At 71.5% G+C, this 54,647-nt stretch carries 60 protein-coding genes, 1 tRNA gene and 1 pseudogene (2 of these 62 only partly in view); 28 read left to right on the plus strand and 34 right to left on the minus strand.

What is annotated here, in order from left to right:
- Positions 1-552: the beginning of a GH1 family beta-glucosidase gene (locus tag RMN56_RS19390; RefSeq protein WP_313718881.1), read on the minus strand. It extends 780 nt beyond the left edge of the window; 552 of the gene's 1,332 nt are visible here — the first part of the coding sequence; its start codon is at positions 550-552; the stop codon falls past the left edge of the window.
- Between the two features lie 187 nt (positions 553-739).
- Between RMN56_RS19390 and RMN56_RS19395 the strand changes: the two genes are divergently transcribed.
- Both RMN56_RS19395 and RMN56_RS19400 read left to right on the plus strand, forming a co-directional pair.
- Positions 740-1,186 (plus strand): SRPBCC family protein, encoded by a 447-nt coding sequence (locus tag RMN56_RS19395; RefSeq protein ID WP_091319671.1) that lies wholly within the window; start codon positions 740-742, stop codon positions 1,184-1,186.
- 187 nt (positions 1,187-1,373) lie between these two features.
- Positions 1,374-2,078, plus strand: a complete 705-nt coding sequence (locus RMN56_RS19400) for an MBL fold metallo-hydrolase (protein WP_313718882.1) — start codon at positions 1,374-1,376, stop codon at positions 2,076-2,078.
- A gap of 133 nt (positions 2,079-2,211) precedes the next feature.
- Here the strand turns inward: RMN56_RS19400 and aceE are convergent, their stop codons facing one another.
- On the minus strand, positions 2,212-4,956 hold the full coding sequence (gene aceE, locus RMN56_RS19405; protein ID WP_313718883.1) for a pyruvate dehydrogenase (acetyl-transferring), homodimeric type: 2,745 nt from the start codon (positions 4,954-4,956) through the stop codon (positions 2,212-2,214).
- A 201-nt stretch (positions 4,957-5,157) separates the two neighbouring features.
- Between aceE and RMN56_RS19410 the strand changes: the two genes are divergently transcribed.
- Positions 5,158-5,562: a YjbQ family protein gene (locus RMN56_RS19410; protein WP_313718885.1), complete on the plus strand. Its 405-nt coding sequence runs from the start codon at positions 5,158-5,160 to the stop codon at positions 5,560-5,562.
- Positions 5,563-5,575: 13 nt separating this feature from the next.
- On the opposite strand, the gene RMN56_RS19415 is transcribed toward RMN56_RS19410, so the two are convergent.
- Positions 5,576-6,046 (minus strand): helix-turn-helix domain-containing protein, encoded by a 471-nt coding sequence (locus RMN56_RS19415; RefSeq protein WP_313718886.1) that lies wholly within the window; start codon positions 6,044-6,046, stop codon positions 5,576-5,578.
- 389 nt (positions 6,047-6,435) lie between these two features.
- On the opposite strand from RMN56_RS19415, the gene RMN56_RS19420 reads away from it, so the two are divergent.
- The 6 genes from RMN56_RS19420 (at position 6,436) to RMN56_RS19445 (ending at position 12,333) form a co-directional block, all read left to right on the plus strand.
- Positions 6,436-7,878: an MFS transporter gene (locus RMN56_RS19420; RefSeq protein ID WP_313718887.1), complete on the plus strand. Its 1,443-nt coding sequence runs from the start codon at positions 6,436-6,438 to the stop codon at positions 7,876-7,878.
- A gap of 37 nt (positions 7,879-7,915) precedes the next feature.
- The gene (locus RMN56_RS19425; RefSeq protein ID WP_313718888.1) at positions 7,916-8,377 is read left to right on the plus strand and encodes a MarR family winged helix-turn-helix transcriptional regulator; all 462 of its coding nucleotides are present in this window, start codon (positions 7,916-7,918) and stop codon (positions 8,375-8,377) included.
- A gap of 51 nt (positions 8,378-8,428) precedes the next feature.
- Positions 8,429-11,083 (plus strand): thiamine pyrophosphate-dependent enzyme, encoded by a 2,655-nt coding sequence (locus tag RMN56_RS19430; protein ID WP_313718889.1) that lies wholly within the window; start codon positions 8,429-8,431, stop codon positions 11,081-11,083.
- Between the two features lie 111 nt (positions 11,084-11,194).
- A complete protein-coding gene (locus RMN56_RS19435) occupies positions 11,195-11,632 on the plus strand; it encodes a DUF3052 domain-containing protein (RefSeq protein WP_262282225.1) in 438 nt (145 codons plus the stop codon).
- 78 nt (positions 11,633-11,710) lie between these two features.
- On the plus strand, positions 11,711-12,178 hold the full coding sequence (locus tag RMN56_RS19440; RefSeq protein WP_091269137.1) for a peroxiredoxin: 468 nt from the start codon (positions 11,711-11,713) through the stop codon (positions 12,176-12,178).
- A gap of 80 nt (positions 12,179-12,258) precedes the next feature.
- Positions 12,259-12,333, plus strand: a tRNA-Val gene (locus tag RMN56_RS19445).
- A 98-nt stretch (positions 12,334-12,431) separates the two neighbouring features.
- On the opposite strand, the gene RMN56_RS19450 is transcribed toward RMN56_RS19445, so the two are convergent.
- A complete protein-coding gene (locus RMN56_RS19450) occupies positions 12,432-12,971 on the minus strand; it encodes a tyrosine-type recombinase/integrase (protein ID WP_313718890.1) in 540 nt (179 codons plus the stop codon).
- Positions 12,972-13,011: 40 nt separating this feature from the next.
- Here RMN56_RS19450 and RMN56_RS19455 point away from each other — a divergent pair, with 40 nt between their 5' ends.
- Positions 13,012-13,254, plus strand: a complete 243-nt coding sequence (locus tag RMN56_RS19455; RefSeq protein WP_313718891.1) for a hypothetical protein — start codon at positions 13,012-13,014, stop codon at positions 13,252-13,254.
- A gap of 61 nt (positions 13,255-13,315) precedes the next feature.
- On the opposite strand, the gene RMN56_RS19460 is transcribed toward RMN56_RS19455, so the two are convergent.
- Both RMN56_RS19460 and RMN56_RS19465 read right to left on the minus strand, forming a co-directional pair.
- Positions 13,316-13,648, minus strand: a complete 333-nt coding sequence (locus RMN56_RS19460; RefSeq protein ID WP_313718892.1) for a zinc finger domain-containing protein — start codon at positions 13,646-13,648, stop codon at positions 13,316-13,318.
- 146 nt (positions 13,649-13,794) lie between these two features.
- Entirely contained in the window at positions 13,795-14,256 is a 462-nt protein-coding gene (locus RMN56_RS19465) for a hypothetical protein (protein WP_313718893.1), read from the minus strand.
- Positions 14,257-14,503: 247 nt separating this feature from the next.
- On the opposite strand from RMN56_RS19465, the gene RMN56_RS19470 reads away from it, so the two are divergent.
- Positions 14,504-14,968 (plus strand): hypothetical protein, encoded by a 465-nt coding sequence (locus tag RMN56_RS19470; protein WP_313718894.1) that lies wholly within the window; start codon positions 14,504-14,506, stop codon positions 14,966-14,968.
- 240 nt (positions 14,969-15,208) lie between these two features.
- Here the strand turns inward: RMN56_RS19470 and RMN56_RS19475 are convergent, their stop codons facing one another.
- The gene (locus RMN56_RS19475; protein ID WP_313718896.1) at positions 15,209-16,213 is read right to left on the minus strand and encodes a tetratricopeptide repeat protein; all 1,005 of its coding nucleotides are present in this window, start codon (positions 16,211-16,213) and stop codon (positions 15,209-15,211) included.
- A 226-nt stretch (positions 16,214-16,439) separates the two neighbouring features.
- Positions 16,440-16,904, minus strand: coding sequence for a hypothetical protein (locus RMN56_RS19480; RefSeq protein ID WP_313718898.1), 465 nt, complete (start codon positions 16,902-16,904; stop codon positions 16,440-16,442).
- Between the two features lie 318 nt (positions 16,905-17,222).
- On the opposite strand from RMN56_RS19480, the gene RMN56_RS19485 reads away from it, so the two are divergent.
- Complete coding sequence (locus tag RMN56_RS19485; RefSeq protein ID WP_313718899.1) at positions 17,223-17,480, plus strand: DUF6221 family protein; 258 nt, start codon at positions 17,223-17,225, stop codon at positions 17,478-17,480.
- 374 nt (positions 17,481-17,854) lie between these two features.
- Positions 17,855-18,283: a hypothetical protein gene (locus RMN56_RS19490; protein ID WP_313718900.1), complete on the plus strand. Its 429-nt coding sequence runs from the start codon at positions 17,855-17,857 to the stop codon at positions 18,281-18,283.
- Between the two features lie 290 nt (positions 18,284-18,573).
- Here RMN56_RS19490 and RMN56_RS19495 read toward each other — a convergent pair whose 3' ends face one another.
- Entirely contained in the window at positions 18,574-18,789 is a 216-nt protein-coding gene (locus RMN56_RS19495; protein ID WP_313718901.1) for a hypothetical protein, read from the minus strand.
- A gap of 157 nt (positions 18,790-18,946) precedes the next feature.
- Positions 18,947-19,708 (minus strand): hypothetical protein, encoded by a 762-nt coding sequence (locus RMN56_RS19500; protein ID WP_313718902.1) that lies wholly within the window; start codon positions 19,706-19,708, stop codon positions 18,947-18,949.
- Between the two features lie 291 nt (positions 19,709-19,999).
- Between RMN56_RS19500 and RMN56_RS19505 the strand changes: the two genes are divergently transcribed.
- Both RMN56_RS19505 and RMN56_RS19510 read left to right on the plus strand, forming a co-directional pair.
- Positions 20,000-20,419, plus strand: coding sequence for an SMI1/KNR4 family protein (locus RMN56_RS19505; RefSeq protein ID WP_313718903.1), 420 nt, complete (start codon positions 20,000-20,002; stop codon positions 20,417-20,419).
- Positions 20,420-20,453: 34 nt separating this feature from the next.
- Complete coding sequence (locus RMN56_RS19510; RefSeq protein ID WP_313724797.1) at positions 20,454-20,726, plus strand: restriction endonuclease; 273 nt, start codon at positions 20,454-20,456, stop codon at positions 20,724-20,726.
- A 142-nt stretch (positions 20,727-20,868) separates the two neighbouring features.
- On the opposite strand, the gene RMN56_RS19515 is transcribed toward RMN56_RS19510, so the two are convergent.
- The 3 genes from RMN56_RS19515 to RMN56_RS19525 are packed head-to-tail and all read right to left on the minus strand — an operon-like array spanning position 20,869 to position 22,651.
- Positions 20,869-21,177 (minus strand): hypothetical protein, encoded by a 309-nt coding sequence (locus tag RMN56_RS19515; RefSeq protein WP_313718904.1) that lies wholly within the window; start codon positions 21,175-21,177, stop codon positions 20,869-20,871.
- Positions 21,174-22,277: a WXG100 family type VII secretion target gene (locus tag RMN56_RS19520; RefSeq protein WP_313718905.1), complete on the minus strand. Its 1,104-nt coding sequence runs from the start codon at positions 22,275-22,277 to the stop codon at positions 21,174-21,176. The genes RMN56_RS19515 and RMN56_RS19520 overlap by 4 nt, the downstream gene beginning before the upstream one ends.
- On the minus strand, positions 22,274-22,651 hold the full coding sequence (locus RMN56_RS19525) for a hypothetical protein (protein ID WP_313718906.1): 378 nt from the start codon (positions 22,649-22,651) through the stop codon (positions 22,274-22,276). The genes RMN56_RS19520 and RMN56_RS19525 overlap by 4 nt, the downstream gene beginning before the upstream one ends.
- Positions 22,652-24,300: 1,649 nt before the next feature.
- Between RMN56_RS19525 and RMN56_RS19530 the strand changes: the two genes are divergently transcribed.
- Positions 24,301-25,185 (plus strand): aminoglycoside phosphotransferase family protein, encoded by an 885-nt coding sequence (locus tag RMN56_RS19530; RefSeq protein ID WP_313718907.1) that lies wholly within the window; start codon positions 24,301-24,303, stop codon positions 25,183-25,185.
- A 143-nt stretch (positions 25,186-25,328) separates the two neighbouring features.
- On the opposite strand, the gene RMN56_RS19535 is transcribed toward RMN56_RS19530, so the two are convergent.
- Positions 25,329-26,072 (minus strand): alpha/beta fold hydrolase, encoded by a 744-nt coding sequence (locus tag RMN56_RS19535; protein WP_313718908.1) that lies wholly within the window; start codon positions 26,070-26,072, stop codon positions 25,329-25,331.
- A 57-nt stretch (positions 26,073-26,129) separates the two neighbouring features.
- On the opposite strand from RMN56_RS19535, the gene RMN56_RS19540 reads away from it, so the two are divergent.
- A complete protein-coding gene (locus RMN56_RS19540) occupies positions 26,130-27,086 on the plus strand; it encodes a helix-turn-helix transcriptional regulator (protein ID WP_313718910.1) in 957 nt (318 codons plus the stop codon).
- A 37-nt stretch (positions 27,087-27,123) separates the two neighbouring features.
- On the opposite strand, the gene RMN56_RS19545 is transcribed toward RMN56_RS19540, so the two are convergent.
- From RMN56_RS19545 to rox, 3 genes are all read right to left on the minus strand, one after another.
- Positions 27,124-27,774 (minus strand): hypothetical protein, encoded by a 651-nt coding sequence (locus tag RMN56_RS19545; RefSeq protein ID WP_313718911.1) that lies wholly within the window; start codon positions 27,772-27,774, stop codon positions 27,124-27,126.
- Positions 27,775-28,018: 244 nt separating this feature from the next.
- Positions 28,019-29,086: an ice-binding family protein gene (locus tag RMN56_RS19550; protein ID WP_313718913.1), complete on the minus strand. Its 1,068-nt coding sequence runs from the start codon at positions 29,084-29,086 to the stop codon at positions 28,019-28,021.
- Positions 29,087-29,305: 219 nt separating this feature from the next.
- Positions 29,306-30,775, minus strand: coding sequence for a rifampin monooxygenase (gene rox / locus RMN56_RS19555; protein WP_313718915.1), 1,470 nt, complete (start codon positions 30,773-30,775; stop codon positions 29,306-29,308).
- A gap of 222 nt (positions 30,776-30,997) precedes the next feature.
- Here rox and RMN56_RS19560 point away from each other — a divergent pair, with 222 nt between their 5' ends.
- Positions 30,998-31,768, plus strand: a complete 771-nt coding sequence (locus tag RMN56_RS19560) for a class I SAM-dependent methyltransferase (protein WP_313718916.1) — start codon at positions 30,998-31,000, stop codon at positions 31,766-31,768.
- 23 nt (positions 31,769-31,791) lie between these two features.
- Here the strand turns inward: RMN56_RS19560 and RMN56_RS19565 are convergent, their stop codons facing one another.
- The 10 genes and pseudogenes from RMN56_RS19565 to RMN56_RS19610 all read right to left on the minus strand — a co-directional run bounded on the left by RMN56_RS19565 (position 31,792) and on the right by RMN56_RS19610 (position 40,828).
- Positions 31,792-32,562: an SDR family oxidoreductase gene (locus RMN56_RS19565; RefSeq protein ID WP_313718918.1), complete on the minus strand. Its 771-nt coding sequence runs from the start codon at positions 32,560-32,562 to the stop codon at positions 31,792-31,794.
- Between the two features lie 41 nt (positions 32,563-32,603).
- Positions 32,604-33,275 (minus strand): DNA alkylation repair protein, encoded by a 672-nt coding sequence (locus tag RMN56_RS19570; protein WP_313718919.1) that lies wholly within the window; start codon positions 33,273-33,275, stop codon positions 32,604-32,606.
- Positions 33,276-33,341: 66 nt separating this feature from the next.
- Positions 33,342-33,806: a low temperature requirement protein A gene (locus RMN56_RS19575; RefSeq protein WP_313718920.1), complete on the minus strand. Its 465-nt coding sequence runs from the start codon at positions 33,804-33,806 to the stop codon at positions 33,342-33,344.
- 118 nt (positions 33,807-33,924) lie between these two features.
- Positions 33,925-34,524: pseudogene (locus RMN56_RS19580) on the minus strand (low temperature requirement protein A); the annotation flags it as partial.
- 20 nt (positions 34,525-34,544) lie between these two features.
- On the minus strand, positions 34,545-35,498 hold the full coding sequence (locus RMN56_RS19585) for a redoxin family protein (protein ID WP_313718921.1): 954 nt from the start codon (positions 35,496-35,498) through the stop codon (positions 34,545-34,547).
- On the minus strand, positions 35,499-36,725 hold the full coding sequence (locus tag RMN56_RS19590) for an epoxide hydrolase family protein (RefSeq protein WP_313718923.1): 1,227 nt from the start codon (positions 36,723-36,725) through the stop codon (positions 35,499-35,501). It lies immediately after the preceding gene.
- Positions 36,726-36,770: 45 nt separating this feature from the next.
- Positions 36,771-37,289, minus strand: coding sequence for a peptide-methionine (S)-S-oxide reductase MsrA (gene msrA / locus RMN56_RS19595; protein WP_313718924.1), 519 nt, complete (start codon positions 37,287-37,289; stop codon positions 36,771-36,773).
- A complete protein-coding gene (gene msrB / locus RMN56_RS19600) occupies positions 37,286-37,753 on the minus strand; it encodes a peptide-methionine (R)-S-oxide reductase MsrB (RefSeq protein ID WP_313718925.1) in 468 nt (155 codons plus the stop codon). The genes msrA and msrB overlap by 4 nt, the downstream gene beginning before the upstream one ends.
- A gap of 117 nt (positions 37,754-37,870) precedes the next feature.
- Positions 37,871-39,718: a glycoside hydrolase family 15 protein gene (locus RMN56_RS19605; RefSeq protein ID WP_313718927.1), complete on the minus strand. Its 1,848-nt coding sequence runs from the start codon at positions 39,716-39,718 to the stop codon at positions 37,871-37,873.
- 99 nt (positions 39,719-39,817) lie between these two features.
- Positions 39,818-40,828, minus strand: a complete 1,011-nt coding sequence (locus RMN56_RS19610; RefSeq protein ID WP_313718928.1) for an NAD(P)/FAD-dependent oxidoreductase — start codon at positions 40,826-40,828, stop codon at positions 39,818-39,820.
- A gap of 80 nt (positions 40,829-40,908) precedes the next feature.
- Between RMN56_RS19610 and RMN56_RS19615 the strand changes: the two genes are divergently transcribed.
- The 4 genes from RMN56_RS19615 to RMN56_RS19630 all read left to right on the plus strand — a co-directional run bounded on the left by RMN56_RS19615 (position 40,909) and on the right by RMN56_RS19630 (position 44,865).
- Positions 40,909-41,502, plus strand: a complete 594-nt coding sequence (locus tag RMN56_RS19615) for a helix-turn-helix domain-containing protein (protein ID WP_313718929.1) — start codon at positions 40,909-40,911, stop codon at positions 41,500-41,502.
- A gap of 308 nt (positions 41,503-41,810) precedes the next feature.
- Complete coding sequence (locus RMN56_RS19620; RefSeq protein WP_313718930.1) at positions 41,811-43,292, plus strand: NCS2 family permease; 1,482 nt, start codon at positions 41,811-41,813, stop codon at positions 43,290-43,292.
- A gap of 228 nt (positions 43,293-43,520) precedes the next feature.
- Positions 43,521-44,003, plus strand: a complete 483-nt coding sequence (locus tag RMN56_RS19625) for a GNAT family N-acetyltransferase (protein ID WP_313718931.1) — start codon at positions 43,521-43,523, stop codon at positions 44,001-44,003.
- Positions 44,004-44,067: 64 nt separating this feature from the next.
- A complete protein-coding gene (locus RMN56_RS19630) occupies positions 44,068-44,865 on the plus strand; it encodes an alpha/beta fold hydrolase (RefSeq protein WP_313718932.1) in 798 nt (265 codons plus the stop codon).
- Here the strand turns inward: RMN56_RS19630 and RMN56_RS19635 are convergent.
- From RMN56_RS19635 to RMN56_RS19645, 3 genes are read right to left on the minus strand one after another with little or no spacing between them, the layout of a single operon-like run.
- On the minus strand, positions 44,837-46,219 hold the full coding sequence (locus tag RMN56_RS19635; RefSeq protein ID WP_313718933.1) for a WD40 repeat domain-containing protein: 1,383 nt from the start codon (positions 46,217-46,219) through the stop codon (positions 44,837-44,839). The two genes, RMN56_RS19630 and RMN56_RS19635, sit on opposite strands and share 29 nt — an antisense overlap.
- Positions 46,216-46,719, minus strand: a complete 504-nt coding sequence (locus RMN56_RS19640; protein ID WP_313718934.1) for a SigE family RNA polymerase sigma factor — start codon at positions 46,717-46,719, stop codon at positions 46,216-46,218. The genes RMN56_RS19635 and RMN56_RS19640 overlap by 4 nt, the downstream gene beginning before the upstream one ends.
- A gap of 54 nt (positions 46,720-46,773) precedes the next feature.
- A complete protein-coding gene (locus tag RMN56_RS19645) occupies positions 46,774-47,091 on the minus strand; it encodes a hypothetical protein (RefSeq protein ID WP_313718936.1) in 318 nt (105 codons plus the stop codon).
- 194 nt (positions 47,092-47,285) lie between these two features.
- Here RMN56_RS19645 and RMN56_RS19650 point away from each other — a divergent pair, with 194 nt between their 5' ends.
- From RMN56_RS19650 to RMN56_RS19660, 3 genes are all read left to right on the plus strand, one after another.
- On the plus strand, positions 47,286-48,089 hold the full coding sequence (locus RMN56_RS19650) for a helix-turn-helix domain-containing protein (RefSeq protein WP_313718937.1): 804 nt from the start codon (positions 47,286-47,288) through the stop codon (positions 48,087-48,089).
- Positions 48,080-48,265: a DUF397 domain-containing protein gene (locus tag RMN56_RS19655; protein WP_313718938.1), complete on the plus strand. Its 186-nt coding sequence runs from the start codon at positions 48,080-48,082 to the stop codon at positions 48,263-48,265. The genes RMN56_RS19650 and RMN56_RS19655 overlap by 10 nt, the downstream gene beginning before the upstream one ends.
- Before the next feature lie 177 nt (positions 48,266-48,442).
- Positions 48,443-49,243, plus strand: coding sequence for a MerR family transcriptional regulator (locus RMN56_RS19660; RefSeq protein WP_313718939.1), 801 nt, complete (start codon positions 48,443-48,445; stop codon positions 49,241-49,243).
- A gap of 14 nt (positions 49,244-49,257) precedes the next feature.
- On the opposite strand, the gene RMN56_RS19665 is transcribed toward RMN56_RS19660, so the two are convergent.
- A complete protein-coding gene (locus RMN56_RS19665) occupies positions 49,258-50,193 on the minus strand; it encodes a phosphotransferase family protein (RefSeq protein WP_313718940.1) in 936 nt (311 codons plus the stop codon).
- Positions 50,194-50,234: 41 nt separating this feature from the next.
- Positions 50,235-50,813: a dihydrofolate reductase family protein gene (locus RMN56_RS19670; RefSeq protein ID WP_313718941.1), complete on the minus strand. Its 579-nt coding sequence runs from the start codon at positions 50,811-50,813 to the stop codon at positions 50,235-50,237.
- Between the two features lie 91 nt (positions 50,814-50,904).
- On the opposite strand from RMN56_RS19670, the gene RMN56_RS19675 reads away from it, so the two are divergent.
- Entirely contained in the window at positions 50,905-51,486 is a 582-nt protein-coding gene (locus RMN56_RS19675; protein ID WP_313718942.1) for a TetR/AcrR family transcriptional regulator, read from the plus strand.
- 53 nt (positions 51,487-51,539) lie between these two features.
- Here RMN56_RS19675 and RMN56_RS19680 read toward each other — a convergent pair whose 3' ends face one another.
- Complete coding sequence (locus tag RMN56_RS19680) at positions 51,540-52,859, minus strand: hypothetical protein (RefSeq protein ID WP_313718943.1); 1,320 nt, start codon at positions 52,857-52,859, stop codon at positions 51,540-51,542.
- Positions 52,860-53,016: 157 nt separating this feature from the next.
- Between RMN56_RS19680 and RMN56_RS19685 the strand changes: the two genes are divergently transcribed.
- The gene (locus tag RMN56_RS19685) at positions 53,017-54,165 is read left to right on the plus strand and encodes a polysaccharide pyruvyl transferase family protein (protein ID WP_313718944.1); all 1,149 of its coding nucleotides are present in this window, start codon (positions 53,017-53,019) and stop codon (positions 54,163-54,165) included.
- 7 nt (positions 54,166-54,172) lie between these two features.
- Here the strand turns inward: RMN56_RS19685 and RMN56_RS19690 are convergent, their stop codons facing one another.
- Positions 54,173-54,379 carry a DUF8847 domain-containing protein gene (locus RMN56_RS19690; RefSeq protein ID WP_313718945.1) on the minus strand — a complete coding sequence of 69 codons (207 nt, stop codon included), beginning with the start codon at positions 54,377-54,379 and terminating at the stop codon, positions 54,173-54,175.
- Positions 54,380-54,462: 83 nt separating this feature from the next.
- On the opposite strand from RMN56_RS19690, the gene RMN56_RS19695 reads away from it, so the two are divergent.
- On the plus strand, positions 54,463-54,647 hold the start of the coding sequence (locus RMN56_RS19695) for a DinB family protein (RefSeq protein WP_313718947.1). Its footprint extends 337 nt past the window's final position; the window shows 185 of its 522 coding nt (coding positions 1-185); it begins with the start codon at positions 54,463-54,465; its stop codon lies off the right edge, out of view.

The raw sequence follows: 54,647 nt of genomic DNA on the forward strand, positions 1-54,647 counted from the left end.
GGCGTGCGCGCCCGTGCCGTGGCCGAGGCTCATGTGGACGAACGGCTCGTTCAGGGTGATCCAGAGCTTCACCCGGTCGCCGAGGCGGGTGGCGACCAGGTCGGCGTACTCGGCGAAGCGGTGGGCGGTGTCCCGGTTCAGCCAGCCGCCGGCGTCCTCCAGGGCCTGCGGCAGGTCCCAGTGGAAGAGGGTGGCCACCGGGTCCACGCCGGCGGCGAGCAGGGCGTCCACCAGCCGGTCGTAGAAGTCCAGCCCGGCCGCGTTGGCCGGGCCCGCGCCGGTGGGCTGGACCCGGGGCCAGGCGATCGAGAACCGGTACGCCGAGACGCCCAGCCCGGCCAGCAGCCCGACGTCCTCGGCGTACCGGTGGTAGTGGTCGCACGCCTCGTCGCCGGTGCTGCCGTCGACGATCCGGCCGGGGGAGTGGGCGAAGGTGTCCCAGATGGACGGCCCCCGGCCGCCGGCGGTGACCGCCCCCTCGATCTGGTACGCGGACGTGGACACCCCCCACCGGAAGCCGGCGGGGAACTCGGGCATCGGCGCGCTCGTCATTCGCCCTCCCAGAAACGCGAAGCGTGCTCGCGACTCTAGGGCCCGGGCGGTCGCCGCGCCATAGGCCGGCAAAGGCAGGCAAGGCAAGGGTTTTCGGCGTGTCTTTTCCGAACCCGTCCGCTTAAGTCCGATTTACACATAGAGTGCCGAATATCGCGGATGTGTTTTAAGTGGGGGAAAGATAGACATGATCCTCGTGGAGCGCAGTGCGCACGTGGTGGCACCGGTGGAAGCGGTCTGGGACGTCGTCCAGCGGGCCGAGCAGTTGCCGGCCTGGCTGGCGGGGGTCCGCGCGGCCGAGGTCCTCTCGGGGGAGGGGTTCGGCCGGCGACAACTGGTCCAGGCCGGGCGAGGCGCGGCGCACGAGGCCGAGGTGATCGCCTACCAGGAGCCCACCCTCATCGGGTGGCGCGAACGGGCCCGGGGCGCCGGCGCGCGCGCCGAGGCGCGCACCGAGATCTACGTGCAGCTGACCCCGGACGAGGAGGAGGGCGGGACCGTCGTGCGGCTCATCGTCGTACGGTGGCCCGCCGGGCCGGTCAAGGCCGCCCTGCTCCGGCTCGGCCTGCGCCGGGTGGGCGCCGATCTGGAGGACTCGCTGGCCCGGCTGACCGACCTGGCCGCCGTCGGCTGACCGAGCCTGTTCCGGCGTCGCCCGCGATGGTGATGGTCCGGCGTCCCCGCCAGGGACGCCGGACCATCGTCGGCTTCCGCGCCCTTCCGCCGCTCCCGGCTCGCCCGAGGGCGGTACGCGAGACGCCCCCTCTGCCGGCCGCAGAACGCCCCACCCCCGGCCGCGCGGCGCCCCTAGCCTGGTCCGGGTGACCACGGAACGACTCCATCCCCGGCTGCACCGCCTCGCCCTCGGCGCCTTCCAGGCGTACCTCTGGGCCGACGACGACGGGCTCACCCTGGTCGACACCGGGCCCGCGGGGTCGGGGCCGGCCATCGCGGCCGCCCTGCGCGGCCTCGGCCACGCGCCCGGCGACCTGCGCCGGATCGTCCTCACCCACTTCCACGACGACCACGCGGGCGCCGCCGCCGAGGTGGCCGCGTGGGGCGACGTGGAGGTGGTCGCGCACGCCGCAGAGGCCCCGGTCCTGCGCGGCGAGCGACCCGGCCCGCCTTCGGCCTTCGCCCCCGCCGAGCGCGACCTGCACGCCCGGTTGGCGGCCGGGCTGCCTCCGGCCCCACCGGTACGCGTCGACCGCGAGGTCACCGACGGCGACCTCCTCGACCTCGGCGGCGGCGCGCGGGTGGTGGCGACCCCCGGTCACACCGACGGCAGCATCGCCCTGCACCTGCCCGCGCACCGGGTGCTCTTCACCGGAGACATCGCCGCCGAGCACGGCGGTCAGGTGATCTTCGGGGTCTTCCACGTCGACCGCCGGGCGGCGGCGGGCTCGTTCCGACGCCTGGCCGCCCTCGACGACGTCGACCTGGCCTGCTTCGGCCACGGTGAACCCGTCCTCGGCGGCGCGGGCGACCGCCTCCGCGCCGTCACCGCCACCCTCACCGAACTCTGACGCGCCCTCCCGGCAGGGGTGTTAGAAGGGGGCCCCTTCTCTACCGGAGGCGTTAAGAAGGGGCCCCTCCTTTCCGGGCCGAAAAAGGCGGAGGGCCCGCCGCCGAAGCGCCGGGCCCTCCGTGGTGGTGCACTCAGCTGTCGCCGCCGGTCTCCCCGACCGGGGCGGCGTTGACGTCGTCCAGCGCGTACTTCTTGGCGGCCTCGGCCGGCACGTGGGCCGGCACCGCGCCGCGCAGGGCGAGCTGGCGCAGCGTCGCGACGGCCACCGACTCGGCGTCCACGTGGAAGTGCCGGCGCAGCGCGTGCCGGGTGTCCGACATGCCGAAGCCGTCGGTGCCGAGCGAGGTGTAGTCGCCCGGTACCCAGCGGGCGATCAGGTCCGGCACCGCGCGCATCCAGTCGCTCACCGCGACCTTCGGCCCGTCGGCGTCGGCCAGCTTCCGCTGGATGTACGGCACCCGCTGCTCGCCGCCCGGGTTGAGCAGGTTGTGCTCCTCGCACTCCACCGCGTCCCGGCGCAGCTCGGTCCAGGACGTCACCGACCAGACGTCGGCGGCCACGCCCCAGTCCTCGGCGAGCAGCTGCTGGGCCTTGAGCGCCCACTGCATGCCGGTGCCGGAGGCCAGGACGTTCGCCTTCGGCGCGTCCCCGTCGAGCTGCGGGGCCGGCGAGTAGCGGTAGATGCCCTTGACGATGCCCTCGACGTCCACGCCCTGCGGCTCGGCCGGCTGGAAGATCGGCTCGTTGTAGACGGTGAGGTAGTAGAAGATGTTCTCCTGCGCCTCGCCGTACATCCGGTGCAGGCCGCTCTCGAGGATGTGCGCCATCTCGAAGGCGAACGCCGGGTCGTAGGCGACCACCGCCGGGTTGGTGGCGGCGATCAGCAACGAGTGGCCGTCCTCGTGCTGGAGGCCCTCACCGTTGAGCGTCGTCCGGCCGGCGGTCGCGCCGAGCAGGAAGCCCTTCGCCATCTGGTCGGCCGCCGCCCAGAACTCGTCGGCCGTCCGCTGGAACCCGAACATCGAGTAGAAGATGTACATCGGGATCATCGGCTCGCCGTGGGTGGCGTACGACGTGCCCGCCGCCGTGAACGAGGCGACCGAGCCGGCCTCGTTGATCCCCTCGTGCAGGATCTGGCCGGTGGTGGCCTCCTTGTAGGACAGGAACAGCTCCCGGTCCACCGAGGTGTACCGCTGGCCGTGCGGCGAGTAGATCTTCGCCGTCGGGAAGAGCGAGTCCATGCCGAAGGTGCGGGCCTCGTCCGGGATGATCGGCACCCAGCGCTTGCCGAACTCCTTGTCCTTCATCACGTCCTTGAGCAGGCGGACGAAGGCCATGGTGGTGGCCACCTTCTGCTTGCCCGAGCCGCGCTTGACGTCGGCGAACCGCTCGGGGCCCGGGATCTGCAGCGTCTTGTGGCTGGTCCGCCGGGAGGGCAGGTAGCCGCCGAGCTGCTTGCGCCGCTCGTGCAGGTACTCGATCTCGTCGGACTTCTCGCCCGGGTGGAAGTACGGCGGGAGGTAGGGGTTCTCCTCCAGCTGCTTGTCCGGGATGTCCAGGTAGAGCCGGTCGCGGAAGAGCTTGAGGTCCTCCAGCGTCAGCTTCTTCATCTGGTGGGTGGCGTTGCGGCCCTCGAAGTGCGAGCCCAGCGTCCAGCCCTTGATCGTCTTGGCCAGGATCACCGTCGGCTGGCCGGTGTGCTCCATCGCCGCCTTGTAGGCCGCGTAGAGCTTCCGGTAGTCGTGGCCACCCCGCTTGAGGTTCCAGATCTCGTCGTCGCTCAGGTGCTCGACCATCTTGCGGGTGCGCGGGTCGCGCCCGAAGAAGTGCTCCCGGACGTACGCCCCGGACTCGGCCTTGTAGGTCTGGTAGTCACCGTCGGGCGTGGTGTTCATGAGGTTGACCAGCGCGCCGTCGGTGTCCGCCGCCAGCAGCGGGTCCCACTCGCGGCCCCAGACCACCTTGATGACGTTCCAGCCGGCGCCCCGGAAGAACGCCTCCAGCTCCTGCATGACCTTGCCGTTGCCGCGGACCGGGCCGTCCAGCCGCTGCAGGTTGCAGTTGATCACGAAGGTGAGGTTGTCCAGCTCCTCGCGGGCGGCCACGCCGATCGCGCCGAGCGACTCCACCTCGTCCATCTCGCCGTCGCCCAGGAACGCCCAGACGTGCTGCTGCGAGGTGTCCTTGATGCCCCGGTGGTGCAGGTAGCGGTTGAACCGGGCCTGGTAGATGGCGTTCAGCGGGCCGAGGCCCATCGACACCGTGGGGAACTCCCAGAAGTCCGGCATGAGCCGCGGGTGCGGGTACGACGGCAGCGCGCCACCCGGGTGCGACAGCTCCTGCCGGAAGCCGTCGAGCTGGTCGGCGCTGAGCCGGCCCTCCAGGAACGCCCGGGCGTACATGCCGGGGGAGGCGTGGCCCTGGTAGAAGATGTGGTCGCCGCCGCCCGGGTGGTCCTTGCCCCGGAAGAAGTGGTTGAAGCCCACCTCGTAGAGGGACGCGGAGCTGGCGAAGGTGGAGATGTGCCCACCCACGCCGATCTCCGGCCGCTGCGCCCGGTGCACCAGCATGGCGGCGTTCCACCGGATGTAGGCCCGGAGCCGCCGCTCGACGTGCTCGTCACCCGGGAACCATGGCTCGCGCTCCGGCGGGATGGTGTTGATGTAGTCGGTGGTGGTCAGGGACGGCACCCCGACCTGGCGCTCGCGGGCCCGCTCCAGCAGGCTCAGCATGACGTAGCGGGCGCGCTTGGTTCCGCGCTCGTCGATGACACCGTCAAGCGACTCGACCCATTCGCTGGTCTCTTCAGGGTCGATGTCCGGAAGCTGGCTCGGCAGACCAGCGGTGATCACCGGGCGCTTGCGTTCCGTAGCCACAGGCGTTCCCTCGGTTCTGTGTGGGATAGGTCTCTAGCGCCATCCTGCCCCCTGGTGGCGCTCGTCGTCACGTCTCCCTCCCCCAGACGCGACGCTGAACACAGGTACTCGCCGGTAACTTTGTGCGATCGCGCGGCTGTGCCGGGGCGGGCCGCCGACACCGGCGGCGGTCGCGCGCCCGGCTGCGGCAGAATGCGCCGTATGCGCAGTGAGGTGATCACCGTCCGGACCGGGTCCCGGCCGACCGTCCGCGACATCACCAGCGAGGCCGAGCGGTTCGTCGCCGGCCAGGGGGACGGCCTGCTGCACATCTTCGTGCCGCACGCCACCGCCGGCCTGGCGATCATCGAGACCGGTGCCGGCTCCGACGACGACCTGCTGCGGGCGATCGACGACCTGCTCCCCACCGACGACCGCTGGCGGCACCGGCACGGCTCGCCCGGGCACGGCCGGGACCACGTGCTGCCCGCCTTCGTCCCCCCGTACGCCACCCTGCCGGTGCTCGGCGGGCGGCTCCAGCTCGGCACCTGGCAGTCGATCTGCCTGGTCGACACCAACGGCGACAACCCCGACCGGCAGGTCCGCTTCTCCTTCCTGCCCGGCTGAACCTCCGCCGACGTCAGCCCAGCAGCCGGCGCAGCCCGCCGGGGGTGTGGCCGAGCTGGGCGCGGACCGTGCGGGTCAGGTGGGCCTGGTCGGCGAAGCCCAGCTCGACGGCGAGCCCGGCGAGGCTCTCCGCGCCCTCCTCCAGCCGGTCGAGGAGGCGCCCGACCCGCAGCCGGTTGCGGTAGCGGGTCAGCGGCACCCCGACCCGGGCCTGGAACTCCCGGCTGAGACGGTAGGGCGAGACCCCGAGCGCCCGGGCCAGCGGCAGCAGCCCGGCGGCCTCGGGCGCGCCGTCGTGCAGGGCCGCGCGGGCCCGCTCGACCAGCCGCCGGTCCCGCCCGCTCCCGCCCACCGCCGGCCCGGTCGCCCCGCCGAGCAGCCGGACCAGCCGCTCGGCCGCCGCGTGGTCGGGGTCGGCCACCGACCGCAGCAGCAGCCGGTGGGCCAGGTCCACCCGTGCGTCGACGTGCACCACGGCCGGCACCGGCCGCTCCCGCGAACAGCTCCCGCCACAGCCGCGCGGACAGGCGCACCGAGGTGCAGTCGTCCCCGCCCGCCGGGTGCGCGAAGCGCTCCTCCTCACCCGGCACGGTCAGGTAGGCCACGGTCGGCTCGACGAACTCGGCGCCGCCGCGCCCGGCCCGACGGAAGCCGCCCCGCCGGGTCAGCACGAGGCCGTACGCGGTGGCCGGCTCGGGCGCGGACCAGCCGGTGTGGTCGTCCCGGCACCGCACCAGGCCGATCCGGAAGTCGGGATGCGCCAGCAGCGGTGTGGCGGTACGCATGCCGGTCAGGGTAGGCCGACGGGCCGACACGACCGTCCCGCAAGGATCGACAAGACCGCCGCCCGCCGGGGCGGGCAGGGTGGCGGCCGTGACCGAGTCGACCCGCCGGACCGCGGCCCTGCTCACCGTCCTGCTCACCGGGCAGGCGATGGCCTCCATGGACACCTCGATCGCGGCGGTGGCCGCTCCCGCGATCCGGGCCGACCTGGCCGGACCGCCGGCCGTGCAGCAGCTCGTGCTGGCCGGCTACACCCTCACCTTCGCCGTGCTGGTGGTGGTCGGGGCCCGGCTCGGAGCCCGGCACGGCTACCCGAGGATCTTCCTGCTCGGCCTGGCCGGGTTCACCCTCGCGTCGCTGGCCTGCGGCCTCGCCCCGGGGCCGGCCGCGCTGGTGCTGGCCCGGGTGGCCCAGGGCGCCGCCGGCGCGCTCATGGTGCCGCAGGTGCTGTCGCTGATCCAGGCGGCGGTCCCGGCCGTGGCGCGGGCGCGGGCGATCGGGGCGTACTCGATGGTGCTGGCCCTCGGCGTGGCCGCCGGGCAGGTCGCCGGCGGGCTGCTGGTGACCCTCGACCTGGGCGGCCTGACCTGGCGGGCGGCGTTCCTGGTCAACGTGCCGGTCGGCGTGGTGCTCCAGGTCGTCGGGCGGCGGGTGTTCGCCGGCCTGCCGGCCGGCCCGTCCCGGCGCGAGCCACTGGACCTGCCGGGCGCGGTGATCCTCGCTGCGGCGATGCTCACCCTGGTGCTGCCGCTCGTGCTCGGCGGTGACCTGGGCTGGCCCGGCTGGGTCCGGGCCGCCGCTGTCGCCGCCGGCGCCGCCGGGCTGCGGCTCTTCCTCGGGTACGAGGTCCGGCGCGCCCGTCACGACGCGGCCCCGCTGCTGGACGTGACGGTGCTGCGCCACCCGGGGGTGCCGGCCGGGCTGCTCGCCTGCTGCGTGGTGATGGGCTGCTACGCGGGCTTCCTGTTCGTGCTCACCCTGCGGCTCCAGGACGGCCTGGGCTTCACGGCGCTGGCGGCGGGACTGGCCTTCCTCCCGTACGCCTCGGGTTTCGCCCTCTGCGGCCTGGCGGTGGCGCGGCTGCCCGAGCGGGTCCGGGCGGTGCTGCCGGTCACCGGCCCGCCGGTGCTGGCGGCGGTGGTGGTGGCGGTGGCCGGGGTCTCCGTCGGGGGCTGGCCGTGGCCGGCGGGAAGCGCGCTGCTGGTGGCCGGCGGGGCGGCGCACGCGGCCGCGTTCAGCCCGCTGGTCAGCCGGCTCACCGGCGTCGTGCCGGCCGGCGCGGCCGCGGCGCTCTCCGCGGCCGTCTCCACCGGCACGTTGCTCGCCGCCGTGCTCGGCGTGACCCTGGTCGGCGGCCTGCACCTCGCCCTTGCCGCGACCGGCCGGCACGGCCCGGCGCTCGTCCTGCCCCCGGCGCTCCTGACCGCCGTGCTGCTGCTGGCCGGCGCCGTCGCCGCCCGGCGGGCCGCCCGGCCGGCGGCGGAGACGGGTCCGGTCCCGGCCGGCCCCGAGGCCGTCCGCTCACGGCCGTGACCCGGGGTGTGTGAGCTGCGCACGTAGGATGTGGGACATGGCGCAGTCCACCGTCCCCGACCGCTCCGGCCTGGCCGGGGACGCCGTGCGCCGGATCATGCACATCGCCTCGGCCATGCGCCACTACCAGAACGTGGAGATCGCCGCGCTCGGGCTCACCCCGGCCGCCGCCCGCGCCCTGGACGAGCTGGACCCCGACCGCCCGCTGCCCGCCCGGGACCTCGCCGCGCAGTTGGGCTGCGACCGCTCCAACGTCACCGGGCTGGTCGACAAGCTGGAGCAGGCGGGCCTGGTGGAGCGGCGGGTCGACCCGGCCGACCGGCGGCAGAAGACGCTGGTGGTGACCGCGGAGGGCCGGCGGGTCCGGGACCGGGTCCGGCGCGTGATGTCCGACTCCCGACTCCTCGGCGGGCTCACCACGGCAGAGCTGGCCACCCTGCGTGAGCTGGTCTGGAAGGTCTCCGACGGTGGCTGCCCGGAGCAGTGCGCGGAGGCCTGACCGCAGCCGGGCGGAACGTGTCCGACTGGGCGAGGTGCCCTCCGGTCGGTAATGCTGTCCGACGTGACCACCCCGCAAGATCTCGACGACCGGTTCCGGGCGGCGCTGACCGCGCTCGGTGCCCCCGCCCAGCGGCGTGACCTGGGTGAACCGCTGCCCGGCGGCGGGTCGCTGACCGGGGCGCAGGCGCTGGCCCTGTTCGACGCCCAGCTGACCAGCCGGCTGCTCGACCTGGCCGGGCGCTGGCTGCGCAGCTTCGGCGAGGGGTACTACACGATCGGCTCCGCCGGCCACGAGGGCAACGCGGCCGTGGCCGCCGCGCTGCGGCCGACCGACCCCGCCCTGCTCCACTACCGCTCCGGGGCCTTCTACTGCCTGCGTGCCGCCCAGGCGGCGGGCCGCTTCCCCGTCGGCGCGGAGGTGCCGGACGCCGACGTGCCGGAGCCGACCGGGGCGGCGGCGCGGATCCCCGACCCGCGCACCCCCGGCGACGGCGACGCGGACGCGGATTCCGGCGCGCCGGACGGGCCGCCGGAGGCGGCCGCACCGGACGCCCCGGTGACGCCCGGCGAGTCCGCGCGGGCCGGCGCCACGAGCCCGTACGGCGGGGCCGAAGCGGCTGGTGACGGGGCGGGCCCGTCCGGTGGCTCGCCGGCGGCCGACGACGGGGCGGCGAGCCTGCCCACCGGGGCGGGGGTGGCCGTCGACACGGACGGCGCCGCGATCGCCGGCGTACCGGAAGTGCCCCTGCCCGAGCCCGACGACGCCTACGCGGAGGCGGCCCGCGACGTGCTGCGCGGGATGGTCGCCTCCGCCGCCGAACCGATCGCCGGGGGCCGGCACAAGGTCTTCGGCCGGGCCGACCTCGCGGTCATCCCGACCACCTCCACCATCGCCTCGCACCTGCCCCGGGCCGTCGGCCTGGGCCTGGCCCTGGAACGGCTGCGCCGGGGCGGCCGGCGGGCCGACGGGGAACCCGACGCCGTGACCTGGCCGCCGGACGCCATCGTGGTCTGCTCGTTCGGCGACGCCTCGGTCAACCACGCCACCGCGACGGCGGCGTTCAACACCGCCGGCTGGTACGACCACACCGGGCTGCGCATCCCGGTCCTGTTCGTCTGCGAGGACAACGGGCTCGGCATCAGCGTGCGCTCACCGCAGGGCTGGGTGGCCGCGACCCTGCGGGCCAGGCCGGGGACCCGCTACTTCTCGGCGGACGGCACCGACGTGGCCGAGGCGTACCGGGTGGCGGGGGAGGCGGCGGCCTGGGTGCGCCGGCACCGGCGGCCGGCCGTGCTGCACCTGACCACCGTGCGGCTCATGGGGCACGCCGGGGCGGACGCCGAGACCGCGTACCGGAGCCCGGCCGAGATCGCGGCGGACCTGGCGCGGGACCCGCTGCTGGCCACCGCCCGGCGGCTGGTCGAGGCCGGCTGCGCCTCCGGCGAGGAACTGCTGGCCCGGTACGACGAGCGCGGCTGGCAGATCCGCCGGCTCGCCGAGGAGGTGCTGGACGAGCCGAAGCTGACCTCCCCGGTCGACGTGGTGGCCGAGCTGGCCCCGCGCCGGCCCGTCCGCATCTCCCGGGCGGTCGCCGACGCGGCGACCCGGGCGGCCGGCCCGGACGCCGGTGCCCGGGCCGAGGCGTTCGGCGGCAAGCTGCCGGAGCTGGCCGGGCCGCTCACCCTGGCGCAGAGCATCAACGCGGCCCTGGCCGACGGGATGCTCGACCACCCCGGGGTGGCCGTCTTCGGCGAGGACGTGGCCGCCAAGGGCGGGGTGTACGGGGTGACCAAGGGGCTGCGGGACCGGTTCGGGGCGGCGCGGGTGTTCGACACCCTGCTCGACGAGACCTCGATCCTCGGGCTCGCGCTGGGTGCGGGGGTGGCCGGGATGCTGCCGGTGCCGGAGATCCAGTACCTGGCGTACCTGCACAACGCCGAGGACCAGCTCCGGGGCGAGGCGGCGACCATGCGGTTCTTCTCCCGGGGGGCGTTCCGCAACCCCATGGTGGTGCGCGTGGCCGGCCTGGCGTACCAGGAGGGGTTCGGCGGGCACTTCCACAACGACAACTCGGTGGCCGTGCTCCGCGACGTGCCGGGGCTGGTCGTCGCGGTGCCGGCCCGCCCGGACGACGCCGCGCCGATGCTGCGTACCTGCCTGGCCGCCGCCGCGGTGGACGGCGCCGTCAGCGTCTTCCTGGAGCCGATCGCGCTTTACCACACCCGCGACCTCTACACCGAGGGCGACGGTGAGTGGCTGGCGGAGTACGCCGAGCCCGGCGCCTGGGCGGCCCGCCACGTGCCGATCGGCCGCGCCCGGGTGTACGGGGTCGGCTCGGCCGAGGACCTCACCATCATCACCTTCGGTAACGGGGTCCGGATGTCGCTGCGGGCGGCGGCCACCCTGGCCGACGAGGGGGTCGGCAGCCGGGTGGTGGACCTGCGCTGGCTGGCGCCGCTGCCGGTGGCGGACATCATCCGGGAGGCCGCGGCCACCGGCCGGGTGCTGGTCGTGGACGAGACCCGCCGCTCGGGCGGGGTGGGCGAGGGCGTGATCGCCGCGCTGGTGGACGGCGGGTACGTCGGCACGGCGCGCCGAGTGGCCGGACTTGACTCGTTTGTACCATTAGGTCCGGCGGCTCGTCAGGTCCTGGTCTCCGAGGATGCCATTACCGAGGGTGCCCGCACGCTGCTGGCACGGTAAATTCCGTTCCACCCGGTGCGCCACTTGCGCGGGGAGCCACAACTGTGTGGACTTGGCGCGACGGCGTCGGACGACGCCACGAGCAGGGACGAGATGAGGAGGCACGCGACAGTGAGCGCGACCGCTGGTCAGGCCGCCGACGGGGTACGCAGCCTGGCGGACCGGTTCGGGATCGAGCCGGGGATGGTCGTCATGGAGATGGGGTACGACGACGACGTCGACCAGGATCTCCGGGACGCCCTGACCGACCGCTGTGGAGATCTGGTCGACGAGGACACCGACGAGGTGGTCGACTCGGTTCTCGTCTGGTACCGCGACGGCGACGGCGACCTCTTCGAGCTCCTCGTCGACGCCCTCGGACCGCTGGCCGACAACGGTGTGGTCTGGCTCCTGACGCCCAAGGCCGGCCGGGACGGCCACGTCGAGCCGAGCGAGGTCGCGGAGAGCGCGCAGACCGCCGGCCTCCAGCAGACCTCCACGGTCAACGCGGGCCGCGACTGGAGCGGCGCCCGCCTCGTGCTCCGGCGTGGGTCGAAGAGCAAGAAGTAGGCCGGGCTCGGCACCCGGCGGCCGGTGTCGCCGGGTGTGGCAGGCTGATCATCTCCAGACCCGATCCAAGGAGTTCCCATGCCCATCGAGGTTGGCGCCGAGGCGCCGGACTTCGTGCTCAAGGACCAGAACAACCAGGAGGTCCGGCTCGCCGATTTCCGCGGCCGGCGCACCGTCCTGCTGGTCTTCTACCCGCTCGCCTTCACCGGCATCTGCCAGGGCGAGCTGTGCGAGGTGCGGGACAACCTCAACGAGTACGTCAACGACGACGTCCAGGTGCTGACGGTCAGCGTCGACTCCGTCTACGCCCACAAGATCTGGGCCGACCGGGAGGGCTACCAGTTCCCGCTGCTGGCCGACTTCTGGCCGCACGGCGCGGTCGCCCAGGCGTACGGCGTCTTCAACGACGTCGCGGGCATCGCCAACCGGGGCACCTTCGTCATCGACAAGGCCGGCGTGGTCCGGTTCGCCGAGATGAACATGCCGGGCGAGGCGCGGGACCAGCAGGGCTGGCGCAAGGCCCTCGCCGAGGCCGTCGCCGCCTGATCCCACCCCGGGCCCGTCGTTCGACCGGGCCGGAGGCCGGCAGGTAAGCTTGCCGCTCCGGCCCGCCGTACGGGCGTTCCGGGCGCGTAGCTCAGTGGGAGAGCACTCGCCTTACAAGCGAGGGGTCGCAGGTTCGAAACCTGCCGCGCCCACCACCATTCACCAGCGGAAACCGCGTCCGGTCGGGCAGCGGAAGAACGCTGTCTGAGTCCTCGGTCTTGGTGTCTTGCAGACGGAGCTTCCCGCCGGCCCGCTACACGGTCTGACTGATGGCGGCGGTGCCGTTGTTTAAGTCCAGGTCAGACCAGCGCAGCCCAAGGAGTTCGCCTCGCCGGAGTCCCAGCGTTGCCGCAACGACGTAGAGCGGGTAGAGACGGTGTCCCTCGGCTGCGGCGAGGAGCCTGCGGACCTGGTCAACGGACAGGCCCTTACCGATCCGGTAGCGGGGGGAGGGGACGCGCACCAGCTTGGCGACGTTGCGGGACACCAGCTCCTCACGCATGGCGTGCTGGAGCGCGTTGCGCAGCACTGCGTGCACGAACTGGATCTGCCGAGTGCTCGGGTAGCGCTCACAGCAGCGGCCGACGGAGCAGCACTGCCGATCGGATCGACGGTTCTTGTCGAGGCCAGCCGTGCAGCAGAGGCACTTGCGACGGAACTCGTCCATGAACGCCTTGACATGTTGGACCTGGAGGCCGTCGAGGCGCTTCGTGCCGAGGGCCGGGACCAGGTGCAGTCGGACCGCGCTGTTCTTCCTACCCCCGGTGTTGTTCCAACTGGCACGACTCGTCATACCGCACCCCCACGGCCAGGCCATAGCAACCGTTGACCGTGTGCTGGCCGTCGTGACCATCGCCGTGGTGCCGGTCGTCGCGACCATCGTCGTCCGGTTGCTCGCGCCCAGTTACTTCACGCTGCCCGGCCACCGCCTCCAACTCACCGTGGTGGCGATCGTCGCCGCCGTGGCGCTGCTGGGCTTTCTCACCGGCCGCTTCAACGACCACTTCCTCACGTGCGAAGACTTCATCGTGGCCGGCGAAGATCCTGCCCCGAACGGCACGCACACGAAGCCGTAAGCCGGCTCGCCGTCCCGTCAGTCACTGGGCCAAGAAGCCGCGCCCGCCGTGAGCCTCGTGTTCAGGGAGTCGGCATTTCGTGTTCCGGGATCTGCACTTCTCCAGCGATCGCCTTCTCGGCCAGCTCTACCCGCTCTGGGTGAAGTTCGCCGTCCAGCGGGTGCCTGGGCACGTTGATGCAGCTCTGACCGGGCACGGATTTGCAAATTGGGCATGGGACGAACAGCCCGCCGCCGGGGATCTGGACACCGCGGAGGACGACCGCCCTGCCGATCTTGCGCAGCGCCTTGAACAGGTTGTCGTCCCTGTACCGCGTGGCAGCAGCGGCCACGTCCCGCATCCCTTCCCAGAACTCCGCGATGGCCTTTTCCCGGTGTATGTCGACGGAACCCACGCCCCCGGCTCCCCACCCTCGGATCAGCCAAACCTCGTCCGCCCCTTCCAGGTACGGCCCGACCGGAGTCGGACGGCCGGCTGCCGGCGTGTCTAGTCCCAGCACATGCTTGACGAATCCGTCCCAGGACATGCTTGACGGTTGGCCTAGGACGAGGACAGCAACCAGATCCCGTCCTCCTCCGTGGTGACCCCGCAGAGTGCGTGCGTTTCGGTCCCGATAGTTACGAACTCGGGCTCGCCCGGATAGATGATCAAGTGCTGAGCCATCCGGGGATCGTCTTGCAGGCGGACGAGTGCCCACGGCAGCGCGAACGCTCCGGGACCGGCGACGCTGACGAGGAACGTTCGGTCTGCGCTGATGACGCCAACTGACTGCGCCAGGTGCAGCCAGGCCTGGTTCACCTCGTCCAGGTATCCGTCCCGGCTGTCATCGATCACGACGTCTGGTTGCGCCCCGGCGCGAGCCACCGTCTGCCAGGCGCGTTTGGGATCCAGCCAGCCGGGATCGGTACCGATGACGGAGAGGCCAGCGGCAACCAGGAGCTCATCCCGGCTCCTCAGGTTTAAGCGATCCACGCCACGCTCCTGGTCCGCTCCGGCGGTCACGGTTATCGGATCATGGCAACCATCTGGTGGGATGCCACCGTCAAGCATGTGCCGTGACAGGACACGGCCGGCTGCCGGCGGTGTCGGGTCTCAGGACCTGCGTGACAGATCAGTCTCAGGACGTGGGTGACACGTCTGGCTAGAGGATCTTGTATTGCCTCGCGGTAGCCCCAAAGTCGCATGGTTGCTGCTCCTGCGCCTGAGAACGTCCGAGGGCCGACAACGTCCCGGATGGCAACCTGTATGCGTGGATGCGTTTGCGGATCGAGTCGACGGCGCTTGGGAGTGGCTCTCCGCCGCCATTGAAGAAGCGCAGGAGGGGCGCTGGGTCCGCGATGCAGTGGAACGGCAGGTGATGAAGGACATCAGGGCCGCCACCAACGCGCTGCATGGTGGGCGGCTGGCCCCGTTTACCGAGGACCTGTGGCACGTGCGTATCGGGCGGATCGCCAACTGGGCGGGGGTGATCCGGTTGGCTGCCCGAGCTGGTGGATGGGAACTCCAACCCGTCGTCGGGCAGAGCCCGCCGCAGCCTGCGGGCATGGCCGAGCTACTCTCCGGCATCTACGCGATCGGCGAGCAGGGCGAGGTATGGATGAAGCAGCTCCTCAGAGGGGGCGGGCCGCCACCGGAGGACGCGATCGCCAAGGCCGAGGGCTTCCTGACCGGGCCAGGCTCGATCGAGGATCTTGAACAGCTCTTCTACGACTGAAACCATCGGGTACGGCGGTTCCGTCACGCTCATCTCCACCAATGCTCGGCGGAGTGTCACGCAGGTCCTGATACCGCCGTGTCACGCAGGTCCCGAGACCGGACAGCCGGCTGCCGGCGGTGCCTGGTCTCGCATGATGGTTGACGGAACGGCGTCGCACGGTGCTTTACATGATCGCGACTGTCGTTATCCAACGGATCCAGGCTGAAGCGGTCAAGCTAGGCCGCTACCCCGGCCCGCTTACGGCGGATCGTCGGACATTGGGTAGCGGGCGGCGAGGGCAAGGGCATCGTTCGAGCGCCCGGTCATCGCGTAGCCCACTATCAGCGTCCCTCGCAACCTGCGCAGGTCGTCGTGTTCGGCGCCGAGCAGTGCGCGGACGTCGCCGATGATGCGCTCGCCTAGGGCGATGGACTGCGCTACGTCGTGGCCGCCCTCGGAGTATCGGGCGGCGAGCTGGACCTGGGCGTGGAGCGTGCGGGGATGGGTCGGGCCCAGCAGGCGCTGATGGTCGGCCGCGATCTGCTCGAGTAGGGACACCTCGTCGTCGGTGCGGCCTACCCACCGGTGGCAGTAGGCGTGGCGCTCGCGGGCGTAGACGGTGTCGGGATGCATCGGGCCGAGCTGCCGTTCCCGTTCGGCCGCAAGCCGTCCCCACGACGCGATGACCCTCTCCAGCAGGGTGACCCGGTCCTGCTTTCGTCCGACGTCTTCCCATGCAGCGGCGAGCCGGATCCGGGCGAACTGCGTGTCGGGTTCGTCAGGGCCGAGCCACTGCTCTCGCTCGGCCACGATTTGCTCCCAGCCGAGGGCAATCCGCTGCCGCAACGCAGGGATCTCGTCGCGCTGTCGCCCCCGGTCGTAGAGGAAGGTGAGGCTCGCCCAAGAAGCCAGGGTGTCTGGATGAGCTGTCCCGAGGACTCGGGCTCGGCCCTCTGCGACCCGCTTCATGGCGCCGATCGCATCGGGCAGCGGTGCGTCGCCATTGCCGATGCCGACGTGGAAGTAGGTCAACGCGAGCTCGTGCCGCGCGGACAGTGTGTCCGGGTGGTCGGGACCGAGCACATGGTCCCGGACGACCACAACCTCCTCCAACTCAATCAGGGCATCCTCGTCGCGCTCGTCTTCCCGATACCCGAGAGCAAGGCGTACCCGTGCCTCGAGCGTCTGCGGATGCTCCGCGCCGAACTCCCGCAGGGTGGCGGCAACGGCGGCCTCAAGACCGATGACTCGTCCCGAACTCATGCACACACCACCTGTCGATCGTTCATCCGCCAAGCGTCACGCGCGGCGCGACTCCGGCGATCATGCCAAGCGACAACCCGAGGTCGCGGTGTCAACCATCAACCGGCGCAGGACGGCCGGCTGCCGGCGTGTCTTGTCCCACCACATGCTTGGCAGATCCGTCCCACCAGATGCTTGACGATCGGCCTAGAGAAGTGGCGAAGGACCGCCACACCTGAAGCGGTGGTCAGTCGGCCTGCTCGGGAGGGAAGTCGTCGGCGAAGGCAGCGTCGACAGCTGCCGCTGGCATGCAGTCGTGTTCGTGGGCCCAGGTGCCTGCATCGTGCAGCACGGGATCGGGTCCGTCATCGGTGGCGAAGGTGAAGTCGACGCGTTCAGGCAGGGTGCGCAGCCCGCACTGTCCCTCGATCGGCTTGAGCCGTTCCCACCGGCAGTCCGCGGCGGCCAGGGCGTCGGCCACCTGAGCGAAGGTCAGTTGTGCGGGCAGGGCGATGACCTCGTCAGACTGTGCTTGGCTCGGCAGCTCGACCGTCCCTCGCCAGGTCTGAACCGTCACCGAGGTGATGATCCGGCAGCGGCATACGACGAACTCGACGTCACCGTAGGAGTACAGGTGCGGCCACCTGTGGCGCTTGTCGATCCGCTCGACTAACTGGGTGACGCTGGCCGTGACCGGCGACGGAACTTCCATGGATGGTCTTGGAGGATTGCAGCAGCTAGCTGCTTACAACGATCCTGTTCAGCGAGGCGTGTTCGTTGCCTGGGGGTCAAGGAGTCGGTCGCCTTCGTGCCCACTGCGTGCCCGGTAGGCCGGTTAACAAGGGGCAGCAAGGGGAACTTTCGCGCCGCCTTCCTTGCCTGGCCAGTCGAGACCAGCCTGACCACCAGCACGGAAGCAAGGGCCTACCTCGAAATCAAGGCACCTTCCAAACTGGCGGTGGGGCTCGGCGGCAGACAGATAGCAGCGACCGAGCCGTGTTCGGGGCCCTCAGGCGGCGAGAATCGGCGGATGGATGATCTCCTCAGATTCCTTCATGCCCGTTATGAGGCGGACTGCCATGCCTACGCGGAGGTGGCCCACCGCTTCGGGGGCGCAGCTCTCCCCGACAGCCAACTGCCGATGCTCGACCTGGTCGACATGCTGGCACGGGAGTACGAGGCGATGGACCGGACTGACGAGCGCGTCACTGGTCTCACGTACGCGCTACGGGTGCTTGCACAGTCGTACGACGAGCACCCCGACTACCGCGACGAGTGGCGTCCCTAGCTGCTCAGCAAGCAGGCAGCCATGGGCGACTATCTGAGTGACGACGGCTACGAGCCGGGGAGAACGTCTACGGACGCCGACGACGGTTGCCGCAGCTAGGCCCTCCTGGTAGTACAGGTCACCGAGTTCTGTTGGTTGCCGGGGGGGCCAATGAGTCTGCCGGGGCACAAACGGGGCACAAGACACTGTGAAACGTCGGCAACCAGCCATCAACGACGCGAGCCCAGGAGTAAGCGTGACCAGGGCGCTGACCAGGTCACCCCAGGTCACGGAAGTGGCAGCCCAAGTTCCGCTTCAACTCACCTGCGTCGAACCGTCGCCGGGTGTTTGTGCCGTGCCCGGTTCGTCAGGTGGGAGCAGTTAGCTTCTAAGTTGTGAAGACGACGCGTTGGCTGCGGGCGTTGCTGGATAGGGGTACTACGAAGCGTCCCGAGGAGTCCTCTGACGTCGAACCCTTCGCACCGGAGTGCATGTCGCTGCTTGAGTTGGCCCGGCTGCTCGCTGGTCGGAGGTACAGCGAGAGAGTTGCCAGTGCGTATGTCGAGGTGGTGACCTTCGCATCGGCTGACGAGATCGTGGCGATGCTGGAGGTGATGCTGGAGGAGGACTGGATAGGTCTTCCGGTCTGGGCGCGAAACCTCGCATTCCGGCTGGCCTGCCTCCAACGGCCGGAGGATGTCGAGCTGTTGCGTGTGGCGGCCAACGACCTACATGCCTTCGGTCCCGACTGGGACACCATAGCTGCGGAACTTCACCGTCGAGCAGACCGGTTGGAGGCCAGCCAGGAAGAGAGCCTTCCCTGACACCTCTGCTCCTGAGCAGTTGTCCTGGTGCTGTCGACAGCAACGGCGACAGCAACGGGGACAGACGGGGATGGGTGCGGCTGGACGGCCGCGGATTGCCGCCCGAGCTCAGAGACAGACGCGGACCGGCCCGGACGGAGCGCCCAGAACTTACAAGCGAGGGGTCGCAGGTTCGAAACCTGCCGCGCCCACCACCATTCACCGGTGGAAACCGCCCCGAGAAGATCACTCCCCGGGGCGGTGACATCAGCAGACGCCTGCCGTTGAGCTCTGTCGGCCGCAACCGGTGGCTAGTGAGCCCGCCGGCGGTTGGACTCCTGCTGGATCGCCTCCGTGAGATCCCGCCAGGTGCCAGCCGAGGTCTTCATCATCCGGTCGACCATCGAGCGGGCGGCGGGTTCGTCCGGGAAGTCGTACGAGACTTCCCGACCTCCGTCACCGCCGAGCCGGCCCCGTACTCGCCACAGCCGGCCGTCGGAGAGCAGCCAGGTGTCGCGCCGGGCCATGCGGCCCGTTCCACCAGCGTCCCCGTACCTTCACCGGCAACAATCTAATCGAACATGCGTACGAGCCGGCCGGCTGCCGCTTGTCTAGTCCCACCACATGCATTACGAATCCGTCCCACCACAGGGTTGACAGTGGACCTAGGAGATGCCGTCAGCTTCAGGCGTGGGGGGCTGGGTTGGCGGGTTTGTCCCTCAGCACGTCTAGCAGGCGGCGGTATTCGGCCTCGGCTCCGATCGCTGCCCGGTGTTCGGGATGTGCGAGGTAGTACCAGATCGCGTCGCTGATGAACCAGGCGTCGACGGTCTTGATCGGTAGCCGTCGCGGGCGCAGCACGAGGCCGCGACGACGTACCAGGTCGGGTCGGGCGTAGGTGAGGGTCAGAGTGTCGGCGTACAGGGCCGGCCGTTGCGGGTAGCCGGGGGCCAATGCCTCCCATGGCACCCGCACTGACCCGGCCAGTGTGCGCCACCACAGGCCCTCAGGCCGCAGGTGAACAAGGAACCCGCACCAGGCTAAGACCATCTGCCTACCTGCCAGCGCGGAGACCAGGACCGGCAGGACGGCGTCGAGGGGCCGCAGGTTGTGTGCCCAGATCGGTCGGACCCCAGAGCTGATCTGCGCGGAGGCTGCCAACGCCAGAACAACGGCGCCCCAAACGGCAATGAAGCTGGGCGGCGTGTTGAAGGACGAGACCTCCGGCCGTACGACGAAGACTGCAGGCCGCTCATCCGGCAAGGCATAACCCAACAGCGCCAACAGGATCAAAAAGCCAACTAGGAGCCCGAAAACCAACACGTCAACGATCTTGTGGCCCGAGCCAGCGAACCACGGCACTAGGGGATAGCCGACAGAGACGGCCAGAGCGATGGCGAGGACGGTCCGGCGCTGCCGGACCACAGCTGCTTGGAATGCAGACACGCCCCACAGTACGGGTGCCGGACCACCGACTCTTCCAACAAACTGGGCCGATCATGTCAAGCATTTGGTGGAACGCGAATGTCATGCATGTCCCGTGACGGGGCACGACCGGCTGCCGGCGATGCCTGGTCTCGCATGATGGTTGACGAAACGGCGTCGGAGGTTGCTTGACGTCCGGTCGTGATCGAGTAGGTCTGGTGCTTCGGACCGATGGTAAGTCATGGGCAAGGTGCTATTCGCTCATGAGCAACCCGATCCGTCTGTCGTTGGTCGCTGTGGCATCGTGACGCTGTGAACCCCGGCGGCTGGCGGCATCTGCTGCTGAGCGACGACGCCTACGTGCTGAGGCCGCCGTCTTCCGTCGCTGCCGTCTCGCAGGTCGAGGCGCTACTGGGCGTCGATCTTCCGGCCGACCTGCGAGCTCTCTATCTCGCGACCGATGGCGTGTTCGACAAGACCGGCCAATGGTTCGTGTGTTGGCCTCTGGATGAGGTGGTCAAGCGCAACCAGGACGCGTGGGCCCAGGAAGGGGCAGGCCGGCGGCAGTTGCTCGGCTTCGGTGACGATGGGACTGGCTCCCCGTTCTGCATTTCCACAAGCGGCAGCGGCCACGTGTTCATCTGGGATCCGATCGACGCCGTGGCTTATCCGCTCGCGACCAACCTCGCCGACTTCTGGCGCGGCTGGCATGCCGGCACGTTGAAGACCTGAAGCTTCTCTTATAGGTCAGCGCCATGGACTCTGCATCGTCCAAGCGAAGCGCTACAGCAAGACCGTCGGCCTTGAGGCGGTCCATGCATTAGCCGGGGTGATGGAGGACAAGCACGCCGCCAAGGGCGTACTCGTGACGACCTCCTGGGTCGGCAAGGCAAGCCGCGACTTCGCCGCCCGCAACGGCAGGATCGAGATCACCGAGGGCCGACACCTCAAGCACATGCTCCTGGAACATCTCGGCCTAGACGCACTGATAAGCCTGCCCAAGCTGCCACCCGACTGGGAGCAGACAGATATCGCGTAGCAGCGACGACAGCAGCAGCCCCGGACGACGGCGGCTGAGTCGGCCCGACCACCGCAGGCTGCCCGATGCTGGGCACCACCCGCGGACGCGAGCGGCCTCGCCGCACAGAGCTTGTAAGCGAGACGTCGATGGGTTCGGGTCGTCAAGGTCGGGCGTTGCCCGCGCGGTGTTCGACGTCTTGGTCGTCGACGTAAGCGGTGGCTTCGAGCTGCTGGCGTTCTTCAGGGTCGAGTTGGCGGTAATAGGTCCAGAAGCTGCCGAAGGCGTCGCTGAGCGCGGGACCGTATGCACTGGTGAGGCCGGCCGTCCTGAGGGTGATGTCGCCGTTCAGAACGGCCCGGGCCATTTCGCGGAGTTCAGGTTGTTGGCTGTTGGCAAGCCGGTCGAGGCTGCCGCGCAGTGCCTTTATGCGTCGGGGATCGTCGTTGGCGATGTCGGCGATGTCGCTCATCGGGTGGCTCCGGCCGTGACGAGGGGGTGGTCGTAGCCGTTGGTGCCGGGTAGCGCGGGGAGCCTGACGGATTCGAGGTCGCCGAGCCGGTGCGTCAGAGCGGACCGGAACGCGAGGACGGCGGCGTTGGCGTGTTGGTAGAGCTGTGTGGCTTGGCCCCAAAGCCGGAGCATGTTGGCGACCTCCACGGCGGCTACGCCGTAGCCGACGACCGCACCGACGCCGGTGGCCGCGGTGATGGTTCCGGCGGCGGCGGAGATACCGGCGATGATGGCCGCGTCGATGAGGCCCTTGATGATGCCGCCGATCGATTCGCCGATGGACCAGACGGAGTCGGCCATGACCTGGTATTCGTTGCCGATGTCGTTGAGCGGTCCCCGCAGGGCGGCGGTGGCACCGGACAGCTGCGTGAAGTAGCTGTGGGCGGCGTCTCCTGCCTGTCCGTGCCACATCTGGTGCAGCGTCGTGGCGCCGGTCTGGACGTTGAGGGCCAGGTCGTGCAGGGCGTTGCCGGCGTTGGTGAGGACGGGTTGCATGGTGGCGAGGGCTTCCCAGTTGCCGAACAGGCGTTCTTGCAGCCAGGAGATCGGGTCGAAGCCGAAGACCGCGTCGAAGCCCTTCATGGCCCAGGACGTGGGGCTGATGTAGTCCATCCAACCGAGGGCGTTCGGGGGTGAGTTCGGCTCCAATGGCGGGGTGAGACTGCCGGATACATCGCGCAGGTCGACGAAGGGCGGTGGGGGACAGGCGAGGGTCCTGAGTTCCTCCTCCAGCGCTGTCGGAGGCTGACAGGGGACGGCACCTGGGAGGGTGCGATCCAGGTCAGATGCTGCCCTGAGGTCGGTCTTCCGGTAGTAGGCGGCGGCAGCAGTCAACTCCGGCCCGGAGGCGTCGAGCAGTGTTGTCAGCCGCTTCATGGTCTCCGAGATGACGGTGGTGGCGTGCCGGTGACCGTCGGCGGCGATGGCGATCAGTTCGCCCCCGGTGGCCTCCTTGGTGTGGTTACCGATGTAACCCGAGACCGCGGTTGCGTCGCCACTCGCGCGATCCAACTGCCGGGCGTAGTTGACCAGCGCCGCAGGTTCGACGTTGAAGCTCACGGTTCGAGCACCGTGGCGAAAAGGACCAGGCCGGCCAGCCCGATCACTACGAGCGCGCTCGATGCCAACAGCAGCCTGACCGCGAGCTCGTGCCGGTGGCGAGCCGGGTAGTAGGCGGCCCCGGCCAGCCCGGCGAGCACGAGAACGAGCATCGGGGTCAGCCGCAGTCCGTCTGCCGCGTCGATGACCATGGCGAAGACGCCGACGAAGCCGAAGAAGATCGCGACGTTGGCGATCGCGTTTCGCAGGTTGGCGTACGCGGTGACCTGCAGGTCGGCGACAGCCCCCCGAATGTCCCGCTCGGCTTGCGCTCGCTCCTCAGGGGACGTCGGCTTACGAGGCTTCCGCCGGCCCTTGTTACTCCCTGCCACCATGCGAGCGACGATAGCAACCATCGATCCGTCGAGGCTGTCCCCGTACGTCGCTCGGGAGGGCAGCGGCGCCAGAGAGCGCCAGGAGAGGGCGTCTTGACATCAGCGGCTGACATCAACGATGGCGGCCGTGGTCGGACAGGTTCGGACGGAATTCGCCTCTGACCCGGATTCAGTGGCCGCCGGTGGACACCGCGCCTCTTGTCGAAAACGCCTTAGAAGCTCGGGATCGAGCGGCGGACCGACTCGCTCGCCGCCCGACCCCTCGGGTTATGCCTGATCAACGCTGGCAGGCCACACCTTGCCCCTCAACGAAGCCTGGACGCTGGTTAGGCCTGGTTTGGTTCCCGAACCACCCCCAAGCAGACCAGGGAGGCCGCTTTACTGCGGTGTTGGATGCCTCGTCGTTGATCGGCAGCGAAGGTTAGCGAAGCGGTCTGACATGGTCGGGTCGCGGTGCCTGGACCAATCGGCGCAGCCCCGTGAACCACTCGGCCGGGGCCGCAGACGCCACCCCTCCGGCCTTCGTCTCACTTGTCGTCGAGTTCGTAACCGTGCGGGGCGACCGTAGACGAACGACTGGTCGAGCTCGCCTTGGTAGCGAACCGACCCGGTCGACCGCGTACGGGAGCGAGCAGACTTGGAAAGCGTGCCTGGGGTGCTGCGAAGGGGACGAAGAGCACCAGCTGTGAGCGGCGTCGGCCGAGCACTCAACGGAGCAGCCAAGTCAGCGAGCATGAGCGGACGATCAGGGACGCGGCTGGCCGGCCGACCAGCAGGAGCACCTGCTGGAACAGAGGTACGGAACCAATTCGTCATGGGTAGGCCACGTCGAGGTAAGGGCGGCATGCGATCAGCGGCGACACCGTCCTGCCCCCTCGCCACCGCCCGCCGGATTCTGGCCTGCCCACGACGGTTGACAACCGTGGTTGTCGAGCGGACTCTGGAGTCGGAGGCCACTGATGAGGGAGCCGATCATGCGGGAGCTGACGTCGGACGAGCGACAGGAACTACGGCGGGAACTGGGTGCTGTTGCCGCGGACTGGGCGCAGCGGCTGCACAACTCTGATGTGGATGTCCGGGGCGGCGCTGCCCAGGAGCCAAGCTCCGCGGAGCGGATGCGGACCCACCTCGCGCGGATGGCGGCAGGTGAGCAGATGCGTCACCTTCTCGCTGACCTCGTGTCCGCCAGTGCCGAGGAAGCGGTGCAGTACGGTGCCGGCTATCCCGAGCTCGGCGCAGCGGTAGGCGCCAGTCGGCAGGCCGCGCGTAAACGATGGCCTGGCCTGTCGAAGAGGCGTGCTTCGGAGTGGAAGCAACCGCCCGGGGGCGTCGGTTGGGCCAGCAGTCATCCGGGAGGCCCGGGACCGTTTTCGGGGACCTGAGGGGCTGGGCTTGACATCTGTGGCTGACATCAACGGTGGCGGCTGAGGCTGGACGAGCGTGGACTGCTGTCGGCTCTACGCCGAACCCGTTGGACGTCAGCGGACGTCGTGACCTTTGCCGAAAGCGCCTTACAAGCGAGGGGGTCGCAGGTTCGAAACCTGCCCCGCCCAGCACCACACCACCAGCCAGAACCACCCGGCGCGGTCGATCCGGCGTGGTCCGAATTCGATTGACGGGATCATCGAGCGGGTTCTACGTTCGCGCCGATGCGCCCTGGAGAGATCGTCGTCGCCACCGAGCAGGTACGCGCCCTGATCGACGAGCAGTTCCCCGAATGGTCGGACCTGCCGATCGTTCCGCAGCCGTTGAACGGCACCGACAACGCGCTGTTCCGGCTGGGTGATTCCCTGACGGCACGGCTGCCGCGGGCGCAGTGGGCGGTCGACCAGGTGGCCACCGACGCGACCTGGCTGCCGCGGCTGGCGCCACATCTTCCGGTGCCGATACCGGTGCCGGTCGCGGTCGGGCGCCCGGGCGGGGACTATCCGTGGCCGTGGACGGTCGTCCCGTGGCTGGACGGGCGTAATCCGGAAGCCGGGCAGGACCTCGTCGACCTCGCGGTCGACCTCGCCGGCTTCGTGCGCGCGATGATCGCGATCGACCCGATGGGCGGGCCGGTCAAGGAGGGGATTCAGCGCGGCGTACCCCTGGTGCAGCGGGACGAGCTGACCCGCCGGTCGATCGCGGCGCTGGGCGACCGGATCGACGGGCGGGCGGTGACCGCGGCGTGGGACGAGGCGATGGAGGCGGACGAGTGGCCCGGACCGCCGGTATGGCTGCACGGTGATCTCCTGGAAGGCAACCTGCTGGTCGACCGGGGCAGGCTCACCGGGGTGATCGACTTCGGTGGTCTCGGCCGCGGCGATCCGGCGGTCGAGGTGCGGCCGGGTTGGAGCCTGTTCGATGCCCGCGCGCGGGCCGCCTACCGGGAGGCGCTCGGGTTCGACGAGGCGACCTGGGTGCGCGGGTGGGGCTGGATGCTGTCGGGCTCGCTCTACTGGCTGGCGGACCTGTGGGATTCGATCAGCGAGGACGACCGCGAGGACACGATCCGCTACATCGACCACATCATGCGTCACCGCCACGACTGATTTCCCGGGCTGCTGGCCATGCTCCGCGAAGTGACCCTGCCCGTGCCACCGCGGAGGCGCCCGCCCCAACCGTGTGACGCAGGCGAGGGTTGGGCGTCGGCGCCCCGGGTGACCTCGGTGCGCGGTCACCCGGGCGCCGCAGGTCATGTCGTCGGTCTGGCCTCGTGCAGGATCCGGGCCAGCTCGGCCGGTCGGCTGAGCATGGGCCAGTGCCACGCCGGCAGTTCCTCGTACCGCCACGAGTCGCCGGCCATGTGCCGGCACAGCGGCACGGTGGCGGCCGTCTGGCGTACCTGCTCGGCGGTGAAGCTGGACAGCACGCCGAGGCGGGGCAGCTTCTCCCACGCCCCGGTGAGCCGCACCGGGGTGGTGGCGGTCGGCCACGGTTGGGCCACCGACCGCTCGTCGAGCAGTGCGACGACCGACTCGTCGACGTCTGCCGCTCCCGCCGCTAGTTCGGCCCACGGTGGGGGCGGCAACCGCCAGCCGTCGCCGTGTTCGGCGACCATCGCCGCGTTGCGTTCACGTTCCTGCGGTGGGCTGAACTCGTCGTTCGCCACCCCGTCGGGCAGCGGGCCGGTGTCGACGAAGACCAGCTGGGCGACGCGGTCGGTCATGCGGTCGGCGGCGGCGGTGGTCACGACCGCGCCGGCGTAGCTGTGCCCGACGAGGACCACGTCGCGCAGGTCCTCGTAGCGGAACAGGTTCACGACGTCCGTGACGTGGACGTCGAGGTCGATGTCCGGGCGGGCGAGGTGGGCGCGCTCGCCCAGGCCGGTCAGGCTCAGCGGGTACACCTCGTGGCCGAGCTCACGCAGCGCGGTGGTGACCGGGCGCCAGGCCCACGCGCCCAGCCAGAACCCCGGAACCAGTACGAATGTCGTCATGTACGAGACGCTACGATCAATACCGGACAGATTCCGCCCGGATTAGGAGCGAGACTGTTGGCCCGGCCCACCGCGCGTGTACTGGCGCTGCTGGAGATCCTCCAAGCCGGTGGCGGCTTCACCCTCGCCGACCTGGCGGGTCGGCTCGGCGTCGACGAGCGCACGGTCCGCCGCTACGCCGCGCACCTCGCCGACCTCGGCATGCCGGTCGAGGCCCGGCGCGGTCGCTACGGCGGGTACCGGCTCGCACCCGGCTACAAGCTGCCGCCGCTCATGCTCACCGATGAGGAGGCGGTCGCTGTCATGCTCGGTCTGGTCGCCGCCAACCGGGCCGGGCTGGCCACCGCCGGCGGCGCGGCCACCGAGAGCGCGACCGCGAAGATCCGCCGGGTACTGCCGGCCGTCCTCGCCCGGCGGATCGACTCGCTGCTGGCCACCGTGGACTTCACCGCGCAGGTCCGTCAGCCCGCCTCGCCCGACATCGAGGTGCTGCTGGTGCTCGCTGAGGCGGCCCGCCATCAGCAAGCGGTGAGCATCGCCTACACCACCTGGCACGGCCGGTCCGGCGAGCGCCGACTCGACCCGTACGGGCTGGTCTTCCATGCTGGCCGGTGGTACGTCACCGGTCACGACCACCACCGCGGGGCCGTGCGAACGTTCCGGCTCGACCGGATCGGGGCGGCCCGCCCCGTGCCGGGCAGGTTCGACATCCCGGCCAGCTTCGACCCCACCACGCAGGTGCTGGCCGGTCTGGCCGCCGTGCCGTACGCGCACGACATCTCCGTGGTGCTGCACACCAGCCTGGCGCAGGCGCAGCGCCGGATCCCGCCGTCGGTCGGCACGCTCACCGAGGTGCCCGACGGGGTGCGCCTCACGGCCCGGGTCGAACGGCTCGACGGCGCGGCGCAGATGCTCGCCGGGCTCGGCTGGCCGTTCACGATCGACCGGCCGGACGAACTCAAGGACGAGATACGCGCCCTGGCCGCCCGACTGCGCACCGACGCCGGCAGATGAGCAGCAGTCCGGCCCCAGCCGCCGTCCGCCTCCGGTACTACCGCGAGTATTCGGCGTGCAGTTGGGCGTGCGGCCGGCGTTGATCGGGGTGGTGGCGGGGTCGACCCATGCCGATCTCCGCGCAGCAGTGCGTACCCGGTGTCCGGGCACGGTGAGCCGGACACTCCTCGGCCAGGGCACGGACCTGGTCGGCTTCCCGCTCGAACGCCTCGCGGCTACCGGTGAGCAGCAACGTGTCGGCGGCGATGTCCCAGCGGAGATGATCGCGGAACTCCCGATACCGGAACCGCCTGTGGTCGGCCCTCGACGGGGCTGGCCACGCGTCACCGGGTAGGACGACGGTGTGCGGCCTGCCGGTGCCCAGCCGGGAACGCACCTGCTTCCACCGTGACGGCGGGAACGCGAGACGGTGGTGCAGCAGCACCAGGTCGAGCGGGCGTCCCCAGACGTGGGTGGGCAGTTCCGCGCGGCGCAGCGGGAGGTGGACGATCGTGTGCGGCGACCGGGCGGCCAGGCCCCACGCCTTGGCGAACAGCACCGCTGTCTCCTTGTCGAGGCAGAACTGGGCGCCGAGAGGGCCCTCGTAGAGGCTGGCGAACCTCGGCGTCCTCGCCGGCCGCACGACCCGGTACCGGTGGCAGCCGAGTTGGACGGTACGGACCAGCACCGGCCACCTGCGTCCGCCCAACCGTTGATCCACTCCAGCACCCTTCGACCATCCGTCGTCGACGAGCAGTGTCGCCGGAGCGGGCCCGAAGTGGCGACGGAGTTTCCGGACGGCGTCGGTCCCCACGTCCGGCCGGGGAGAGGCCGACGGGGACTCATTCCGGCGGCGATTCGGCTCCCGGACCCGCGTCAAGAACGATCACAGGTCGGACCTGCCACGCAGGTAGGTGGGGGCCCGGCCGGCGGGTCGCCGGCCGGGCCTCCGATCAGGACTGGTGTGCTCGACGACGCCGGGCGAGGAGGAACATGACCCCGCCCAGTGCCACCATGGCGCCTCCTGTGCCCGTCAGGGCCGGGACCAGGCCGCTACCGGTTACCGGCAGCATCCCGGAGTCGTTGCCCCGATGGCCGGGCCCACCAGGCCCACCGGGAGCGCCGGGCCCACCGGGAGCGCCGGGCCCACCGGGTCCACCGGGAGCGCCGGGCGCACCGGGGCTACCGGGGCTGCCGGGGGCGCCAGGAGCGCCGGGCGCGCCGGGGCTGCCGGGGGCGCCAGGACTGCCGGGGGCGCCGGGGCTGCCGGGCGGGCCAGCTGGGCCGGACGGGCCCGGACTGCCGGGTGGGCCCGACGGGCCGGGCGGGCCGGACGGGCCCGAGGGGCCGCTGGTCGGGCCGGCGCACAGCGGGGCGGTGATGGTGTTGGTGTCCAAGGTGACGGCGGCGGTTCGAGCCAGCGCGCGGCCCTGGAGCGTCGCGCGCGTGGCCATCGTGATCGACGCCTGCGCCATGATGGTGCCCACGAAGGTGGTGCCTGTGCCGATCGTCGCCGAGCTGCCGATCTTCCAGAACACGTTGCAGGGCGAAGCGCCGTTGATCAGGACGACAGTGCTGTTCGACGCTGTCGTCAGCGCCGAGTCAACCTGGAGGATGAACACGGCCTGGGGGTCGCCGTGGGCGTTGAGCGTCAGCGTCCCGGTCAGTTGCGCTGCCCCGATCCGGTAGACGCCGGGGTTGAGGGTGTTGCCGCCGAGTTCCGGGGGCAGGTTGGTGAACGGGGTCCGGCCGGCGGCGTCGTTGAAGGCTGTGGTCAGGTCGCTCTGGGCCTTCAGGGCGACCGCGTCGCCGAGATGGACCTCACCCCCGATGGTTGCCGTTTCGAAGCCCGACGCGGTGGTCCCTGGGTGCCTTCCGAGGTTCTGAGCCAGGAAGCTCGGCCCGGTGTTGGTGGGCTGGGCCCCGGCCAGTACGGAGAAGTTGGCAGCCGTGCCGAGGCCCACTGGCGCCTCCTGCGCGCTGGCCCCGGTCGAGTTGAAGACCAGCAACGTGACGGCCACAGCCGCAGCGGCGGAAGCCGCGAGCGCTGACGGGAGCGCCCGTCTCAGGCGGTGAATGGATCTAACTTTCACAGAACACCCTCCGTGGGTACTACGTGCAGGAGGCGCCGCGAAAAGCGGCGTCCTGCCCAAAGCGGCAGATATAGCGCAGAGCGGCGCGTTGACTACCAAATCACCTTGAAGTGGCGTAATGGGTGGAAACCAGACAATACGTAAGCTTCACATTGATGACTGGACTGTGGAGAGACGTGCCGAGCGCGCACCGAACCACCTGGCCAGCGCGACGTCGAGCGACCGCTGATCGTCGCCGACCCACGCCACGTGCCCGTCCGGCCGCAGCAGTAGCGCCGGCACGTCCGGCTCGTCGCCGGTGTCGGAGACGTGGTCGACCCGGTCGGCCCAGCCGTCCACCGTGAGCCGCCCCGTCCGGTCGAGCAGCAGCCCGCTGCCGGTGCGCATCACCTCGAACAGGCGCCCACGCTTCAGGTGGACGTCGCGCAGCCGTCGCCCGAGCAGCTCATGGCCCGCACCGAAGTCGTACCGGACGCTGATGGCCGTGATCTTCTCGATCAGGAACCGGTTGACGTCGTCGAAGTCCATGAGCTGGGCCACCAACCGCCGCACCGCCTGCGGCCCGGGCTCGTTGGTCGTCAGCTGCATCTGTGCACGGGTGTTGTTCAGCACGTCGGCGGCCACCGGATGCCGCTCGGACCCGTAGCTGTCCAGCAGGTCGTCCGGCGCCCAGCCGTTGACGGCCGCCGCCAGCTTCCAACCCAGGTTGAACGAGTCCTGGATCCCCAGATTGAGCCCCTGCCCGCCCATCGGCGGGTGGACGTGGGCGGCGTCCCCGGCCAGGAACACCCGTCCGACCCGGTACCGCTCGGCCTGGCGGGTCGCGTCGCCGAAGCGCGACAGCCAGCGGGGGGAGTGCACGCCGAAGTCGGTGCCGGCATACCTGCGCAGCTGTTGCTTGAACTCCTCGAACGTCGGCGGCACCGAACGGTCCTCGACCACGCCCTCCGCCGGCACGACCGCCCGGAACACGCCCGGCTTGTCCGACGGCCCGATCCCGAACCGCTTCTCGGTCCTGCGCACCTCGGTCATCACCTCGGTGATGTCCTCCGGGGACGCCGTCACCTCCATCTCGCCCAGCAGCGTGTCGATTCTCGACGGCTCGCCGGGGAACCCGACCCCGAGCAGTTTCCGGACCGTGCTGCGCCCGCCGTCGCAGCCGACGACAAACCGCGCACGCAACGGCGCTGCGATTCCGCCTCCGTCACCGCAATGGACGGTGACGCCGTCGTCGTCCTGCTCCAGCCCGACCACCGCACAGCCGCGCCGGATCTCGGTGCCGACGTCGGCCGCGTGCTCGGCGAGCAGCCGGTCGGTGAGCGTCTGCGGAATGCCGAGCACGTAACCGTGTGCGGTGTCCAGCCCGGTGGGAGCGGGCTTGTCGATGCCCGCGAAGAAGCCCCGGATCGGGTACCGCCTGCCGTTCTCGAGGAACCGCTCCAGCAGCCCCCGCTGGTCCAGCAGCTCGATGCTGCGCACGTGCAGCCCGAGCGACCGCACGAACGGCGGCGGCTCGCCCTCCTTCTCCAGCACGAGCACGGTGACGCCCCGCAGACGCAGCTCGCTCGCCAGCATCATGCCGGTCGGCCCGCCGCCGACGACGATCACATCGAACATGCAGTCCCCCATGGTGTGTGCCCGGCCGACCACTGTGCGCCACGACCGGGGTCTTGCCGCAAGCCCGGGGGTGCCGTATATGTTGACAGTGGCAAGGAGTTCTCCTCCTTGCCTTTGTTGTTTCCGACCCCAGCAGCGCCCGACCCGGGGCGCCCCCGAACTCGGGTCGTACCACCACGACGGAACCTTCGGCGCGTGCGGCGCGGCGGCTAGGGTGACCGAGTGGAGGATCGGCAACTTCTCAGCTCATCGTTCGGCGCGGCGGCCGCCGCCTACGCCGAGCACCGCCCGGACTACGCGCAGGGCGCCGTGCGTTGGGCGCTGGAGCCCGCGCCCGGCCCGCGGGTGCTCGACCTCGGCGCCGGGACCGGCAAGCTGACCGCCACGCTGGTCGCGTCCGGTGCCGACGTCGTCGCGGTCGAGCCCGACCCGGGGATGCTGACCGAGCTGCGCCGGGCGCTGCCGACCGTCCGTGCCCTGCCGGGCAGCGCCGAGGCGATCCCGCTGCCGGACGCGTCCGTCGACGCCGTGCTGGCCGGCAACGCCCTGCACTGGTTCGACATGGCCGTCGCCGGGCCGGAGATCGCCAGGGTCCTCGCGCCCGGGGGCATCCTGGCCGGCCTGTGGAACGTCATGGACGACCGGGTCGACTGGATCGCCGGGCTGGAACGGGTCAGCGGGAGCGCGGCCATCGGCCCCCGTGACACGCTGCGCAGGTGGCGCGCCGCGACGGCGGACCTGTGCTCTCCCGGCAGCGGCCTCGCCTCCCGGTTCGGCTCGCCGGAGCAGGCCGAGTTCGCGCACGGGCAGCGCCGCACCGCCGACTCCCTCGTCGCGACCCTCGCGACGCGCGCCGGAATGCTGGTCATGCCGGAACCGGACCGGGAAGCGACGCTCGGCCGGATCCGCGCCTTCCTCGGGAGCCGACCCGAAACCGCCCTCGGCGAGTTCACCCTCCCGCTGCTGACCGGCGTGCTGCGCGTCCGACGGTGACGCCGCCCGGCGGGCCGTCCCGGTCAGGCGAAGCCGCCGTCGCTGTGCAGGAGTTGGCCGTTGATCCAGCCCCCGTCGGGTGAGCACAGGAACGCGACGAGGTTCGCGCAGTCCTGCGGGCGCCCGAGGCGACCGAGCGGCGTGGACCGCAGGACGGCATCCCTGACCTCAGCCGTCATCCAGCCGGTGTCGGTGGGGCCCGGATCGATGGCGTTGGCGGTCACGCCGAGGTGGGCCAGTTCCTGGGCGGCGGCCAGGGTGATCCGGTCGAGAGCGCCCTTGCTGGCTCCGTAGGGCAGGTTCCGGACGGTGGCGTCACTGGTCAGGCTGATGACGCGTCCGGTGCCGTGCGCCCCTCGGAACCGTCGGGCGTACTCGCGGATCAGGAGCCAGCTCGCCCGGGCGTTGACCGCGAAGTGCCGGTCGAAGCTCTCGATGCTGGTGTCGAGCAGGCCCGAGTCGACACTCTCGCAGTGGGCGAGGACGAGCGCGGTGACCGGGCCCAGCTCCCGCTCCACGGCCTCGAAGACCGCGGCCGTGGCCTGCGGATCACTGAGGTCCGCCTCGATCGCGGCGGTGGTCGCCCCGTGCGTGCCGGCCTGGTCGCCGAGTCGCGTCACCGCCTCGGGGTCGGCGCCCCAGGGCATCCGCTCGTCGTACGGGGTCCAGTAGGTGAACCCGATGTCCCAGCCGCGCTGAGCCAGCGTCAGCACCACCGAGGCGGCGATGCCGGCGCTGCGGCCCGCGCCGGTCACCAGGGCGACGGGCCGGTGCCCTTGTTCCGTGCCGTCCATAGCAACCCTCGTCCGTCGCAGCCAGCGTCCCTGGGTCACGCCTACCTGTCGTGCTGTCGGCGCACCATCTCGGCGATCCAGATGGGCGCGTACGGCGACGTGCAGCCCGGGGGAGTCGGGTAGTCCTTGAGCACCTCCAGGCGCTCGCCGATGTCGATGGCGCGGGCGCGGAGCGCGGCGTCCTCGATCCCGATCTGTGCCAGGCAGTGGTTCATCGCCCACTGCAGCCGAGGCGGGGCGTCCTTCAGCTCCGCCTCGATGACGTCGAGCAGCCGGGCCAGGTCGAGGCCCTCGGGCCGCTTCGCCACGCGTTCCGTGGTCAGCGCCCAGCCGGCGCTCGCGACCACGGGATCCGGATCGGCGAACCAGGCCACCCGCAGCTCTTCCGCGTGGGGGTTCTTCTTCACCACGTAGTTCACGAGCCAGTCGTGCACCTTGGGTGTGCGCGCCTCGCGCACCATGGCGTCCAACTCGTCGTGCGCGAACGCCTTCGGGCGGCAGATCAGGAGGGCCAGCAGTCGCGCCGCGCTGTCGCCGGTCGCCCAGAGCTGGCACGCGAGTTCCTGCTGCGTCTTCAGCCGCTTCGCGAGCGCGCGCAGCTTGCTCAGGTTCACGCCGTGATCGTCACCGTGCCGCTCGTTCACCGCGCGTGCCTTCGGGTCCTCCAGCTCGGCCAGCTCGGCCATCACCTCGGCCAGCGTCGTCTCGGCCACCTCAGCCTCCCGCCCATCAGGTGCGGGATGCAGCCTACGGGGCCACGATGATCATGTGGGGGTGCGTTACCCGGGGGGTGACGGCGGCTCGGGTGGGCCCCGGTGCGCGCGGACCGTGTCGGCGACGGCGACCCCGAGCAGGACCGCGGTGGCCGCCACGGCAGCCACCAGTGGTGGGGCCAGGAGCACCGCGGGCGCCAGCGCGAGCAGTACGAGGATTCCGATCGGGCGGTCCGGGGACACCCGGGCGAAGACGGCGTACTCGAAGGCGGCGCGACCGGCCAGGAACAGCGCGGGCCCGCCGAGGATGACGGCGACCCAGGCGCGTGGCGTGTGCCCGAGTGGATGCGCGATGACGAGTTCGTCGCCCACCGCGGTGGCGACGATGCCGGCGAGCATCACCAGATGGGCGGTCGCCGCCGACCGGGCGAGGGGATCCGGCCGGCGGGCCGCCGCGATGGCGGCGGGCAGCAGTTCCCCGGCCCGGTGCAGGTAGATCCGCCAGAACAGGACCGTGGCGACGAACGACACCACGAACGCCGTCGTCCGGTCGGCGGCGAAGCCGCTGCCACTCAGGGTCAAACGCGCCGACCAGGATCAGCTCGCCGAGCGCGATGATGAAGAGCTGTTGGTACCGCTCGGCCAGGTGCTCGGCCACGATCGGGTACTCCGCGTCGGGCGAGCGACCCAGCCGTGGCGTCGGGAAGCGCAGGACGGTGCCCGTGAAATCCAGCGCGACCGCCAGCGTCCACAGGACGACCCGGGCCGGCACCGGCGCCAGCGCCCCGGCGATCCAGGGCACCGCCGACACGGCGAACCAGGTCAACACCCGGATGCTCCGGCGCTGCAACTCCTGGCCGCGCAGGGCGAGGACGAGGAAGAGCTGACGGCCGACATGGATGGCGACGTACGCGCCCGCGAAGGCGAGGCCCCGCGCGCCGAACGCGTCGGGCAGCGCCACGACCATCACCAGGCTGCCGAGCATGGTCCCCGTGATCACCAGCTGTATCGACATCTGTCGCGGGTCGTACAGGTTGGTGGTCCAGGTGGTGATGCTCCAGACCCACCAGACGGCCAGCAGCAGCACCAGCGTCCGGAAGGCACCCGCCCAGGTGAGGTCCTGCAGCAGCTCGTGCGAGAGCTGGATGAGCGCGACGACGAACACCAGGTCGAAGAACAGCTCCAGAAAGTTCGCCCGGTGCGGCCCCTCGGGCATGCGCAGCAGCTTGGTGCCGCTCGCCGTCCTCATCGGCTGGCCCGCACGGCGCCCTAGCCGAAGGTGAAGACGTACGCCTCGGCGCCGGGCGCGAGGAACGTGATCTCCAGGGTCCGGTCCCGCACGGTGTCCCGTTGACGGACGAGCTGGTACAGCCGGCCCTCCCGGAGGAGGCCGTTGCCGTCCTCGTCCACGTCGTCGCCGTGTGCCGGGCCCGGTGCCGCGCCGTCGAGGAGCAGGCGGAAGGGGATCGGGTCCCGCGTGCCGGGCGACAGCACGAGATGCGCGTCGCGTGCGTGGAACCGGAAGGCGAGGGTGCCGCCGGCCCGCTCGAGCACGATGTTCTCCGAGCCGATCGTCCACTCGCCGCCGAGCGCCCAGTGGTCGGCGGGCAGGCTCGCGGGGACCTCGTAGACGTTGGTGGCGTCGTACGTGGCCTGGTCCGGCGACGCGAACTGCTCGGAGCGGGCGTAGCCGAGATAGGTTTCGGGCGTCCGCAGGTGCTCCCAGTCGGCGTCGGCCTCCACACCGTGCCCCCGCACCGGGACGGGTTCGCGGTCGACGCCGAGCAGCCGCTGGATGACGCGTTCCGACTGCTCGTAGCGGCCCTCGCCGAAGTGGCGGTCGCGGATCACACCGTCGGCGTCGACGAAGTAGAGCGCCGGCCAGTAGTGGTTGTCGAACGCGCTCCAGACGGCGTAGTCGCTGTCGACCGCCACCGGGTAGTCGATGCCCCGCGCCGCCACCGCCCGGCGCACCGCGTCGATGTCGTGCTCGAACGCGAACTCCGGCGTGTGCACGCCGATGACGACCAGCCCGTCGTCCCGGTAGGCCTGCGACCACGCCCGGACGTACGGCTCCTGGCGCAGCCAGTTGATGCAGGTCAGCGTCCAGAAGTTCACGACGACGGGGCGCCCGCGCAGCTCGGCGGGACCGAGTGGCCCGGTGTTGAGCCACCCGGTCGCCCCGTCGAGCGCGGGCAGGTGCAGCCGCTCGGAGACAGCCATCTAGCGCAGCGACCGGAAGGCGGTGCGAAGCTCGTCGCACAGGAGTTGCGGCTGCTCCCAGGCCGCGAAGTGCCCGCCCCGGTCCAGCTTGTTGTAGTGGATGAGGTTCGGATACGCCTGCTCGGCCCAGCTCCGCGGCGCCTCGTAGAGCTCGTCGGGGAAGACGCTGACGGCGGCCGGGACGGAGACGTCCTTGGCGCCGAGGAAGGAGAGCTTGTTCTCCCAGTAGATCCGGGCGGCGGAGACGCCCGTGTTGGTCAGCCAGGTGAGCGTGATGTTGTCGAGGATGTCGTCGCGGGTGAGGCCGCCGGGTTGCCCGGCGAAGGCCCGGCAGATCAGCTCCAGGCTGGCCGCGTCGTGGTCGCACATGAAGGTCGCCAGCGCGACCGGCGAGTCCGCGAGGCCGATCAGCGTCTCCGGGCGGGTGGCCATGATCAGGGCGTAGGCGGCATGCTTCCAGAAGAAGTCCTGCTGCTCGACGGCCCGCCGCTCCTCCGCGGAGAGGTTGGCCGGCAGCTTGCCCAGCGCGTTGTTGATGCCGGTGATGTCGGACTGGACCAGCGCGTCGAGCTCGGGCGGCACCGTGCTGGGCATGTTGGTGTGGATGCCGGCCAGTTCCGGCGGCGCCTGCACCCCCATCATGTTGGTGATCAGCGCACCCCAGTCGCCGCCCTGGGCGACGAACCGGTCGTAGCCGAGGCGCTTCATCAGCTCGGTCCAGGCACGCGCGACGTGCTCCGGGCCCCAGCCGGGCTCGGTCGGCTTACCGGAGAAGCCGTAACCCGGCATCGACGGGATGACCAGGTGGAAGGCGTCCGACGCGGACCCGCCGTGGGCCGTGGGGTCGGTCAGCGGCTCGATGATCTTCAGCTGTTCGATGATCGAGCCGGGCCAGCCGTGCGTGACGATGAGCGGCAGGGCGTCCTCGTGCTTGGACCGGACGTGGATGAAGTGGATGTCCAGGCCGTCGATCTCCGTGATGAAGTTCGGCAGCGAGTTCAACCGCGCCTCGACCTTGCGCCAGTCGTACTCCTTCTCCCAGTAGCGGGCGAGGGCCTGGCTGGTCTCCAGCGGCACGCCCTGCGACTGATCCTGGACGGTCTCCTTCTCCGGCCAGCGGGTGGCCGCGATGCGCCGCCGCATCTCCTGGAGGTCCGCCTCCGGGATCTCCACCGTGAACGGCCGGATGTCGGTGGCGCGGGCCAGCGTCTGGGTCTTGACGGCCACGTCGGGCTCCTTTTCCTCGGATGTGTCTCGTCGGAAGCGGCGCGGTCAGCTCTGGTTCTCGCCCCGCCGGGGCAGCTTCCATTCGGGCCGGGGGAAGTGGCAGGTGTAGCCGCCGGGATGTTTTTCCAGGTAGTCCTGGTGCTCCGGCTCAGCCTCCCAGAAGGGGCCGGCCGGGGTGACCTCGGTGACCACCTTGCCCGGCCACAGGCCGGAGGCGTCGACGTCGGCGATCGTGTCCTCGGCGACCTGCCGCTGCTGGTCGTTGCAGTAGAAGATCGCGGACCGGTAGCTGGTGCCGACGTCACCGCCCTGGCGGTTCTTCGTGGTGGGGTCGTGGACCTGGAAGAAGAATTCGAGAAGATCCCGGTACGAGAGCTTGCTCGGGTCGTAGACGATCTCGATCGCCTCGGCGTGGCCCTCGTGGTTGTAGTACGTCGCGTTGGGTACGTCGCCGCCGGTGTAACCGACCCGGGTGGAGATCACGCCGGGGCGTTTCCGGATGAGGTCCTGCATCCCCCAGAAGCAACCGCCGGCCAGGACGGCCTTCTCAGTCGTGTCGGTCATCGCTTCGCCCCTCCGTCCGGGTGCTCGAACAGTGCGCGGTACTCGCCGTACCCTTCCCGTTCCAGGTCCTCGCGCCGGATGAACCGGAGCGCGGCGGAGTTCATGCAGTAACGCAGCCCACCGGTCGCCAGCGGGCCGTCGTCGAACACGTGCCCCAGATGGCTGTCGCCGTGCGCCGACCGGACCTCGGTGCGGACCATGCCGAGGGTGGAGTCCCGCACCTCGACCACGTTCTTCGGCTCGATCGGCCGGGTGAAGGAGGGCCAGCCGGTGCCGCTGTCGTATTTGTCGACGGACGCGAACAATGGTTCGCCGGAGACGACATCGACGTAGATGCCCTCCTCCTTGCTGTTCCAGTACGGGTTGGCGAAGGCCGGCTCGGTCCCGCCCTCCTGGGTCACCCGGTACTGCTCGGGCGACAACCGGGACACTGCCTCCGGGTTCTTGCGGTATTCGGGTGACACCGTCGTTCCTCTCGGCTGGGGTCGTCGGCAAGGAAGGCCGGTTCAACATCGCTGCACAGGCAGCGCGAGTGGCTACCCGGCCTGCCGTCGCCTAACCCCGCCCCCGGTCCGGGCGTGTCACTGCCTCCGCCGGGCCTCCGCCTCGACCTCGAGCATGTCGTTCAGCGTCAGGGCGGTGTTGATCAGGGCGAGGTGGCTGAAGGCCTGCGGGTAGTTGCCGATCTGCTCACCGGTCGCAGCGATCTCCTCCGCGTAGAGGCCCAGGTGGTTACTGAAGGTGAACATCTTCTCGAAGGTGAGCCGGGCATCGTCGAGGCGACCGGAGCGGGCCAGCGCCTCGGCGTACCAGAAGGTGCACATGTTGAAGGTGCCCTCGTGGCCGGGGAGCCCGTCGGGGGAGTGGACCGGGTCGTACCGGTGGACCAGGCTGTCGGAGACCAGCTCCCGCTCGATGGCGTCCAGCGTGCGGCGCCACATCGGATCCGACGGCGTCACGAAGCCGACCGACGGCATGGCGAGCAGCGCGGCGTCCAGGACGTTCTCGTCGTAGGCCTGGACGAAGGATCCGCGGCCCCGGTGGTAACCGCGCGCCATGACCTGGTCGTAGATCAGGTTCCGCTGGGTGGTCCAGCAGCTGATGTCCCCGGGGCGGCCGGTGCGGGTGGCGAGCCGGATGGCCCGGTCCAGAGCCACCCAGGACATCACCCGGCCGAAGGTGTAGTCGCGGGGGTGGTGCCGGCTCTCCCAGATGCCGGCGTCCGGCTGGTCCCAGTTGTGGCACAGCCAGTCGACGAGCCGGACGGTGCTCTTCCACACCTGGTGGGAGACGCGGATGCCCTGTTCGTCGGCGACGTGCATGGCGTAGAGCGCCTCGCCGTGGATGTCGAGCTGGAGCTGGTCGGCGGCGCCGTTGCCGATCCGGACGGGCCGGGAGCCGCGGTAGCCCTCCAGGTGGTCGAGCACCTCCTCGTGCAGGTCGGACGAGCCGTCGACCCGATACATGATCTTCAGTGGGGCCTGGTGGTCGCCGGCATCGCGGATCCGCTCGTCGAGCCAGTCCATGTACCGGCTGACCTCCTCGGTGAAGCCGAGGCCGAGCAGCGCGTGCACGGAGAAGGACGTGTCCCGGACCCAGGTGTAGCGGTAGTCCCAGTTGCGCGTGCCGCCGACCAGTTCGGGCAGCGCGGCCGTCGGCGCGGCGATCATCGCGCCGGTGGGCGCGTACGTCATCAGCTTCAACGTGATGGCCGAGCGCTCGACCATCTCCCGCCACCGGCCGGAGTACCGGGAGCGCTCGACCCACCGCCGCCAGTAGTCGCGGGTCCACTCGAACATCCCCTGCACCTCTTCGAGGGGGACGGCCCGGGGTTCCATCTCGGAGTTCGTCTCCAGCACCACCCCGCCGGTGTCGCCCTGGTTCAGGGTGCCGAACCCGATCAGGTCGCCGTCCTCCAGGTGGATGTCCTCCCGGGCGATGAGCTGGCGGACCGGTTGGACCGGGTTGAAGGTCAGCGAGGCCGACGAGCCGCGGAAGACGTACCCGTTGCGGTGCCGCTCCAGTTGGGGCCGCTCGCGTCCGTAGTCGAACCGGGGGCGGCACTCCAGCCGGAACCGCATGCTGCCCCGGACCATGGTGACCATGCGGACCAGGCGGTGCACGTCGGTGACCCGCTCGCCGGTGACCGGCATGAAGTCCTGGACCTCGGCGACGCCGTCGGCGCTGATGAACCGCGTGATCAGGATCGGGGTGCCGGGCAGGTAGAGCTGTTTGGTGACGTAGGTGGTCTCGTGGGGGGCGATCCGGAAGAAGCCGCCGCGCTCCCGGTCGAGGACGCTGGCGAAGATGCTGGGGGAGTCGAAGCGGGGTGCGCAGAACCAGTCGATCGTCCCGTCGCAGGTCACCAGGGCGGCGGTTTGAAGATCACCGATGAGCCCGTGATCCTCGATCGGCGGATACTCGCTCACGTCGCCCCCCGTCTCGACTGCACCCTCCCGCAGTAACCTAAAGGGCAATATTGTCCATGTAAGTCGGATTCGTGAATGCCACCCCTCCGCGCGCCCGACTCAGAGGCCGTGGCGACGATCGCCCGCCACCAGCTCGGCCACCCGCGCCTCGGACCGCGCCGAGAACACGTCCCGCCGCCGCGCCTCGACCGCCCGGCGGGTCTCCTCGGCGACCAGGTCCCCGTTGATCGCGGCGGCCGCCAGCGCGCCCGCCGCCGCTGCCGCGCCGACCTGCGCGGCCGGGTCGGTCACATTGCCCGCGACCCACACCCCGGGCACCTCGGTACGCCCCGTCGGGTCGGCGGGGACGTGCTCGCCGGCCCCGGACGGGTGCTCCACCGCCCGCAACCCGAGCGCCGCCAGGAACCCGGCCCGCGCCACCATCCGGGGGCCGGCGACCAGCGCCTCGCGCGCGACCAGGCGGCCGTCGCGCAGGCGTACCCCGACCAGCCGGTCCTCGACGACCTCGACCGACGCGACCTCGCTCTCGACCACGGCGACGCCGCGGGCGGCCAGCTGTTCGGCCTGCTCGTCGCCGAGCGGCGGCGCGGTGTGGCGGAGGAAGACCACGTCGTCGCTCCACTGGCGGAACAACAGCGCCTGGTGCACCGACATCGGTCCGGTGGCCAGCACCCCGATCGGCCGGTCGCGCACCTCCCACCCGTGGCAGTACGGGCAGTGCACCACGTCCCGGCCCCACCGCTCGCGCAGTCCGGGCACGTCGGGCAGCTCGTCGACCAGGCCGGTGGCCACCAGCAGCCGGCCCGCCCGGACCCGGCGGCCCCCGGCCAGCGCCACGGAGAAACACTCCCCGTCGCGGGTCACCGTGTCGACCTGGCCGTCCAGCAGGTGCCCGCCGTACCGGCGCACCTCGTCCCGGCCGCGCGCCAGCAGCTCGGCCGGGGGCATGCCGTCGCGGGCCAGCAGCCCGTGCACCCCGTCGGCCGGGGCGTTGCGCGGGCTGCCCCCGTCGATCACCAGGACCGACCGGCGCGCCCGGGCCAGCATGAGCGCCCCGCTCAGGCCGGCGGCGCCCCCGCCGATCACCACCACCTCGTACTCTTCGGTCATCCTGACCACCTCCTGCGGCAACGATGCGGCGGCGCTGGCCATACCCGCAAACTTTGTTGCTGATCTGGCAAACTGGGGGGATGGACGACGACCTCGACCGGGCGCTCGACGCGGTGGGCCCCCGGCTGCGCGCGCTCCGCCGCGAGCGTGAGACCACCCTGGCCGACCTGTCGGCCGCCACCGGCGTCTCGGTGAGCACCCTGTCCCGCCTGGAATCCGGCAGCCGCCGCCCCACCCTCGAACTGCTGCTGCCCCTGGCCCGGGCGCACGGCGTCACGCTCGACGAGCTGGTCGGCGCCCCGCCCACCGGCGACCCCCGCATCCACCTGCGCCCGGTCACCCGGCACGGCATGACCATGCTGCCGCTCACCCGCCGGGCGGGCGGCATCCAGGCGTACAAGCTGGTCATCCCGGCCGGCGGGCGGCCCGCCGAGCCCACCCCGCAGACCCACGAGGGGTACGAGTGGGTCTACGTGCTCAACGGGCGGCTGCGGCTGGTCCTCGGCGAGCACGACCTGGTGCTCGCGCCCGGCGAGGCGGCCGAGTTCGACACCCGGGTGCCGCACTGGTTCGGCCGGGCCGACGACGAGGCGGTCGAGTTCCTCAGCCTCTTCGGCGCCCAGGGCGAACGCGCCCACCTCCGCGCCCGCCCCCGCGCGGCGGATCGCGCCTGACCTGGAGGCCCGGCACGACGCGCTCGACGCCGAATGGATCGCCCGGCACCGGTCCCGGACGTGACCTTGCCCACCCCCACGCCGGATCCGCGCGCAGGGGCAGGTCATCCGCCGTTACCCGGCGGTTAGGGTGGGCGTCGCGAAGTCGCTTCCCCCGGACCCGGGGTGCGGCTTCGTAGTGCTTCACGGGATCCGTGGAGCCCAGCCGCCCCGACGTTCTCCGGGCCAACCGCAACGGGACGGCTGCACCCCCACCGCCCGGCCGGCGTGACCGGCTGGGCCAACCCGGAACGGAGTAAGGCCACGCCATGAGCGTGTCTACGCAGGATCCTGCTGCCCCGGTCGAGCCGGCGGAACCCGCCGGCCAGAGCCGCCTCGACCGCTTCTTCGAGATCACCCGCCGGGGCTCGTCCGTGCGGCGGGAGGTGCTCGCCGGCATCACCACCTTCGCGACGATGGCATACATCGTCGTGCTCAATCCGCTGATCATCGGCACCGCGCCGGACAAGGACGGCAACCTGCTCGGCATCGCGCCGGTCGCCGGGGTCACCGCCCTGGTCGCGGCGGTCATGACGATCATGATGGGGATCGTCGGCCGGGTGCCGTTCGCGGTCGCCACCGGCCTCGGGCTGAACGCCTTCGTGGCGTACGCGGTGGCGTCCCAGATGAGCTGGGCCGAGGCCATGGGCCTGGTCGTCGTCGAGGGTCTGATCATCACCGTGCTGGTGCTGACCGGCTTCCGGAAGGCCGTCTTCCGGGCCATCCCGGCCGAGCTGAAGGCGGCCATCGCGGCCGGTATCGGCCTGTTCATCGCGCTGATCGGCTTCGTCGACGGCGGTCTGGTCCGGGCCGGCACCGGGGTGCCGCTGCAGCTCGGCTCGGGCAGCAACGGCACGCTGCACGGCTGGCCCACGGTCGTCTTCCTGGTCGGCCTGCTGGTCACCGGCATCCTGGTCGCCCGCAAGGTGAAGGCCGGCGTCCTGATCGGCATCGTGGTCACCACGATCGTCGCGGTGATCGTCAACGCGTTCGCCAAGCCCGGCCCGGCCCTGGTCGACGGCAAGCCCAACCCGGACGGGTGGCGGCTCAACGTGCCGACCCTGCCGGACCCGCTGTTCCAGACGCCCGACCTGCACCTGGTCGGCAACGTGTCGTTCGGCGCGTTCGCCCACGTCGGCCTGGTGACCGCGCTGCTGCTGGTCTTCACCCTGGTGCTGGCCGACTTCTTCGACGTCATGGGCACCACGGTCGGCCTCGCCAAGCAGGCCAACCTGACCACCGAGGACGGCACCGACATGCCCCGCCTCGGCAAGGTGCTCTTCGTCGACGGCGTCGCCGCGGTCGCCGGCGGCGCGGGCAGCGCCTCGTCGGCCACCACGTACGTCGAGTCCTCCTCGGGCATCGCGGACGGCGGGCGGACCGGCCTGACCAGCGTGGTCACCGGCGTGCTCTTCCTGGGCGCGCTGCTGCTCACCCCGCTGGTGTCGCTGGTGCCCAGCGAGGCCGCCGGACCGGCGCTCGTGGTGGTCGGCGCGCTCATGATCCGTCAGGTCAAGGACATCGACTTCACCGACGTCGGCGTGGCCGTCCCGGCCTTCCTGACCATGACGCTCATGCCGTTCACCTACTCGATCACCAACGGCATCGGCGCCGGCTTCGTGAGCTGGGTGGCGATCCGGGTGGCCCAGGGCAAGGCGCGGCAGATCCACCCGCTGATGTGGGCGGTGGCCGCCGCGTTCGTGGTCTACTTCGGCATCAACCTGGTCAAGGCCGTCACCGGCGTCAGCTGACCGGTTCCACGCCGCGCCCCCGTTGCCCGTTGGCCCGAGGCAACGGGGGCGCGGCGTATTCCGATCATGGGTTAGAGTGCCGGGGCGCGGGCACGCGACCGTCGTGGGCGCAGGGGGGATGAGGCCATGGATCGCCGTCAGCTTCCCCTGTCATGCCCTCTTCCGGGTCGCGCCTGCTGACTGAGACTCACCGCGGCCCGGGTCACTCCACGACCCTGGAGAATCGCGTTGTCCCTTTCTGACCTGACCACCGACCGACTCGTGCTGCGCCCCTGGCCGGCCGGGGAGGCCGCCGCCGTCGCCGCCGGCGAGCGGCGCCCGCACTGGGCGCCGGACTTCCCGGCCGACGGCGAGCGGATGATCGGCGGGATCATCGCCGGCAACCCGGACCGGCCGCACGGCCACCGGCTCATCATCGAGCGGGAGACCGGCCTCACCGTGGGCGGCATCGGGCTGAAACTGCCGCCCACCGACGGTGCCGTCGAGTTCGGCTACGGCATCGTCGAGTCCCGGCGCTGCCGGGGCTACACCACCGAGGCGGTCCGCGCCCTGGTGGCGCACGCCCGCACCCTGCCCGGGGTGACGCTGGTGTTCGCCACCGTCGACCCGGCCAACGTGGCGTCCGTGCGGGTGCTGGAGAAGGCCGGCCTGCGCCGCGACGGCACCGTCGACAGTGACGAGGGGCCGCTGCACCGGTACGTCGCCGAGTAACGCCGAACCGACCGGCCCGGCGGTGGGGCGACCCGCCGCCGGGCCCGTCCTCGTTGAACCGGTCGTGAGCTACGCGGAGGTCAACGGGGTACGCCTCTGGTACGAGATCCACGGGATCGGCCGGCCACTGGTGCTGCTCCACGGCGGGTACGGGTCGACGGAGATGTTCGCGCCGATCCTGCCGGACCTGACCGCGCGCCGGCAGGTCGTCGCCGTCGACCTCCAGGGCCACGGCCGCACGGCCGACGTGGATCGGCCGCTGCGCTACGAGGCGATGGCCGACGACATCGCCGCCCTGTCGCGGCACCTCGACCTGCCGCCCGCCGACGTGCTGGGCTACTCGCTCGGCGGCGGGGTGGCCCTGCGCGCCGCCATCCAGCACCCGGCCCTGGTCCGCCGCCTCGTGCTGGTTTCCACGCCGTGCCGGCGGCAGGGCTGGTACCCGGAGGTGCTGGCCGCCATGGCCGCCCAGGACGAGCGGGTCGCCGAGCAGATGCGCGGCACGCCGCCGCACCGGCGCTACGAGCGGGTGGCGCCCCGCCCGCGGGACTGGCCGACCCTCTGGGCGAAGACCGGCGAGCTGCTGCGCCGCGAGTACGACTGGTCGGCCGGGGTGGCCGCCCTGCCCATGCCGGTGCTGCTGGTCTTCGCCGACGCCGACTCGATCCCGGTCCGCCACGTGGCCGAGTTCTTCGGGCTGCTCGGCGGCGGCCACCGCGACGCCGGCGGGGACGGCACCGACCGGCCCGCGTCCCGGCTGGCCGTGCTGCCCGGGCTGACCCACTACGACATCGTCGGTTCACCCGCCCTGCCCGCGGCGGTGCTGCCCTTCCTCACCCACGAGGTGTGCGCCCCCGGGTGAGCCGGGACGCGCGTCGCCGCCGGAGCAGCCGCCGCGCGAGCAGGCCGCCCAGCACCAGCGACACCGCCCCGGCCGCCCACCAGAACCGGCCGCCCGGGCCTGCCGGCGGATCCGCCGCGCGGACCCGGCCGGCGCGCACCACCGCGTCCGCCACGTCGATGGCGAGCACCTGCTCCGGCGCGGTGAGCAGGGTGGTCGGCGCGGCGGCCCCCGGGGTCAGACCGAGCACCCGGATCGCCCGCACGTTCATGTACGCGGTCCGCTGGCCCATGTCCATGACGCCCTCGAAGGGGGCCGGGGAGTTCGGCTCGGGCCGGTACGCGACCACCATCGCGGTCCCGTCCGTCTGCCAGCCGAGCAGCCGGATCGTGGTGACGCCCGCGACGGCGGGCAGCGCCGGCGCACCGAGGTCCTTCCCGTTGGCATCGACCCGGCGCAGCCGCCACCGGTCGCTGCCCGGGTCGTGGCTGACCAGGGCCAGCGTCCCGTCCGGCAGCCAGGCCCCCTTGCCGGCCAGCCCGCTCTCCGGCGGCAGCGGGAACGAGGTGATGCTTTGCCCGTCCGCGCTGGCGACGAGCACCTTGTCGCCCACCTGGTAGGCCAGCCGGGACCCGTCGGCCGTGAACGCGACCGGGGTGCCGAAGACCGGCACCTGGTCGGTTTCGAGCAGGCGTACCGCCCGGCCGGTGTCGAGCCGGACCAGGCTGAGCGTGTTGGCGTAGGCGCTGCCCTCCGGGTTGGTCGGCGTGGTGTCCCGGACCACCAGGGCGGCACCGTCCGGCGCCCAGCCGGCCGGCTCGGTCAGGGTGCTGCCCGGCCTCGGGCTGGGCAGCGGCCGGACCGTCCCGTCCACCAGGTCGACCACGTCGATCCGGGGGTGCTCCGACGACCCGGCCGGCACGGCGATCCGCCGCCCGTCGGGAGAGAGCAGCACCTGCTCGCCGGCCGGCGCCTCGTGGCCGACCGTCCAGGTCCGGTAGCGGTCGGCGTCGGCGCCGACGATGCCGACGGTGCCGTCCTCGTCGATCAGCCCGGTGAGCCCGCGCGCCTGCCCGCTGAACACGACCGCCGCCGGCCCGAGCCGGGGCCGGTCGGTGGCCCGCAGCGCGCCGAACCCCGGCAGCCCGATCCGGTCGGGCAGCGCCGGGCCGCCCGCGTCCGCCGGCGCGATCTCCGGCCGGTCGCCACCGCGTACCGCCAGTGGCACGAGCGCCACCAGCACGAGCACCGCCGCGACCGCCGCCGCCATCCGCCGCCGGGTGCGCCGCGCGGTCCGCACCGCGCGATCGTGCACCGGGTACGCGGGCACCTCGGCCGCCGCCTCCCGCAGCGCCTCCCGCAGCCGTACGCTCATCGCCCGCTCCTCTCCGGCGTCGCCTCCCACAGGTCGGGGACGAGGTCGCGGAGCCGGCGCACGGCGTCGTGCCCGTGCCGTTTCACCGTGCCCACCGAGCAGCCGAGCACCTCGGCCACCTGCGCCTCGGTCAGGTCCTCGTAGTAGCGGAGCACCACCACGGCCCGCTGCCGGGCGGTGAGCCGGCGCAGCGCGGCCACCACGCTGAGCCGCAGCGCGGTGTCCTCGCTGTGGTCGCCCCCGCCGCGCTCGACCGGCGTCGCGTCCAGCCGTTCCGCGATCCGCCGCCGGCGCCACCACGAGACCTGCTGGTGGTACATGACCCGGCGCACGTACGCCTCCGGGTCCCCGTCGCGGATCCGTCGCCAGTGCCGGTACGTCCGGGCCAGCGCGCTCTGCAACAGGTCCTCGGCGTGCTGGTGGTCGCCGGTCAGCAGGTACGCGGTCCGGGACAACGCGGGTGACCGCTGCACCACGAAGTCGTGGAACGTCTCGGACATGCCCACCCCCTCGCCCTCTACGAACGCCGCCCGCCCCGCGGATGGTTGAGGCGGTCATTCGACCACGCCCCGCCGGTACGGCCCCCAGGCCACGAACCGCTCGAACAGGTCGCGCGGCGTGGGCCCGTCGTCCGGGTCGAGCCGGAACAGGTCGTGGGTCGCCTCGTGGTAGAGCCCGGACAGGTAGACGGCCAGGTCGACCGGGTGATCGGCGTACTCGGCCTTGAGCAGCAGCCGGGCCTGGGCGCACGGCCACGGCGACCCGCAGGCCCGGCAGAGCCAGAGCGGGCGCAGCGGCAGGTGCGGCGGCCGGTCCGGCGGATAGGCGCGCGGCCGGTCCGGATGCGGCCCGAGCCGGGGTACGGGAAACATGTCGGCCTTCCTTCGTCACCCAGGGGGTCGGGGCCACCCCCTGACTCGGGGGATTCGGGGCGACCCACCGGTGACAGTCTGTTGAGGACGGCACTACGCTCGGAAGCCGTCGGGGCCCATCGTGAACACGTCGGGGCGGCCGATGCCGAACTGCGGCGACGCCGGGAAGGCTGCCGGGAAATGGGGGAGGAAGCGTGGAAAGCGAGCCGACGGCCGACCTGATCCGGGCCCAGCTGCGGCGGCTGCGGGTGAAGGCCGGGTTGAGCCAGGAGGAGTTCGGGAAGCTGGTTCACTTCTCGGGTTCCCAGGTATCAGCGGTCGAGTTGGGCCAACGGCCGCTCGATCGGTTCTTCCTGCAACGCGCGGACGAGGTGCTGGGCACCGGCGGCCTGCTGACATCGCTGCTCAAGCTCGCGGAACGCGACGGCCAGCCGAGCTGGCTGCGGCCGTGGCTCGAAGCGGAACGACAGGCACAGCAACTGCGCTGTTACCAGCCGACGCTGATTCCGGGCCTGCTGCAGACGCAGAACTACGCCCGAGCCGTCATCCGCTCCGCCGACACGCTGACCGAGGATGAGGTTGAGCAGCGCCTCCACGTCAGGTTGGACCGGCAGTCCATCCTGTCCCAGCCGAATCCGCCGCAGTTCATCGCGGTGATCGAGGAAGCCGTCCTCAGCCGTGTGGACGAGGGCTTCCGAGGGATCATGGCTGAGCAGACCGCGCACCTGATCGAATGCGCCGCGAAACCGCACATCAGTGTGCAGGTCATTCCTGCCGAGGTGAGTGTGCACGTGGGACTGATCGGGCCGTTCGTTCTGGGTAGGGACGGAAACGGCGGCTGGGTCGGTCATCTGGAGACTCAGCTCGGCGGCGTCGTGGTCGACCGGGACGAGGACTTGGCTATCCTGCTGTCGAGGTGGGAGAGCGTCCGTAACGAGGCGCTGTCCCGTCGCCAGTCGATCGAGCTGATGAAGGAAGCGGTGACATTGTGGAGCTGATCGGCGCAGAGTGGCGGAAGTCGAGCCGGAGTGGCCAGGGGGAGTGCGTCGAGGTGGCCGACAATCTGCCCGGTGTGGTGGGTGTGCGGGACAGCAAGGACCCGACCGGTCCCGTGCTCACCTTCACCCCGCCGACGTGGCGGGCCTTCGTGGCCTTCACGAAGCGGGCGGGTTGACCCTGACGCAGCGTCAACCCGCCATGCTGACGGCATGAACAATCCGGCGGCGGCCCACGCGACAAGCGCGGGCCTGCTGGGGGTGGCCGGCGGTAGCCGGCGTTCCGGTCGTCGCGGGCGGAATCGCCGTCATGGTCCAGCGGCGCACGATCTCCTGAGCGAGGCGGGATCAGGGGCATGCTGACGATTGGGCAACTGGCGTCGTACGCCGGTGTCACCGTGCGGGCGGTGCGGCACTACCACCAGATCGGGCTGCTGCCGGAGCCGGAGCGCGACGCCTCCGGCTACCGGCGGTACGGGGCGGGCGCGGTCGTGACCCTCCTGAAGATCCGTGCCCTGGCCGACGCCGGGGTGCCGCTCTCCGAGATCACCGCGCTGCTGCGGGCGGACGAGGCGGATTTCACCGCGGCGATCCATCGCATCGACGGCCGCCTGTCCGAAGAGATCACCCGGCTGGAGACCAGCCGCAAGCAGATCGCCCAGCTGGCTGCCGGAAACAGTGGTGGCCTCCCGCCGGAGGTCCTCGCCTATCTCGACCGGCTCCGGGAGATCGGGGTGTCCGAGCGCGTCGTGGAGGCCGAGCGGGACGGGTGGATCCTGGTCTCGGCCCGCTGGCCGGACCAGGTCCGCACGTGGATGCCGTTCAAGTTCGCGCAGCTGGAGGACCCGCGGATGGTCCGGCTCTATCTGGTCCTGTCCACGCTGGTGGACGGTGGCCTGGCCGGCGAATCCCTGACGGAGGAGGACGCCCACCGGCTCATGGAGGAGGCCGCCGACATCATGGCGGAGCTGTCCGAGGAGGCCTACGCCGCCGGCGAGACCGCCGGCCAGGGTGATCCGGCGGACGAGCTGCCGTACGACCTGCTCGACGCGCTCGCCGACGAGGCCCATCCCGGTGCCCGGATGATGCGCGACCTGATGCGCGAGCGGGGCTGGACGAGCTGGACCCGGCAGGAGAAGCTCCCGGAACGGATGTGAATCCGCTGTGCGGGTCAGCCCAGCCGGCGGGCGAGCCAGGGGAGCAGCGCGTCGCCCTGCAACCGCTGGAACGCCCGGACCGTGGGAATGCCCGGCGGGGGCGGCTGGCGGGCGCCGTCCAGGAAGAAGCCCGTGAACCCGGCCAGCACGCCGGTCAGGGCGGCCGGGTCCACCCCGGCCGTGAGCGGCCGGGCGGCCAGCAGCGCCTCCGGGTCGTGACCGCCGTGCACCTGCACGTTGACCAGGACCAGCAGGCTGTCCAGCCACGCCGGCCCGCGGCAGGCCCACGGCCAGTCGACCACGGTGACCGTGCCGTCCGGGCCGATGAGCAGGTTGTCGGCCCGGATGTCGAGGTGGCAGAGGGTGTCGCCGGCCAGCGCGGCCAGCCCCCGGTCGGCGGCCGCGCACAGCTCGGGCAGCCGGGCCCGCGCCCACGGGTCCAGGTCGGCCGGCGGGTCGTCGGCGAGTCGCCGCCAGCCGCCGAAGTCGTACGCGAGTTGCTCGGTCGCGGTGGTGACCACCGCGGCGGGGGCCGGAGTGAGCAGCCCGGCCATCGCCTCCAGGGTGGACAGCACGGCGGCCAGCTCGCCGGCGTCCCACGGGGTGACCGGGTGGCGGCCCTCGACGTCGCTGAAGACCAGCGCGATCCAGTCGCCGTCGTCGTGGCTGCCGAGCAGCCGGGGCGCCGGCGCGGCGGGTGGCAGCGCGGCGGCGATCCGCGCCTCCGCCCGGTGCAGGGTGGGGCTGCGGTCGTTCTGGGCCGGGCTGACCGCCTTGACGAAGGCCCGCCCGCCACCGGCCGTGCGGACCCGGTCGGCGGTGCCGGGGGAGAAGCCGCCGTCCTGCGACTCCGCCGTCACCACCCGGTCGCCGAGGATCTCCTCGACGGCGGCGCGGACCGGCGCGGGCAGGTCGGCCCAGCGGATCCGGCTCTTCGTCAGGCTGGTCACCGCCCCACCGTGCGTGACCCGGCCCGGCCGCGGCAACCCGATTACCGCGCCCCGGCGGTGTAGCGCAGCATCACGACGCCGCTGTCGAACGGCCGGGTGTCGGCCAGGGTGAAGCGGGTGGGCGTGAAGCCCCGGTCGGCCAGCGGGATGCCGCTGCCGACCACCACCGGGTTCAGCTTGACGACCAACTCGTCGACCTCGTCCAGGAGCTGGCCGGCGAGCTGGCCGCCGCCGCAGAGCCAGATGTCGCCGCCGGGCTGCCCCTTCAGCTCGCGGACGAACGCCACCGGGTCGCCGGCGACGATCTCGACCTGCGGGTCGTCGGACGGGGGCAGGGAGCGGGAGAAGACGTACTGCTTGAGGTGGGCGTAGGGGCTGGTGATGCCGAACTTCAGCGCCGGGTCGTAGGTGCCCCGGCCCATGAGCAAAGCGTCGAAGCGGCCGGCCGGCGGCGAGGCGATGCCGTACTCGGCGTGGGCGAACGTGGGGAAGGTCTGGGGCCACTCAGCGGTCAGGTGGGCCGCCACGTCCGGCTCCAGCGGGAGGAAGTCGTAGGACCCGTCGGGGGCGGCGATGAAGCCGTCGAGGGTGCTGGCGACGTAGTACACGAGCTTGCGCAAACCGACTCCGATGTCCGGGCTCGACCACGACGGCTGTCGTGGTCGAGAGAGAATGTACAACACCTGTCGTGGTTATTGCTAGGGTGCTGCCATGGCCAGGAATCCGGAACGCCGTACCCAACTCGCCGACGCCGGGCTGCGGGTGCTCGCCGCCGGCGGCGCCAGGGGGCTGACCCACCGCGCGGTGGACGCCGAGGCGGGCGTGCCCACCGGCACCGCCTCCAACTACTTCCCGTCCCGCGCCGCGCTGCTCGCCGCGCTGGCCGAACGGATCTTCGACCGGATGGCACCCGACCCGGCGGTGCTGGCCGACCTCGGCGCGCGCGAGCCCTCGCTCGCGCTGGTCACCGACTACCTGCGCTACATCGTCGAGCGCACCACCCGCGAGCCCGACCTCACCCGGGCCCTGTTCGAGCTGCGGCTGGAGGCCTCCCGGCGCCCCGAGCTGCGGGCCGCGCTCGGCGACGTGCTGCGCCGGGGGTACGCCGACGACGTCGCCTTCCACGTCGCCGCCGGGCTGCCCGGCGGCGCCTTCGAGGTCGCCCTGCTGCACTACGCCGTCGACGGGCTCCTGCTCGACCTGCTCACCACGTCGATCGACGCCGGGTTCGACGCCGACCAGGTGGTCTCGGCCCTGGTCGCGCGTCTGGTCGGCGGGTCCGGTCGGACCTGACCCGCGTCCAGCTTGTCGCGCCGGTCCCGGCTGACCCTGGCCGAACGTCCGCGCTATCCGGCGTCGTGGGAAGGCTCGGCGGTGCGCCACCCGGCCGACGGCCCGCGCAGGTGCCGGGCCAACTCGTCGTCCCGGTCGAGAGCCGCACCGAGGGCCCGCAGACCCATGTAGAGCGGCATGGAAGCGCAGGCCGCCACGTCCTCGGGCAGACAGTCCAGTGAGTCCGGTTCACGGCGCAGCCGTTCCAGGTCGATGGGGCAGTCCACGGTCAGGCGCTGGACGTACGGCGTCTCCACCAGCCGCACGTCGGTGTCGTGGAGATCGTCCGAGGAGACGTCGAGCATGGTCAGGCCCACGTACTCGGGCTTGGCGCCCCGGTTGAGCCACCGGAAGTAACCCAGCACCCAGGTCCCTCCGAGCTGCTGCGGGGCGAGATGGCTCTCCTCCATCAGCTCCCGGCGCATGGCGGCGGCCAGGAACTCGACGAAGGATTCCCCGGGCGGCCGGTCGCGCACGTCGACCAGATCCACCGAGCCCGACCCCGCCGGCGCGGCGAGGCCACCCCCGCTGACCGTGGCCTTGGGCTGCTGCCAGCACAGCACGAGCTTCCGGTCAGTGGTGACCGCGAGCGTGGAGACTCCGATGACGTTCGCCAGCCTGCTCTCGGTGAGCGTCAACAGGCGCCCGTCCTCCGCATAGGGCAGTCGGCTGCCGTCCAGATGGACCGTACCGGTCCGGCGATCCACCACCCGCCACCCGAAGAGGTAGTTGGAGCAGATCAGGGAGTAGTAGTCGGTGCCGCTCAACCGGACCTCGCCGCTCCGGAGCAGCTCCGGCGTCAACTCGTCGTCCTGGCGGATCAGTCGCCCGTTGAACATCGTCCCGCGGCGGACCCGGGCGGCCAGTATCGCTGCGCTGTGGGCGGCCACCCGCTTCGGCAGCACGTGGCGGTCGGCCAACCAGAGATAGCCCGCGTCCGCGCCGCGCAGGGCCTCGTCGACGTCCGGCCGGCACCACGCCACCTCGCTCCGGTCGGTGGGGAGCCGGACCAGGTCGGCCGGGGCCACCACCGGCGGTGTGGGCGTCGTGCGGCTCCGCACCAGCGCCACACTGCCCCGGCGCTGGGCCGCCCACTCCGGTGCCAGCAGGATCACGGACAGCAGCACCCCGGCCAGCCCGGCCAGCAACGCCGGCACCGATCCGAGCGGAGTCGACACCAGGCCCACCAGGCCCAGCAGGAGACTGACCACGCCCGCGTACCAGGTCCACCGGCGCGGGGCCAGCGCGAACCGCAGCTGCCACCGGCTACGGACCCCCACCAGCAGCAGCCAGAGTCGCGCCTGGCGCAGCCTGGAGGCTGACAGCCTTGCCATCCCGCACTCCTGTCCCCGCCGCGAACCCTCCACCGCGGGCGCAAAGGCTAGCGGAGAAGTTCTCGACCGGCTGTCCGGTTTCGGCAAGGGGCGCCCCCAGGCATGTACCCCAGCCGACGGGGAACGCCGTCCGGGACGCACCTGGGGAGGAGCGACGATGACGGATGGCGCCGGACTGACCATCGGTGTGCTCGGCTCGTACGGCGGTCGCAACCTCGGCGACGAGGCGATCCTCACCGGGCTCCTGGCCGACCTGCGCGAGCAGGAACCGAACGCCCGGATCATCGTCTTCTCCCGGAACCCGGCGCACACCGCGCTGGCCCACCCCGACGTGGAGGCGGTGCCCTGGGAGGGCGTCAGCCGGGTCGACTCGTCGGCCGTCCTGGCCCAGCTCGACCTGCTCGTCCTCGGCGGCGGCGGGATCCTCTACGACAAGGAGGCCCGGCGCTACCTGCGGGTGGTGCGGGTGGCCCAGGAGCGCGGCCTGCCGCTGCTCACGTACGCGGTCGGGGTCGGCCCGCTCAGCGAGGGGGTGGACACCGGGATGGTGCGGGAGACTCTGGGCCAGGCCACCGAGGTGACCGTGCGCGACCAGGAGTCCCGCATGGTGCTGGAGGAGGCCGGGCTGCTGAACCCGATCACCGTCACCGCCGACCCGGCGTTCCTGCTCACGCCGGAGGAGTTCCCGGAGAGCTGGCTGCGCGAGGAGGGCGTGCCGGCCGGCAAGCAGCTGGTCGGGCTGAGCGTCCGCGAACCCGGCCGGGCGGCGGAACGCCTCGACGTCGACGGGTACCACCGGCTGCTCGCCCAGATCAGCGACTTCCTGGTGCACCGGATCGACGCGTACGTGCTCTTCGTGCCGATGGAACGCGACGACATCCGGCACTCGCACGGCGTGATGTCGCACATGATCGCCGCCGAGCGGGGCCGGATCCTGCACAACGACTACTCGCCCCGGCAGGTGCTCGGCCTCATGAAGCACTTCGACCTGGCGGTCGGCATGCGCCTGCACTTCCTGATCTTCGCGGCCATGATGGGCACCCCGTTCCTGCCCCTGCCGTACGCCGGGAAGGTCTTCGACCTGGCCCAGCGACTCGGGGTGCCGGCGCTGCGCGGCGTGGAGCGCGAGGTGGAGGGCCCGCTGCTGGCCGAGGTGGACCGGTTGTGGGACGAGCGCGAGGCGCGGGCCGACGAGACCGCCCGGCTGGTGGCCGCCGTGTGCGAGCAGGCCCACGGCACCTCCCAGGTCACCCGCGGCGTGCTGGAGAGCATCCGGTCGCGGGCGCTGACCCGGGTCACGGCCTGAGCCGCCGTCAGGCCGCCGGCCCCCGGAACGTGTAGACCCACGAGCCGTCCTGCTCGTCGTCCGACTGGAGCTCGTAGATCTGGGCGTGCGCCAGCCCCTCCGACCCGAGGTGGTGGTGGGTCAGTGGCGGGCGGCCGTTGCTGTCCAGCTCGACGGTGACCACCTCGCCATCGGCCGTGCCGCCCATCAGGGGGATCTGCACCGTGGATGCCATGCGCCCATCCTGCCCCGCGGATCGTCGGCCCGCAGCGGGATGCGGGGCAGCGCGCGGGCGGGCCGGGCGACTAGGTTCCGGGGATGGCGGAACCGACGATCGACCCCACCCTCGGTCCGGTCCTCGCCCGCACGGGCGACGAACGGGCGATCCTCGAATCGTTCCTCGACTTCCACCGGGCCACGGTGCTGCGCAAGGCGCGCGGCCTCTCCGACGTCGAGGCCACCCGCCGCCTGGTGCCCTCCCGCACCACCCTGGCCGGGCTGCT

Origin of the sequence: Micromonospora halotolerans (genome assembly GCF_032108445.1) — a bacterium.
GTDB classification, from domain to species: Bacteria; Actinomycetota; Actinomycetes; order Mycobacteriales; family Micromonosporaceae; genus Micromonospora; species Micromonospora halotolerans.

Bases quoted from the DNA above. Each gene is read 5' to 3' on its own strand.
- RMN56_RS19660 (WP_313718939.1), top strand. From the start codon at position 48,443: ATGCTGACGATTGGGCAACTGGCGTCGTACGCCGGTGTCACCGTGCGG.
- RMN56_RS19610 (WP_313718928.1), bottom strand. From the start codon at position 40,828: ATGACCGAAGAGTACGAGGTGGTGGTGATCGGCGGGGGCGCCGCCGGC.
- RMN56_RS19475 (WP_313718896.1), bottom strand. From the start codon at position 16,213: ATGAGTTCGGGACGAGTCATCGGTCTTGAGGCCGCCGTTGCCGCCACC.
- RMN56_RS19635 (WP_313718933.1), bottom strand. From the start codon at position 46,219: ATGAGCGTACGGCTGCGGGAGGCGCTGCGGGAGGCGGCGGCCGAGGTG.
- RMN56_RS19640 (WP_313718934.1), bottom strand. From the start codon at position 46,719: ATGTCCGAGACGTTCCACGACTTCGTGGTGCAGCGGTCACCCGCGTTG.
- RMN56_RS19430 (WP_313718889.1), top strand. From the start codon at position 8,429: ATGCTGTCCGACGTGACCACCCCGCAAGATCTCGACGACCGGTTCCGG.
- msrA (WP_313718924.1), bottom strand. From the start codon at position 37,289: ATGACCGACACGACTGAGAAGGCCGTCCTGGCCGGCGGTTGCTTCTGG.
- RMN56_RS19680 (WP_313718943.1), bottom strand. From the start codon at position 52,859: ATGGCAAGGCTGTCAGCCTCCAGGCTGCGCCAGGCGCGACTCTGGCTG.
- RMN56_RS19690 (WP_313718945.1), bottom strand. From the start codon at position 54,379: ATGGCATCCACGGTGCAGATCCCCCTGATGGGCGGCACGGCCGATGGC.
- RMN56_RS19440 (WP_091269137.1), top strand. From the start codon at position 11,711: ATGCCCATCGAGGTTGGCGCCGAGGCGCCGGACTTCGTGCTCAAGGAC.
- RMN56_RS19410 (WP_313718885.1), top strand. From the start codon at position 5,158: ATGCGCAGTGAGGTGATCACCGTCCGGACCGGGTCCCGGCCGACCGTC.
- RMN56_RS19425 (WP_313718888.1), top strand. From the start codon at position 7,916: ATGGCGCAGTCCACCGTCCCCGACCGCTCCGGCCTGGCCGGGGACGCC.
- RMN56_RS19535 (WP_313718908.1), bottom strand. From the start codon at position 26,072: ATGACGACATTCGTACTGGTTCCGGGGTTCTGGCTGGGCGCGTGGGCC.
- RMN56_RS19645 (WP_313718936.1), bottom strand. From the start codon at position 47,091: ATGTTTCCCGTACCCCGGCTCGGGCCGCATCCGGACCGGCCGCGCGCC.
- RMN56_RS19485 (WP_313718899.1), top strand. From the start codon at position 17,223: ATGGATGATCTCCTCAGATTCCTTCATGCCCGTTATGAGGCGGACTGC.
- RMN56_RS19515 (WP_313718904.1), bottom strand. From the start codon at position 21,177: ATGAGCGACATCGCCGACATCGCCAACGACGATCCCCGACGCATAAAG.
- RMN56_RS19675 (WP_313718942.1), top strand. From the start codon at position 50,905: ATGGCCAGGAATCCGGAACGCCGTACCCAACTCGCCGACGCCGGGCTG.
- RMN56_RS19495 (WP_313718901.1), bottom strand. From the start codon at position 18,789: ATGGCCCGGCGCGACACCTGGCTGCTCTCCGACGGCCGGCTGTGGCGA.
- RMN56_RS19395 (WP_091319671.1), top strand. From the start codon at position 740: ATGATCCTCGTGGAGCGCAGTGCGCACGTGGTGGCACCGGTGGAAGCG.
- RMN56_RS19685 (WP_313718944.1), top strand. From the start codon at position 53,017: ATGACGGATGGCGCCGGACTGACCATCGGTGTGCTCGGCTCGTACGGC.
- RMN56_RS19615 (WP_313718929.1), top strand. From the start codon at position 40,909: ATGGACGACGACCTCGACCGGGCGCTCGACGCGGTGGGCCCCCGGCTG.
- RMN56_RS19620 (WP_313718930.1), top strand. From the start codon at position 41,811: ATGAGCGTGTCTACGCAGGATCCTGCTGCCCCGGTCGAGCCGGCGGAA.
- RMN56_RS19530 (WP_313718907.1), top strand. From the start codon at position 24,301: ATGCGCCCTGGAGAGATCGTCGTCGCCACCGAGCAGGTACGCGCCCTG.
- RMN56_RS19450 (WP_313718890.1), bottom strand. From the start codon at position 12,971: ATGACGAGTCGTGCCAGTTGGAACAACACCGGGGGTAGGAAGAACAGC.
- RMN56_RS19480 (WP_313718898.1), bottom strand. From the start codon at position 16,904: ATGGAAGTTCCGTCGCCGGTCACGGCCAGCGTCACCCAGTTAGTCGAG.
- RMN56_RS19525 (WP_313718906.1), bottom strand. From the start codon at position 22,651: ATGGTGGCAGGGAGTAACAAGGGCCGGCGGAAGCCTCGTAAGCCGACG.
- rox (WP_313718915.1), bottom strand. From the start codon at position 30,775: ATGTTCGATGTGATCGTCGTCGGCGGCGGGCCGACCGGCATGATGCTG.
- RMN56_RS19565 (WP_313718918.1), bottom strand. From the start codon at position 32,562: ATGGACGGCACGGAACAAGGGCACCGGCCCGTCGCCCTGGTGACCGGC.
- RMN56_RS19585 (WP_313718921.1), bottom strand. From the start codon at position 35,498: ATGGCTGTCTCCGAGCGGCTGCACCTGCCCGCGCTCGACGGGGCGACC.